The organism is Butyricimonas paravirosa, assembly GCF_032878955.1.
Lineage (GTDB): Bacteria > Bacteroidota > Bacteroidia > Bacteroidales > Marinifilaceae > Butyricimonas > Butyricimonas paravirosa.
The window spans coordinates 1-57,671 of sequence record NZ_CP043839.1 but is presented as its reverse complement, the minus strand read 5'-3'; the positions used below and the strand labels follow the sequence as shown (position 1 = coordinate 57,671).

Genomic DNA, 57,671 nt, shown 5'->3' with positions numbered 1-57,671 from the left:
AACTCCGCACGATGCTGGGCAGACTCGTTTTTCCATTCAGCACGTAACATCTCGATACCCCGGGCAGGATTCTCACGACGTACCCGTGAAAGTATCAGTTTTCGATCGGCATGAGTGGCCGTTTCCCACGTATCCTCATCCTCTTCCTGCAAAGCGGCATATCCCATAATGGGTAATAACCAACGCCCCCGGTTACCCACCAGCGAGATCAGTAATTGCCGCTCCCGTTTTGCCGTCTGGCTCCCCGGCTGAAAAACTCGTGCCAACACTTGCGGCAGATATTCCGGCGGAATCAACTGTTCCCGCTCTGCCGCTTTCCGGTACCAAAAAAGCAACATATTAGCATACTTTTCCCCCAGCAAAATACTTAGTATCGCAGCCGCTTTCTGACCGACATAAGGCCGCATTTCCGGCCCAGCCTCTGAAACCGGAACAGGATCTTTTAACTTCAAAGGTTCCAAACCCGAACGATAGTAAGCGAAAAAAGCCGCAGCCCCCTTATAGAAGACCTCCTCCCCGTCTGTAGCGTTCTCTTTTACCCGCTCCAACGTCCCGGCAAGATCTTCCGGTAACTCGCCGGAAGTCATCTCCCGGTTAGCCGTTCCCAACAAGGCTATATTTATGACATTATCCGTTATACTCATTGCTTAACGTGTAATATTTATCCTCTATCCATAACGATAACACTCTCCATGACCGCTCCCCGGCAAGGAAGAACCCCGTGAATTCCCGTCCGCCGGTCACGGCAAAACCTTTCAATTTGCCGGCCTCTCCCAAGGTTAACGGAATCAGATACTCGTTGCTATCCTTAATCCACACCTGTTTTTCGTGCATCACAAGACGCACCTCGCTAACCAACACGGGTACTTCATACGTGAAAGGATTACGAGTCATACTCTCCCGATAGACCTGCATGGCCTCTGCCAATCCCGCACAACATCCTTTTCCGGATGGGATAAAGGGTTCTCTTGTACCTTTCTGTTCACGGAATAATACCCGAGTCGGAGTCACACCCTTGTAAAATGTCACATCTGCCACGACAACACTACCTGGTAATAAAGCGGTTTCCGCCAAAGCTCCCGGTGTTAAGAATTGCAAGAAGAGCGCATACCGACAGGTCTGTCGGCCGTACAACCAATTGTACTCTACCGTCAACCGGTCTTGTTGCAGACTTTCCGAGGCAACAACCAACCAATCGTCGGAAACCTGTTCCCCGTTAGCCAACACCTCCTCCTTGGCCTGCGGGTATCCCACGAGAGTACGGATTTCATCCTGCCATTCCGGGGACAACTGATCGAGGTGCTTGTAGCTTTCCGCCACGAGGTACGCCCGGCTTGCTCCCGCCGTCAGCTCGTACTTCCAGTCCTCACCGAAATAATGAATCTCCTGTAACTGCCGCATCATCCCCGCCAAACCGGGAGCCTGTGCATCGACCATACGCTTGGAAATCCCGGCAAACAGGGCTTGCGCCCGCTCCGGAACATTCAACAGACCACTTCGCACGAGGTCCTTCAACCATCCCTGCAAATCGTCCACACCGTTCAATACCTTTTTGTGTCGAGCCTCCTGCCTCTTCGCCTGAGCCTCTACATCCACGGGTTTATCCGCTTTTTCCTTCTTCTCCACCGCTTTTCCCGCACGTTTCTCCAACCACTCCTTCACCCAATCGGGTTCTTCCCCTGTCGTGAATAAATCCGGCTGAGAAGCATATAAAAATAAAAGCCCCAAGCTATGTTTACAAGGAAACTTATGGCTGGGACACGAACATTTGAAAGCGATATTCTGCAAATCGACCTGCGTCTGGTAGGGATTCTTACCACTTCCCTGACAATGCCCCCATAACGCCCAGTCACTCGCTCCCCGCAACACCCATTTCGCTGCCGAGGCCAATCCCTTCCCGGCTTTCACGGATGCCGCATCCGGGGCCAATTTTATAATTTGATCTTCTGATAATTGCATGTACTCTAAATTTCAATATCCATTCCGACAAATTTAACGCTTAATCCGAGACTTGAAACACCTTCAACCATTATCTACTAAAAAAAGATTCAGGTATCAGCCATTTTACGGCTAAAACCTGAATCTTTGCATGACCAGAAAAATGTCCAAACGCGGTCTCATTTCCGCATATACTTCATGGCTATTCGTTTGCAACCTGCTCTAACAAGGTCTCTATCCCGTCCATTGTCGGCGTGGGGGCAAATGCTGCACGTATCTTAAAATCTTTATCAATCAGTATGAAACGAGGAATCCCGCTGATCAGGTATTTCTTCCGGAAAGCTTTATCCCCGGTATGCATTTCCAACACGTTTTTCGCCATATCCTTTCCCCGCAAATACGTTAACCACGGGGTAACCCGTTTATCAATGGAAATAGAGATAAAGCGTATATTTTTCCCCTGAAACTTCACGGCCAGCTCATGAAAAGCGGGCGCCAAAGCCTTACAAGGATTACACCAAGTGGCCCACACGTCGATATACAGAGGTTCCCCCTTATAATCGGAGAGTTTATGCACGTTACCGCTCGTGTCACGAAATTCGAAGTCCATAACATCTGCTCCCGTCAATAAGTTGCGTTTCTCGCTAATCAGCTCGTTCACCACACGCAGAACAACACTATCGCTTACTTGCGCAGGTAGTTCTAAAAGTTCTTGACTGTACAAACGTGTCGGATCATTCAATAGTTGCACCAAGGCATACTCATCGTTGAAAAGATGATACCCCATCCGTTCCACGAAATCTGTCCCGGCAAGGTAGACAATTCCTGACAAGGTTTGAGTAACCTGTCGATAGCCCAGTACATCATTCTCGTTATAACGACGGCATATCCTGCGGGCATCTTTTAGAAAGTCTTTCAAAAACATCCCCTTGAACGACTCATGCCACACCTCGAAGTTCGCAGGCATAAGCTCGTTTTTCTTTCTGTAAGCAATCGTCTGGTAGTAGTTCATTAACGTGCCCAGCGCCAAGAAATCAAGTCGAATTCGAGAGGCAGCGATAAAAGTTTCAGACGCAGAGGCCCTTTTCATTGTTCGTTTCAACGAGTCAACGTTAGCAAACACCTGTCGACGAAAATCCTGATAAGTAAGCGTGTCGGTAAATCCCGCCGGGTAGAGCATCGTGCCGGAGAGGAAACAGGACTGGTTTAGCCAAGCATTTTCCGCTGACAAATCTCCCTCGAACCGTGTTTTCCAGCGCTCTCGGGAGTTGTAATCCACTAGGATCTTGTTGCCGGGTTTCACGAACAAGTTCAACCCGCCCCAATCATACAGACGGTAATACTCACCTTCCGGGTCAGCGACCTCAAGCTCGAACACAAGTGAATCTCCCGACAACATACGCTCAGGCAAAATCATGTCGTACTTCGTCTCCTTCAGTAGTTCTGCAGGGAAACGCTTAAAGACGGGATTCGATTTAAAGACCACCCTCGCATTCTGCGAGAAGGTGGTCAGCACGCACAATACCCCACATAAGAGAAATGGGGTTCTTTTATACAAGTATCGCATCATGTTTACTTCAATTTAAATCCAATCTCCCCAAGGATCTCGCGTATGATAGCAAATTTCTCCAACACTTTCGGGTAGTCTGCGTATTCCGCCTTGAAATCGTTCTCTCTATAGGATACCGCTGCCATAACGAAATCTTCAACGTCAGCATCTTCGCCCCCAAGTGTATAATACCAACTGCCAATTTCAGAACCGTCAATATAGTGATATTTAGAACGATCGAAATCCAAAAAACCATACGTTTCCCAATGGGCTGGTTCCAAGCAGGAGAGATCCCCCGGATAATAAGGAGCCCTCACCGACATTTCGTAAAAGCTTCTCTGCGTGGTAGGATCGTAGCTAACCCGTTTGAAGTCTGTTAAGCGATCAGAAGGGTTCTTTGCCAAAAAGTTCAATGTCATGTAAGTAATAATCTCCCCTGCCCGTTCCACTTGCTCTTCAACGCTCATATCAGCAATCAACGGAATATCCGCTACTGCAAGCGTTTCCATTCCCTGATGCATTTTTAACATTTTTTTCTCCCCTCCCTCTCTTTCTTGCTCATAGAGCGAGTCCAGCAAGAGAATGGACTGGATGTAAAAACCATCCGGCACCTCAGGTAAAAACACCTCATCCACGAACTTGATGCCCGCCAAGCGGTCCGTCTCATCACGTATCAAGATACGTTTTTTATTGGTGACGCTATTCAAATTAGCAGGATTGTTCATATTATAATTTAAGTCTAGTACTTTATGAAACACGATGATATTACCATCGTGATCAGTCCCCCGTTCCTCACTTCCAATCGTGTCGTGACAGAATACGGGGATACCCCACTCGGTGTACACCTCGTAGGCGGCGTGTTGCACTCGATCGGCAGAATCATCCTCAAGTTGAAACCAATTCTTACCCGCAGGAGACGGTGTTAAGTCATTTTCTTTGCTACATCCTGTTACGAAAAACAGGATTCCGAGAAGTAATATATAATATTTCATTTCCAGTAAGATTAAAAACGTTTAAACATTTCTCTCTGCGGGCGAGTGGCATTATCCACCATATTTCCCTTATTAAACTCAATCACGGAACGCGGAATCGGGATAACGTAGGCGGGTTCTTCACCATACTCGTTCAGGCGGTAGCTTCCTAAATACTCACGGGTCCCCGTCGTGTTATTATAGAAATAGTAATCGTGTATGATCTGTTTGGTATAAGGATAGACTGAATTCACGGCATAACGGCGCAAGTCGAACCAGCGATGCCCCTCGAAACAGAGTTCACGGCGGCGCTCGTCACGAACGAGCTGTACCAGCTTCTCTCCCGTTCTCTTATCGAGCGGAGTATATGATCCCTGTTTCATTCGTTTTACCCGTAACTCCTCAATCAAATTCATCGCCTCATCCTCACGAGAAAGCATGGCTAAAGCTTCTGCCTTGTTCAGAAAAACTTCAGATAAGCGTAACAAACACTCGGATGATACCATCCCGTCCTTATCATCCACGAGTTTTCTCACCTTGTATACAGCATTCCAAGGATCCTTATATATACCCAACCACGAACCGAAACGCAAATCATTGCCCAGTTCTTTACTAAACATGGCTACCAAGTCGTCCGACACGTTGAAATTACTCATGTCGGTCATATCCGAAAGAGAATTTTCAAAACAATTACCACCTTGCGAAAATATCGTTTCTGGAGAATCTTTATAAGTCACGCTGACCCCCTCGTTTATTGTACCCCAAGAGTCCGGCTGCACAAGAGCAAAACGTTCGTTATAATCAAGTAAGGAATAATTGCCTTGCAACACAGAATCAGCGGACGCGATTGACTTGTCGTACTGCTCCATGTAGAGGTACACGCGACTCAAGAAAGCGTGAGCAGCATGGAATCCGGCACGATAAACAGTCTTGTGTTTTTTGCCTTTCAGTAACCGTGCAGCCTCAGTAAGATCTTCCGTGATACGGGCGTACGTTTCTTCCATCGTGTTACGCTTAAAGTAGATATCCTCCACGTATTCCGTAGTTTTCACAGGAACACCCAAGTCGGTGGATGCAGTAGCTTTTGCATAAGGTTTCGCATAAAGGTTGACCAAGTAAAAGTAATATACCCCACGCAGAAAATAGCATTCTCCCTTGATGCGGTCAATCTCCCCGGGAAGATCGTTATTTATCTCTCCAGTCTTAGAAAGGATAACGTTCAAGGAATTGATGTGTTTGTAGAGGCGTTTCCAATCGACATCGTCCACCTCTTTTCCCTCACGCATATAAGGGTATTCACTCCAAAGGTAGAAATCAGCAAAGTTGGTAAACACGGATCCATCGGCACTCCATCCCGTGGATATTTGTGCAATGTCGTCATCCATTACATGCAACCAAGGGAAATAGTAACCATCTGAATTTCCTAATGAAATCAGATCTGTCGAAACTTTCATATAACCGTCTCCGATAAGAATCTCATCCAAGTCTGCAGCCGTTTTTGCATAAGTCAAATCCTGAGAATATTCCTCCAAGAAAGAGTCACATGAGCTGAAAAGAAACAGAAAGCAGGTGTAACAAGTTATTATTATATTGTTTTTCATAGTATTATCGAATTAAAAAGTGACACCTAAATTAACCGAGTACGAGGGACGAATGGAGAGGTTCAACTGGTCGGTCGTTCCCGATTGCGTGGGATCCTGTCCCTTGAGCTTAGAACTACAAATAGTAAATAGATTGCTCCCGGATACACCGATGTACGCCGATTTCAGTAACAATTTCTTGCAGAATTCATCGGGCAAGGTGTAATTAAACACGAAAGATTGCAGTTTCAAGTAATTACCGCTCACGGTGCGAATATCAGAGTTATCATACATCTGCCAAATATTATCAGCAAAGTTTATGGAATTGTTATTCCCCGTCTTCCACCAAGGACGCAAAGTCGAGGCATACTCGCTGTTAGGTAATAAGCCGGGAATGTTGGTGTGTTTCTCGTCCCCCGGACGCTGCCAACGTTTCACGAATTCCCGACGTACGTTTCTCTCAGGAAGCGGGGCAACGGTGGTTCCGTTGCTGTTTGCCCCATAAAGGCGCATCAACCGGATCTTAGAACCAAAGGAATACGCAAAGTTCAAACTTAACGACATACGCTTGTAGGAGAATGTGTTCGTCACACCACCTTGTAGCACGGGCACACGGGTACCGGAAACTTTCATCACCCGGCGGAAGACTTCTTCCCGGTCCATCTCCAAATACTCTTCCTCGTGTTCTTTTTCCACATCGTAGTACATCGGGCGCCCGTCCTCGGGAGAGAGGCCCATGAATTTATAAGAGAAGAAGGTGTTCAAGGGTTCGCCCTCGATCAAGGCGGAACCGTCGAGGTAGTTGGTATAGAATATCTCATCCTGTTCTTTCTCAAAGCTATTGTTGTTTACCGCTTTGGTCAACAAGGTGTTCAGCACCTGTCCAATCTGCGGGTCAATATCCCAGCGAAAACCACCAACTTCTCCTCCGGCTTTGAACGGAGTAAAGTTGAAACTGATCTCGAATCCCTTATTTTCAAGCGTACCTGAGTTGATCACGTAGGTTTCTACCCCGTTGATGTCCGCCACGGTCTTACTCAAGAAGGCATCCTTCGTTTTCTTGTAGAAATAGGACAAGGTTCCCCGAATGCGATTGTCCAAGAGTGCAAAATCCACCGATCCGTTGAAGGCTCCTGTTTTTTCCCAGCGTAAATTGGGATTCGGGTAATGCTCGATATTGGACTCGTATTCTTCGAAATAATTATTCATGTTGCCCTTCTTGATGATCAACTCAGGCGTCTGATTGCTCAGCATATTTCCTTGGTAACCGAAAGAACCGCGCACGGACAAACCATTCACCCAACTAATGTCTTTCAAGATATTGGCTTTCATATCCCAGCTTGCCGAAACGGACCACACGGGCAATATTTTTTCATTACTACGATCCCCAAACTTGTTGGATGCATCTGCTCGGGTGTTGAAATTGAATGAATAAGCGTTATTCAACGTATAAGTCAACGTGAAATAAGCGGACATTTCGTTCTGTATGTTATCCGTGACAATACTCCTAGCATTTTCGTCTTTCATTTTCCACTTGGTAAACTCCGGATACACATCCGGGTCAATCTCTGCAAATATCTTTCCCCGCTCGGGTAGATAACCGCGGTGTGTCTGGCGTTTCCCGTCGTATTTAGAAGAGGCTAATTCAAACCCTAATGCAGCATTGATCAAGTGTTTGCTGTCACAATCCAAGAATTTTGTGAAGTCAAATTGTAAACGGGTTGTGTAATTATCATTGCGAGTAAAATCTTCACGGTACTCGCCCCCCACGGGCAAGAGACTCTTGGATTTCATGTCGGTAGTCAATTCCTCTCCATAGTTCGTTCCCCGCAGGTTAGAGGCGTAAAACGAGTTTGCATCAATAAATGTTTCCTGCATGGTATTGTTGATACTATAAGAAAATATAAATTGCGTTTTCAACCAATCGTTGAAACGGTAATTCAAATTCATATTTAAAGTTACACCGGAGCTGTTGTACTCATCCCGGTAATTTTTCATCTCGTGCAGGGCGTTAAAAGCCAATGGCAATCCGGCACTAGCATTCGATGTACCCTCTACATCATAGAAGTATAAACTGCCATCCTCGTTGAACGCCGGAATGGCGCGAGAGGTATTGTAAGCATAATCCAAAATATTCACCTCGCTGTTCACGTATTCTCGCACACCTTTATTGGCCAGCATACCGAAAGAGAAGATAAATTTATTGAAGTTCCCGTTGACGTTCAAGCTCGCAGAGTAACGATCATTTTTCTCTCCCTTGATAACCCCTTTCTCGTTGGAATATCCCAAGGATGCATAGTAACGTACATTCGAACTACCTCCCGACAGGCTTAACGTGTGACTATTGGAGAACACGTCCTCCGTGATCAAATCGAACCAGTCTGTATTCACGGTTTCCAGTCTTGCCACCTCGTCTGTAAATTGTTGATAGGTATATATTCCGTTGTTATACTTTTCCAAGGCACCCTCGTAACCTACCCAATTCTTGATTGTCGGGTAGGATAATCCTTTCTCTATGATTTCCTTAGAATAAGCGATGCGCTCTTTGGAGTTCATCAGATAGATACTCTTGTCCGTGTAACGGGGACGGGCAGTAAACTTACCGTTCATGCTATACGTCACGGAAGGAGGACCCGCCTTTCCTTTCTTAGTCGTGATATTAATCACCCCGTTTGCCGCTTTCGCCCCGTAAAGAGCCGTAGCAGAGGCATCTTTTAGGATGTCGATACGCTCGATGTCTTCCGGGTTAATACCGGAAATCGCATTACCGACCAGATTCACGAAGTCCAAATTATTAATCAATGAAGGACTTACATTCACCGGATCACGTAGCACGATACCATCCAATACCCACACAGGTTCTTGATTACCGAGGATAGTTGACGTACCACGAATACGCAATTTCGGGGCCGCACCTACCTGCCCGGAATTTTGCATGAATATCATTCCCGGTACGTGCGATTCGAGTAACTGATCTATCGTCTGAACCCCGGGAACTTTGATCTTGTCCATTTCAATAGACTGAACGGCACTCGTGTTTTTCCGGCGATCGATGGTCTGGTAGCCCGTTACAACGACCTCCGACAATTCGGACTGTTCCTCTTTCATCACAACATTGATCGTATCTTGTCCCGTGTACTTCACCTCCGTTGTTTCCATCCCGATGAATGAAAAGAGCAAAGATACATCCTTTATTGTTGGTAAAAGTAAAGAGAATCGACCATTCATATCAGTAGCTGTCCCCAAAGTTACCCCTTTTACCACAACCGTTACTCCGGGCAACGGCATCTTTTTCTCGTCCGTCACGACACCGGTAATCTTTTGATTCTCAACTTGTTTCCCCACCACGGGACTTTTCTGTAGCTTAATGATCACCAGATTATCTTCCATCAAGTAAGTAAATAAAGTTCCGGCAAAACATTTATCAAGAATCTCTTGAACTGTCACATTTTTCATCTTCAGTGATACAGGCGCCGCTTTTTTCACGGCATCACTATCGTATACGAAAGCGAAACCACTCATTTGGCGGATTTGCACAAGGACATCTATCAATGGCATTTTGTCCACTGAAATATCCATTTTTTTCTGTTGTTGTGCATACGTGGAGACAACACTCACATTCATAAATAGGAATAAAGCTAACAGCGTTTTCATAACAATAGGTTTTCGTGGTAATTTTCTAGGAAATAAACCACCATTCCAAAGATTTTTTTTCATACTTTTGTTGATAACGTTTAAAAATAATTGATTCCACTTGCATGGGATTAGTTATACATGAAAAAAAGCGGGATATATGCCAGTATATTCTGCTTTTATTTCTTTCATTCGTCAACAGTCACGACATTTCCTTCCACACGGAACTTCACCCGTTCAGTTTTCTCTATTCTTACCAGAACATCCGAAATATTATCATATCGTTTAATTTCCAAAGTAAAATGAGCATCACGTAAGGAAGGATGAGTAAAAACAACCTCCACGTCATACCAACGGCTTAACTTTTCCATAATTTGCTCCAAAGATGTATCGGTAAAAAAACATACTCCTCGTGTCCAACTAACAAATTCCTCCGCACGCACCTGTTTAACAAGTAATTCATCACCAGTAGCGATAATTTGTTGCCCCGGTTCCACAACACGTTCCCTCTCCCCATCCGACACGTTAATTCGGCCCTCCACGAGCGTGGTAATCACATCTTTCTTTTCAGGATAAGCCTCCACGTTAAAGAATGTCCCCAGTACTTTCACCGCCACATCTTTTGTTTTCACGACAAACGGCTGTTTCTCGTTCTTCGCCACCTGAAAACAAACTTCTCCTTCCATCTGTACTTCCCGGGAGTTACCAGTAAAACGAACGGGATAAACCAGTTTTGATTCCGAATTAAGCCACACGCGGGTTCCGTCAGCTAACTCCAACTCGTATTCTCCGCCACGAGGGATAATCAAAGTATTATATTCTTCTGTGAGCGAGTTTGTTACCTCCTTTTCATCGTATCTTATCATATTATTCAATGCGGAAACTTTCACTTCCTCGTTCTCAACCAGGACATTACCAGTTGTATCCGTAAGATTTATTTCTCTCCCGTCTCCCAGTATCAGAATCGCTTTACTCTCTTTTATTCCTTTACTCTCGATTTGTGCCAACGGGAGAACGTGATCAGGCCTCGACAAGGGTAACACGCCAAATAAAACGGTTATCCCCACCGAAATCACAGCCGCATAATACCATACCCGTCGTATTTTACGACCACGAACTAATTTACGCTCAAATTGTCTCCACTCGTTTTCACCATCTGACATTCGGACTTTTCGTAAATCGCTTTTCAAACGTTGAATGATACGCTCGTATTCTTCTTCATGTTCGGGAGAAGCCTGCCGCCAATCTTCCAGCAAAGCCTGTTCTTCTTCCGAAAGAATTCCCGCAATCTGTTCTGCAATCCATTCAGCTATCCGGTAACGTTTCTCTAACTCCATATCCATAACTATATTCTTGATATTTGCCCCCTATAACAACTAAGTTTTTAAAGTGGGTGAATGAAATGAGAAAAAAATTCTATTTTTGTGTGATTTATTTTAAGAGATGTAGTTAACGTACTAATGGACAAGCAGAATTTTAAATTATTTTTCCTAAAATATTTTGATCCGGTATACCAATTTTCACGGAAATACACGGACGATGCGGCCATTGCTCACGACATCGCTCAAGATGCATTTATTAAAGTCTATGAAAAACGAATGGATTTCGATGCCATCGAGAAGGCAAAATCCTTCGTATATACCACTGCTCGTAATCTTTGCCTTAACCATTTAAAACATCTGAAAATTGAACATGAATACTCCCGTTCATTCCTTTTAAATGAAACGGAAGAACAACAATTCTTTTTTGAAGAAGTTACCTACCAAGAAACCTTACGTGTTCTGTACAACGCCATAGATAAACTTCCTCCGCAAACAAAAGAAATTATTTTGATCGGCCTAGACGGCAAAGATAATAACGAAATTGCAGCAACTCTCAATATATCTGTAAATACAGTCAAAACGCTAAAAAAGAATGCCTACAAAACACTTCGTGAATTATTAGTTGACCACAAAGCTATGTTATTGTTAGTTATTCTAACTGGGGATAAAGAAGAATTTATATCATACTAAAATAAAGCGGTAGCATTTTAAATGGTACCGCTTTATACAAATGCAATTCTTTACTTCATCCGCCTCATCACCCAGATCACGCAACCACACACCACGATCAGTACCGGACATATCCAACGCAAGAATATCTTGATCCATGCGAATCCTCCCGGGGTCAGGTACGTGTCATTATCCTTGGCTGCCGGACGACTGACATCAATAGGATACTCATCGTAAACAAGCCAACGGAACATTCCATCCGTAAGCGCGTAATTCGAGCGACGGAACTCCCGGTTTGCTCCGAGTTCCCCGTTACTGATACAATCGGCATCCCCAAGCACGAAGACACGCTGTTCCTTTCCTTTCACGTCACGACGCAAGGCATAACCGGTAACATAGGCTTTTTCCTCCTCTCCCAATGCCGTATTCAGACGGGGTTCTTCGAGAGAAAAGTTCTTCGTTTCCAACTCATTCCAACATCCGGTAGTTTCAGTTGTAAACACGGGAATTGCCTCAAATCCCCGATCGCCTATCTTACGAATAGCCGCCGCGGAAGGCATAGTGAGTACATTATCCAACTCCAACATACGAGCAAAAACAGGTTCCAATCTTGCCCCTTCCGGCGTGAACCTAGCCCAAAGATAATCAGCAACGTACCCCTCGCGAGGCTGTACCAATACACCGGGTACAAAAGCGAGTCCCAATTGCTCCAGCACGGGCGCCATATATTCCTGCCGACGCGGTTCCCCGATCACCACTAAGTTTCCCCCATGTTCGATATACCGTTTAATTTGAATCAATTCATCATCCGTCAAAGCTTTCCGCAAATCGGCGATAACAAGTACATCCACGTCCGATGGAATATCTCCCCCTTCCGTCAGCGTGAGCGTGTATGGCGTGTACCCTTGATTGACTAAAGCACTTCTTGAATCAAGAACTGTCGTGAACGAGGTATAATTTACCCCGGAACCATCATAAATATTGCGTTCGCCATGTCCACTCAAGAAAGCAATACGCGGACTCTCGGCTACCATAGTCTTCAATACGGCGGAAATCTCCGCCTCAGAAGGATACTTTCCCTGATCATCGAACATACGCAAGAAAGCTTTCTGCCCGTTCTCCCGCTCTATTAGAAACACGTAGCGGAACTCCTCAGCAGAGAGATCGATCTTCTCCCTCATCTGTTCCGGAGTGAGTATACTTTTGGGATTAATATCGGAAGTCAGCACGAGTCTCTCTATTGCCTTATCCATTTCCTCGCGGGAAAGATTCATCCCTGCACTATTATCGTAATAATAATAGCTTTTCAGTTTCGTCTCCGGCTTGAAACGAGTAAATGTCTCGAAGATATTCCGGGTATTAAACCAGTTAGAAGGCATTCCAAGATAACCAAATTTGTCAAGGAGATTAACGTAAGAAGTAATCGTCAAGCCTCCGTCCACCTGCCGCAGTATTTCCTGACTGTTCGGGGTGATCGTGCGATCCTTGTTAGCCGTAGCGTCATAGAAACACTTCAATTGAGGAATCGTGGAGACATACCCGAGTAAGGCAACACAGGCTACCAGTCCCACATACTTGCCCACTTTCACACTCACAGAACAACTCCGACGAGCAAATTGCAGTTTCAGCACCGAAAAACCAAGGAACATTCCCGAAACGAGAATAAAATAAAGTATATCCTCGCTACAAATCAGCCCCCGGATAGATTCATCCGCACGTCCTTTAAGCGAGAACCAATACATCACTTCACGCACCCCCTCAATATGTTGCCACAAGCTACCGATAAAGTTTAAAAAGCTGATGAAAGTCAACGTTCCTAAAGCCGCAATGATCTGGTAAGAAGTCAAGGTCGACATGAAAAGCCCGATAGCCGCGTAAGTCGCCATGAGCAAGTACAAGCCCAACCAACCGGAAAGTACGAGCGAAAGATCAAAATCTTTGATCGAGAAAAACGCCACGACCACTAGTACCAACACGCTCCCCATCATGATCAGCCCATAAATCAACATGGAAAGGTATTTTCCCAGTATGATCTGTAAACTACTAATCGGGGAAGAAAAAAGTAATTTAATAGAACCACTGCTGTATTCCCGGCTCATAAGCCCCATTGTCAACAGGGGAATGTAAAGATAAAGGGTAGATTGGATGGTCGTGTAAGGGGCGAAACCACCGATCACGAAAAGCATATAACTCTGGTATCCCTGCATTTGTCCGAGGGTTTTCGCGTTAACGGTATATTCCAGCAAGTTCGCAAAACTGCCGAAAACCTGAAACACGAATATGACCAAAATTAACCAAGCTATCGGAGAATAAAAGAGCGTACCTAACTCCGACTTTGCTATTTTATATATTACTCTCATAACGTTTATTAAAATTTATCGATCAATCTTTTTCCTGACAACTGTGCAAAAATCTCTTCCAAAGAAATTCTTTCCAACATAATCTCGCTTAGTCCCCAACCGTGACGAACACACGTATCAGCCATCACCTCAGAAATGTCATCCCGCCTGTCAAACTGTACTCTCAAGGTGTTTCGATCCAAATGCTTGAGACGAGTCACCCCGGGGATTGCCAATATTTCCTCATCGGCAGGAGGGTTGTCAAGTTTCACGATAAACGTGTCCGGTTTCACGTAATTATCGAATTCTTCCAGCGTCCCGGAGAAGACTAGATGCCCGTGTTCTATCATCTTGATGTCGTCGCACATGGCTTGCACTTCCGACAGAATATGCGTGGAAAGTAAAACGGCATGATCAACAGCGATCTCCTTGATCAGCTTACGAATCTCAAGAATCTGATTCGGATCCAACCCGTTCGTCGGCTCATCTAGCACCACGAATTTAGGACTATGTATGATGGCTTGCGCTATTCCCAAACGTTGTTGATAACCACCAGAAAGATTACGGATCAACCGCTTGCTGAAATGAGTAATTCCACACCGTTCCTTGGCCATCTCCACGGCTTGTTTGATTTTCTTGGGTTCCATCAATCTCAATTCCGCACAGAATTCAAGATATTCATCAACCGTGTGGTCCGAATACAAGGGTGGTTTCTGCGGTAGGAAACCGATATTCTTTTTGGCCTCCACGGGATTCTTGCGGGTATCAATACCGTTAATATACACCGTGCCATCCGTTTGATTCAACACGCCACAGATAATGTTCATTGTCGTGGACTTTCCCGCCCCGTTAGATCCCAATAATCCCAAGATTCCCTTCCGGTTCACCTCGAAATTTATATCTTGAATTGCCCAATCCACCGTGTAACGATGGGACAAATGCTCTACTTTTACAATAGATTCCATGTCTTTTTTATCATTTAATAATTACTACTCACCTCTTCTCTTAAACCACACCAAAAGATACAACAACAAGATCACGGCCGGGAAGACAACGACAAACGCCACCTTCAAGGTCCCTCGTGACTGGTAGGACAATTTCAAGTGATTATCCGGTTGTGCCGGGCGAGGAAAATAAGTCGGGTATTGATAATCAGCCATCCAACTACACATAAGCGTTGTCAACGGTCCGTTTGCCACTCCATAATATCTACTCTTGCTGAACTCCCCGGTCGTCATCCAGTCAGCATCTCCAAAAATCAAAATACGCTGCTCCTTCCCGTTCAATTGGCGGGTCAAGGCAAGCACCACAGGTAACTGTTGATTGATTTCCCCTGCTTTCGGATTAAACACCGGGACTTCCCCCTCGAAATCCGTCGTTTCCAATTCAGTCCACGAACCGACTGGTGAAACCACTAACGGTACAACGTCATACCCCTTATCCATCGTGTAACTCAACCCCACGGCTCCTGTCATACTCAACGGATAATTGCGATTTGCCCACTGGGCAAACATCGGATTAATCCCCCCTGCTTGCGGCGTGAAAACAGCGTTAATATTCGTCGGGTCTTCATCTTTACGAGGTTGTATCAGCATTCCAGGTAAAGCCTTTACCCCGAAATCCGCAAGTAATTCTCCCGTTATTTCCGACCGATTAACATCCGTTGCAAGAATCAAATGACGACCACTTGCTACATAGGCACGGATTTTTTCTAACTCCACCGTCGAGAAAGGTTCCTTCGGGTCTATAATCAAAAGGATTTGCAGATCATCCGGAATCTCCCATTCTTCCGTAAGCGGTACGCTTATCGGATCAAATCCTTGATTAATCAATGACCCGCGACCGGAACCGTTGGTAAAGAGCCACCCAATTTCCCGATCACCGCTTTTGTTCATTTCCCGTTCACCATGCCCGTAGAGAGAACCCATCTTTACGGCTCCATCCTTCATCCGCAACAAGGCAACAGATATTTCCTGTTCACTCGGGTAAGGATTCAGATCATTGAACATTCGCAAATAGGTCCAGTTTCCCTCGCTATCTTCAAGCGTACGGACAACTTGATTATTTTCACCGCTTAAATCATGAATCTTCCGTATTTCCTCGGGAGAAAGCACATCATCAAAATCCAACCCGTTCACCTTAGCCTGTTTTCGGGCAGCCTCTTCCAGATCTTCTCCCGGTGCGCAACAAGAATGTCCGTTCAACACGTGATCGTAATAATAAATATACTTGAACTTCATATCCGGCTTGAAACGGTAGTACTTACTGAACACGGACATATCCCCAATCCGGCTCTTTGGGAACACTTTGGCGGCCATATGCTCATCCATAATATTGACATAAGTTGTTAACGTAAGCTCCTGTCCCTTGAAACGTTCCAGTATATCCCGGCTTTTCGGGGTCAGGGTTAACTGTTCGTCACGGGAAAGATCCGTAATGCACACGGTAGTCCGCCGGGAAGTTGCGTAACCAATCCCTACGATCACGACCACCAAAGCCAGATACTTCATCACTTTTGTGTACCACGGTTTACTCTGTCGGGCGAACTGTAATTTCATAATGGACATCCCTATAAATAAAGCGGGCATCAAAAAGTAGTATAACACGTCACCACTATTAATTAACCCGGCTATCGGACCATGAGGACCACTACAAATCCAATAAGTAATATCTCTCCAGAAATCCACTCCTTGTAAAACCCCGCCAATAACCTGTAAAATAGTCAACGCCGCAAACGTACCGATAGCCGCCACGACTTGATACGAGGTTAAACAGGAAACAAACAATCCCACAGCTGAATAAAGGCACATGATCAAGTAAATACCTATCAATCCGGTAATCGCCACGGGATAATCAAAGTCCTTCAGCACGAACATGTAAAAAACCACGTAAACCGTAACAATCGCCAGCATGATCAACCCGTAGAGCATCATCGACAAATATTTCCCCAACACGATCTGCGTGCTGGTAATCGGGGAAGAATATAGTAATTTAATGGACCCACTGCTAAATTCCCGGCTCATCAACCCCATCGTCAACAACGGAAAATAAAGATATAAATAAGAAAGTACACCGGGAAATAATGGCGTACCGAAGCCGGTAAGCAGAAAATAAGCCGTCATTCCATCCTTTTCCCGGTTATTGATGACAAAATCTTTTAATTCCCATATAATCCTGTCCGTGAAAGCCATGCTCATCTGAAAAGTAAAGATGACCAAAACCAACCAGGCTATCGGGGAACAAAATAAAGAGTTTAGTTCTGATTTCGCTATTCTATATATTGTTTTCATATCCTGTAACATTAAAATTTATCAACCACTCGTTTTCCCGATAGCTGGGCAAAAATCTCATCCATGGATACCTTTTCCATCTGCATCTCGCTCAACCTCCATCCCCGGTTCACACAAATCTCCGCAACTCGTTTGGCCACCTCTTCTCCTTCTTGTTCGAACTGTAATCGGAAAGAATGTTCATCGAGTTTCTTCACCTTGATCACTCCCGGAATATTTCCTAATTCCCCTTCCGCAGGAGCATTCTCCAACTTCACAATGCAAGTATTGGATTTAACACTGTCATGAAATTCATCAAGCGTCCCGGAAAAGATCAAATTACCGTGTTCTATCATTTTAATATTCTGACAAATGGCCTCTACTTCCGACAAAATATGAGTGGAAAGCAAAACGGCATGATCTTGCGCAATCTCCCGAATCAAATCCCTGATTTCCAAGATCTGGTTCGGGTCCAAACCATTTGTCGGTTCATCCAGCACCACCAATTTCGGGTTATGCACGATGGCCTGCGCTATTCCCAAGCGCTGTTGATACCCCCCCGAAAGGTTCTTCACGAGCCGCTTACTAAAATGAGCAATCCCACAACGTTTCATGGCTGATACCACGGCGGCCTTCACTTCCCGATCATCCATCAGCCGCAGATGAGCGCAATACGTGAGGTATTCACTCACGTTATGATCCGTGTACAATGGCGGTTTCTGTGGCAGAAAACCGATGTACTTCTTGGCCTCCACGGGTTGCTTACGAGTATCGATACCATTAATATAAACCGTTCCTTCCGTCTGGTTCAATACCCCACAAATAATATTCATCGTGGTCGACTTCCCCGCCCCGTTCGAGCCTAAAAGCCCCAAAATCCCCTTCTGGTTAATCTCGAAGTTTATATCCCTGATTGCCCACTGAACACTATAGCGATGGGATAAATGCTCCACTCTTACAATTGGTTCTTCCATAAATTTCTTTTTACAATGACTTATTTTTTATACACAACACTCCCTTAGAGATTGTTTACTACAATCTCTGAATCATTTAATTTACAAACTACTGTACACGAGGAAAGCCACAATGGCTATCCCCGTGTGTAAAAACTATAATCTTGATTCTTTATTAAAATTCGACAAGTTCCCGTACTTGTACTGGACATCTACAACACGACCTAAACCTTCTGCCTTAAACAACACCTTTTCCTTTTGGCCACTTATAGCCTCGTAAGAAGCATCCAGGATATAGAATTCCCCATTCTCCAAACCGACGCCAATTTCTTCCCGATCCTCACCATTAGCATAACGCTCAATATCGATAATCTTGCTTTGGAACGTGTAGAATGGCTCCATTCGATTGACCCGATTCCAATAATAGAGAATATTATTCGATGTGAAATAAAAGTAAGAGGTCCCATCCATACAATACTTTGAATCATCATTAACCTCGCTATTCCCGACAAACAATTCTTCCGTCCCATCAAAAGCATACATCAAAGACGAGCCATTCGAATGAAAAACTTTATACGTCTGGAAATAATAATCCGATCCTTTTTTAATCACCTGTACGAAATCCCGCCCCCCGGCTCCTTCCACATTATATGAACCGATAAACATAACTTGTGTACCCTCTCCCATATTATCCAATGGAGTAAAGTTTTCCGAATTCACTCCATCCGGATCCATCTTCATGTTGATAACCATGCCCGTATAAGCTTGCGGTTCATCACAAATACCTATCATCCGGTGGTTCAATTCATCATACATATAGATGTACCCTTGATATGCACCGTAATGCATCATCGTGATCCGGGCATTATTAAATGCGGGAAGAGTGTTATACTGGCATACTTGGAAGTTTCCATTCGGGTTTATACGCGTGTACACGTTCCCGTCAGTCCCCAAAACCGCTTCTAACCGACTAGCATATTCCGCTTGGCTAGGTACAAAACCGGCAGGATACACTCCCCCAATAAATTCCTCCCGTGTGGTTATTGCTTTCGAGAAATCCAACCCGTCAATCTCTACCGCCCCACTCTCTTGAATAACTAAAATTTGATCACTTTCAGACGAGAAATGCCGCCCCATCCGAACCGGCCCGGTCCCTAACTCATCCCCTCTAAGAGTAGTGTAAATATTCTCGAAAAGAGTATAGATCTTGTTATCTTCCTCTTCGTCCACACGGATATAACTCAGTATCGATTGATTATTCTGCTCTGACAAAATCGTCCATCCAGAAGAATAGCGGGAACGACTTCCCACGTATATACCGGCTGTCGTTAATGCGCCGGTTGGCACGTGTTCTACAACCAAACGAATTCTATAATTCGCTATTTCCGTGAAAGTATATCTCAACATTTTTTCCCGGCAGATAGTATCACTCCACGTATCCTGTATGTCACATACCCACGTATAGCCAAATTCAGTGGAATCCACCCCCTTGTAATCGATCACCGGGTCAATCACATATTCCTCGCCAATCGAAGGTTGAGTATAGGATAGTTGAATTCCCACGGTGGCTAATTCCGATAAATCATAATTTCCCTCGTCATCAAAACAGGCGTATAGCAACGTCATGGCTATAAAACACCCTAAAAATAGTTTTATCTTTTTCATATTCATACTTGTCAAACTATGTTTATAACTCTTCCAATCCTAGTACAGGAACTGTCATCGGGTGTCCGTCCTCATCTATCGTTTCTGGTTCACCCACGTGATCCAACAGGTAACGCTTGAACAGCAAGGCGGCTGCTCGTATTTCACTAACACTTGCTCCTGTCAAGTCCGCCTCCGTAACCTCTAAAAACAGAAGGAATTTTTTCTGCGAGTAACTTCCCAAATAATACGTTTCCACGTCAGAATTCCACCAATCCGGTCGGGCTACCGTATTCGAAAATTGGATAACGGCCACCGAATTTTCCAATTTACCTACCGGCAGATCAGACGTCGCCACCAATCGAAGTACCAACCTTACAGAACGACTGCTCAAGTCGTCAGTTTTATTCAAACAAACGTAGCATGTATCATGGAACATTCCTTGTCGAAATATCATGGTCTCCGGCATCAGAGAATAGTGTTTACTCTCGGCCGTGGTGAATTCTTCATCCACCGCAATACTGTAAGTCAAATCTCGCCCGGCCTCATCTCCCGCAATCTTCACTGCGATAGGCAGTTCGTAGTAATCATTATTCGGATGATAAATAAACGTAAAAATAGTTGAGTCCGTTGTTGCACGTTCGAATTCGATATAATGATTTCCCGTATTATAAGTGGGAATCTCTCTTCTATCACATCCCACCCATGCGAGGATAGATATGAATAGTACAAATATTCTCGTTTTCATAATTTTCTCCTTTATTGTGTAATGTTTTCACTATCTGGAAGAGGAACTATATACTTTCCGGTCATGTCGATCGGGTACTCTCCATTATACATACTTCTATTCAAACGCTTGTATAGGTAGAACGTTTGTCCCTCGGCTATAAACTCTCGGGTTGCGTCTGTATACAATGCCTCTAAAAACGCATCTCTAGTCAGAGTGGTACTTATGTCATCAGCACCACGGGCTTTTTTCAAGGTGTTCAATAAAGATATTGCCTCTGTCAAATTATTATCCGCCAAATATTCGCACATAATATAAAACACTTCACTCATCCGCATAACAGGTAAAAGAGGATACTGGTATTGCACGTTCCACAAAGCGCTGGCATCCTTCACGGGTACCCATTTCAACGAATAACCGGTACTTGTCGTATTGGAAGCAATCAAATAACGATACCTGAAATCCTGTTCATCTCCCAAAAATAAATTTGCCCTATTCTTTATCGGGCAGTAATTACCTGTCCAATAAAAATGTCTTTGTATGTAATTGTCATACACGTCAAATATATTCGTGTTGTAGAAAGCTAACAAAATATCTTCAAACAACTTACATCTACGATATTCTGTATTCGTGTTACTTATATTACTTTCGGGTGTAAAACTATACCATTTCTTTTCATTATAGAAACGGTAAACCTCGTTAGCATATTGATAAGCCGTAGCTTTATCACCCTTGTATTGGTAGGCCCTAGCCAACAAAGCGGTTGCGGCCACGTAGTTCATACGGGTTCCACGATAGGCAAAGAAAGAACCGCCTTTAGCCGAACCTGTTACATTGCCATCAAAACGCATACTTGGACTTTTCATCATTTCGGAGTTGTACGATGTATCGAACTCGGCCAATAATCTCTGAGATTGTTTCAAATCATTGATAATACTATCTAATACCACGGATGTCGGCAAATGAGTCGGATGGGAAGTCAAGTATTCCGATACATACGGTACATAGGCCGCATTGTCACCTGTAACTGGCGCCGGAGCAAATAATCTCAGCATATCAAAATGCACAAGCGCCCGAATCCCTTTCGCCTCTCCGATAAGGATATTTCTCTCGTTCTCCCCTTCATAGAAGAAATCGTTCCCGTGTTCCTCGGCATTCTGAATAAGCACGTTACAATTGGCAATCGTGTTGAACGCACCTTCCCAAATCGCTTTCGTGACACTCTTCACATCTTCATTCTCGTAATCATAATTCATAACGCTACCCGATACATCGTACATGGCAATCCACGAGGCCGGATCATAATTCTGTCCTAAGAAACTGATGAATCCCCACGAAAGATTATTTCCGTAAAGAGACTCCCCGGAAAGATTTCGGTAGATCCCGTTCAGCGCTGTCCGGAAACCATCATAGGTAGAGAATAAATCCTCTTTGGATATTTCGTTTTCCGGCGTTACCTCGAACCAATCGGAACAAGAGGAAAGGGAAAACAGTAACAGAACTGATAACAATATATTTTTACATGTTTTCATAAACAAATGATTTTAGAAACTAACACTTAAACCAAAATTAAAGGTTCGGGCAAACGGGTAAGACAAACCTCGCTCCTGTTTAATTGAAGAGAAAGTTGCCAAATCGTTCGTGCTTGCCTGAATCCGAAGAACATCCAAACCAATACGCCTTACCCATTCCGGATTAAAATCATAAGACAGTGATATAGAGTTTATGCTGAACTCATTATTATCCTGTACGAAACGGGAAGTGGACTGTGTTGTCTTGTTTCGGTTAGCTATATTTTTCAATGGAGTCACATCCCCCGGTTTTTGCCAACGTTGACTCAATACACGTTTGTCCGCATTAGATGTACTTAAATCGACACACTCCACATGACTCAACAAAGTAGAATTATACTCCTGTGAACCAAAAGTATACATACAACTCGTGTACAATGTCAAGCGTTTCCACCGGATATTAATACCAAAAGCTCCCTGTCCCTTAGGCTCCGTATTTCCTATGATTTGTTGTTGCGAGGATGACCATACACTGGTAACATTACCGGAACGATCAATAAACAATTCCTCTCCATCAGCAGGGTTGATCCCTAAAGATTTCATTCCGTAGATGGCCGTTAATGAACCACCTTCTTCATATTTCAAAAATGGTAGAGATTGTTGAGCCGCATTAGCATAACTCGTGTATTTCAAAGTTAAATAGTCATCCACCCGTTCGTTATAAGCTTTTAATGCCTCAGATATTTTCATTAATTTCCCCTCGTTATGAGCAAAATTAATGAATGCATTTACTCCAAAATCCTTCGTATTAAGAATGGTAGCATTTAAACTGATTTCATATCCCCTATTTCGAGTTTCTCCCATATTATCTTTGTAGGATGTGAACCCGGCAGAGGACGGAATGGTTACATCTGTAATCATATCCACGGTCTGACGGTTATACCATGAGAATGTTATATTATACTTACTTTGGAAAAAGCTAAGATCAAAACCGATATTCGTCGAGTTGGTTTTCTCCCATACTAAATTTTCATTCCCAACACCTTGCAGAGTTGCCCCTATACCCGTGGAATACCAATCATCAAACAGAATACTATACATATCCCGTGCCGCATAAGGCGGATAGTTCACCTTTCCCGTAGCCCCATAAGTTCCGCGTACCTTAAACTGATTTAACCATGGGATAGACTTCATAAATTCAAAATTATGCACATTAATTCCGGCACCCAAAGACCAGAAAGATCCCCATTGTGATTCAGCCCCGAACTCAGAAGAACCGTCAAAACGAATCGACGCATCGGCCAAAAAGATATTATTCCAAGAGTAATTCCCACTAAAGAAAATACCCATCAATCGGGTTTTATTATCTTCACCGGAAGGCTTTTCCACGATCTCTTTCGCATGACCTATCGTATGTAAAGCGGCAGAAGGAAATCCCCTGTAATGTGACGACAAATTTCCACTCTGTGTTTCTTGTGCATTGATACCAGCAGAAAGATTCAAATAGCTTTTCCCGATCGAATTGTTATAAGCCAAAAAAGCATTTACGTTCCAATTAAAGTTATCGGTTGTATTAACATACAAGTCTCCCCTAGTAAATGGATCAGAACCTGATCCGTAAGTCGTTGATAAAGGATCGGTAAATTTATTACTTTCTGACTCTGTTTTCGTAATTGCAAATTGGCTTTGCAATTGAAGATGGTCATTGATATACCAATAAAGACTCAGGTTATTCGTTAAATTATAGGAGTTACTCTTACTGAAATTTCCCAAACTCGCCTCGTAAAGAGGATTGGCAACACCTATATTTAATTGTTGTTTGAGTTTTCCATCCTCATCGTATATTGCATAATAAGGTTGCTGACTCGTATAATCGCTGAACGAACCATAAGGAGAATCAGATGACTTAGATATATCGTATGACACGTTATTTCTAATTTGTAATTTCCCTACCCGATAATCCACGAATACCCCGACGCTCATCCGATTACGATAAGAATCTTTCATCACTCCTCCCTCATGTGCGTAACTCAAATCTGTACCGAAACGAAATCCTTCCGTACCTCCGGACACGTACAAACTATGCGAATGGTTAAACTGATTCTGCAAAGGTTGAGCCATCCAGTCCGTATCAACACCACTGGTAATATAATTCTTTTTTATGGCATACTGTTCCATATCATTAGGTAAACTCAAGTCATACAACCCGGACAACACCTCCGCCCGCAACTTCTCTTCTGCATTCATCAAATTATAGTCAGAAAGATCCGGGGCCGTCAATGAAGCATTGAACGTGTAGGATACTTGTAGCTTACCCAATTCCGGAGTCACGGTCTCAATAACGATCACACCGTTTGATGCACGAGACCCGTACATAGCCGTGGCCGCAGCATCCTTCAAAATTGTAATACTAGCGATTCGATTAGGATCCATGTCATAAATCTTCTGCACTTCCACCTCGTAACCATCCAAAATAAAAACAGGCAAATTGGGGTTGGTTGTCAACGCAAATTTAGACATATTTCCACCTTGTTGCGCCTCCAGACGATCCAATTGAGTTACACCATCCATACCAGTACGTCCACGAATATAAAACTCCGGTAACGTGTTGGGGTCAGAACCCATCTCGTTATTCTTCACCATACGCAATGAAGGATCAAAAACTTGTAACACATCAATCACATTCCTCGGGGAGATTTTCAAAATATCCTCCTTCGTCACCGTCGTGGCTGCACCTGTAAAACTCTCTTTCCGAATATTGGCATATCCGGTCACAATCACCTCGTCCACGCCCACTGTTTCCGGCAGCATCACGATTTGCATCGGTTTCGGAGTCGGTAATCCCAACACCTTATGTACTTGTTTTTTCATTCCCAAAAAAGAAACCTCGATATAAATCTCATCGTCCATTGGCACGACTAGCCGGAACTTACCGTTCACGTCGGTTGCAACACCAGTTGTCGTTCCTTGTAACACGATCGTGGCCCCGATAATAGGCATCGAATCCCTTTCCATGACAGTTCCCTCGATGACCACTTCTTGTATAGGCTTTCTCGTTTCCTGACGCTTTACCACGATAATCTGTTCCCCGGAAATCCGGTACGTGTACTCCTTACCTTGGAATACCCGATCCAACACGTTTTCCACCGTTTCGTTTTTCACGCTGATCGTAATCTTCCCCATGTCCTTCTCCTGCGTATCATTGTAGAAAAACTTGAAAGAAGTCTGTTTCTTTATCTCTTGGAATAACACGGATAGAGAAACATCTTTCAGCTCCAAAGTCACCCGCTGTGGCTCCACCGGGTCTCCTTTTACTGAAAAGCATAAGAAACTTGTCCAAAAACTTGTCAATAAAATGACTCTACAGAGAAATTTTAATGACAAAGACAACGAATACTTGTTTTTTTTCATAATTTTGTCATGTTAAGTTTATTAATAAGTAAGGCTTAGCGCAAGGAGCATCAATAGTGTTGGTCGCACGGATGCTCTTTTTTGTTACCTCTTCAGAATAATTCGATCTTTATCCATCGTATAAGTAATATTTAAATTTGCACACAACGACTCTATTGCCACGTGAATATCTTCCCGGTCAAACTCTCCACTAAAAGATTGAGTAAATACAAGTCCGGTCTCGTTCACGATCGACACTCCATACCAGCGTTCCAGTTTCCAAACCACATCCCGGAAAGCCTCGTTATCAATCACCAGTATACCATCCTTCCACATCACTTTCCTCGCAGCATCCACCTCGTTCACCTCGATAGTGCCACTCTTCGTGTTAAACATGAATTGTTGATTAGGCTTGATAACAACAAAACGACTGCCCACGTTCACACGTACGCTTCCTTCCACCAACGTCGCACTCACCTCGTCCCGGTCTCCATAGGTATTCACCTCAAAACGGGTACCTAGTACTTCCGTGGTCAACTCTCTGGAAACAACCACAAACGGACGGGCTGAATCCTTAGCAACTTCAAAATACACGTTTCCCCGAGCCTCAACTTCCCGCATATGCTTACCAAAATAAGCCGGATAGCGCAAAGCACTTTCCGAGTTGATCCATACCTTAGTTCCATCTGACAACTGTACCAGAAAACGTTCTCCTGCCGGAACAATAATTTGGTTATAACACAATTCCTCTTTTTCGATTTCCGTTGAATCTTTTATCTTATATACAATTCCCCGGTGATCCACTTTATTAACACTAACCCACTCTCCCGCCACACCCGTCAGATTCAACGAATCACTAAGAATGATCTCTTTGCTATCAGCCAACTTCAAAATAACTCCCCGTCCCGAAGAAACGGCATATTTTTCACCCGAAGAAACCTCCGGAACATCTTTCCGTAACCATAAAACAGAAGACAGGATCATCAATAACACGGCCGCAACCGAACCTATCCTCCACATCAACGTTATACGCATTTTCGGTTTCAGAGATTTTTCCATAAACAGACGGTAATCTCTTACCCCCGCCGCCAGCATTTCCGGACTCGCATGACTTCCCGCAGAAAAATTCCATATTTTTTTGAACTTCTCAAAATACACCCGATTTTCCTGCCCCTCCATCCATTTCGAGAAATATCGTATTTCTTCCGAATCTGCCCGATTCTCCAGTATTCGGACCAGTAATTCTTCTATATTGATATTTTTATCATCCATCTTCTCGTGCTTTTATACACTAAAGACAGTTGAAAGGAATTTTACCCCCAATGAGAAAATGAAAAAAATAAAATAATTTGTAATAACCAGTCTAATTCATCCCGTAACTTACTTAATGCTATCGACATATGACGCTCAACTGTTTTCTCCGAGATATTCAGTCTTTCAGCAATCTCCCGATTTTTCAACCCTTCAATCTTACTCAACACGAAAACTTCCCGACACTTTTCAGGTAAAGTGGCAATGGCCTCCTGTATGGCCTGCTCTATATCCGACTTCCACAAAGCCTCTTCCGCCTCGGGGGATTGAATAACAGTAGAAAAATAAAAATCAGTCATCTGTTCCTGCTCGTACTTCTGAATATTCTTTTGATGGGCAAGCGTATTTAGACTGCCATGGTAAACCGATTTAAAAAGATAAGCCTTAACAGAAAGAGAAATATTCAACGCATCCCGGTTTTCCCATATCTTATAGTACACCTGTTGCACCACATCCCGAGCCGCCTCCATATCATTCAACAAACGGTCGGCATAATTCAGCAACGCATCATAATACGTGGTATATATATCTACAAATGCAGAAATTTCGCCACGTCTCAATAACGTTAATAATTCCCTATCTTCTGAATAATCCACGACCATGTACATTCATTCTTTAATGCAAATATAAAAGATTAAATCAGACTTTTTATTAAAGGAATAAAAAAATCACATAATCACTTTAAAATAAAACAGTTAAATGCACAACTATTTTCCATCGCTTATAATTCGCTGTCTCTCTATTGTTTCGCATAGGTTTCTCCGTGCTTTCTCCGTGCTTCCTACGTATCACTTCCGTGTCACTCACGGACAAACAATGTTGAAAATTTGCGTAAACACGGTATGAATCTAAAAGGAATAGTATAGTATGCCCGAAACAAAGAAAATCATGATCAAAAGCAAGGGGCCATTCTTTATCAGAACAGCCCCCTGGTACAAACATTAACATCACACACTATTTCTTCTTTCTCGTTGGCTTTTGTGCCAGATTCTTAGGACGCATACTATATTCTTTTGCACCGAATTCCGGTTTCTCCATGATTGATTTCGGGAAAACCTTCTCCGCACCCGGAGTCAAACGAATCAAACGTTCCAATAAAGCGGCATACTCCTGATGAATATACGGATCTTGACGGTCGTCACTGTTATAAGCAATATATTGTAGATAAGAGACGCACCTGCCCAACCATTCTACCGGAGTCTCCGGGGACCAGTAACTACCACGCACAATAAAACGAAGTTGTTCTATAAAATCCTGCTGATTGATAGACGTATCAGCCATCGTGGCACGGATCAACGCATCGGTTTCATCATATTTTTTATCTCGAACCAAGGCATTAATTTGTACCAGATACTTGTTCAAGGATTTCCCCTTAAATTCCGGTAACCTATTTAATTCTTCCAAAGAAATATTACGAGTCTCCATATACAGCTTATTATCCACCACCTCTTTTCCCAAAGCCTTCACAAAAACATCATAATTTTTCACTAATTCCTGAAAATAAGGATTATCCGTACCTCTTATATTAGCTTTAAATATATCCCAGACATCCGAATCCGTTAATTTTGCCCCCTTTTTGACCAACATCTCAAAAGCCTTCTGCACATTCTCTCGTTCATAAATCGAGGCATTATAATGAATATAATTCTTCAAGAACTCCCGGTCGTCACGCCCTTTAGCAAATTCTTCAATTAGATAACCGGAACGTAATTCCGGTACTAATGCACTTTTTCCCGTGGCAAGAAACTGTTCGGCCTCCTGCCGAGATTTACTCCGATGTACCACATCACCGTTCTTGGGATCCACAAACACGTAGGTTGGGTAAGAATTCACGCCATAACGCTTGGCAAGCTCCACCCCTTCCCCATTCTCGGCATCAATTTTCATATTCACGAAATTCGTGCTATAAAAATCACCAATAAAGGGGAGAATGAATACATTCTCCGCCATATTTAAACAGGGACCACACCATTTTGTATAAAAATCCACGAATATCAATTTATTCTCTGCTTTAGCCTTATCACACGCTTCTTTCCAAGTTCCATGATAAAACTGAATACCGTAGTTTTTCTCTGTTTGAGCCGAAACATGAAGGCTTAATAAAAGAAATACAATATATACAAATTGTTTCATAATCATCTCTTTTAGTATCCGGGATTTTGCTCACATGCAGAATTGGCATTAATTTCTGATGTTGGGATATTATAAATTTTTCTCCACTCTAATTTCTGCAAAAATGCTTGCTCGAAACTATTACCTCCATCCTCATCTTCTTTATCTTTTTCCTGTTCATCTTCCAATTGCTCTGCCAAACTCTTGTTCATCTCTAGCAACCGATCAAATCTCCGCGTAGCAAACCACTCATGCCAATTTTCAAAAGCCATCTCGATCCACCACTCTTTAAAAATTTCGTCCATCAATTCATCTCGACTAGCTGGCTCTGTCATATCAGCACCTACTCGATTACGCAACTCTTTAATCGGAGCCCAAGCATCAGCAATCGAAGCATTACTACGAGCCAAAGCTTCGGCTTTAATCAAATACAATTCTGCAGTACGTAAAAATATTACAGGAACACCCTCTCCCGGGATATATAATTTTTTCACGGTATTCACATTATAGGTTACTCCGTTATAAACAACATCTTTATTCTCCGTAACCAAATCTTTTCGGGGATCTCCTTCTATCAAATTCATATAACTTTCTGACGGTCCCCAAATACCGGTGGCACCAAAAGCTTTCTCCATAAAATATGACACATCAGACACGTCATCCGTACCAAAAGCACGGCAAAAAATAACCTCTTTCGATGTCTCCGCATTCGTGAATACATTAGAATAGCTAGGATCTAAAGGATTTGTCGATGTAATAGCCTCGTCCGCAGCAACAGCGGCCTCACTATATTTTCCTTGATAAAATAACACGACGGCCTTCAAAGCTTTTGCCGCTTGCACGGAAGCCTGTGTAGAAGTCGTGTATTCCGGAGCCTGATTCAAAGCTATTTCCAAGTGCTTATAAATCTCCTCGTAACTTTGAGCAACAGTAGCACGCACTTTCACGGCATTAGAAACCGAGGGTATTTCGTCCCGAATCAAAATACCATAATTACTATTTTCATCCCAGAACTCACTAAATTGGCGTAATAATCTGAAATACGACAATGCCGTAAGAAAATGACATTCACCGATAATTTCTGCTTTTCTACCAGCCTTGAATTCACTATCATCAAGTTTCTCCAAGGCTTGCAACAAATAATTAACATTCTTAATGACCTCATAATCACATCCCCACTCTTCATCCCCGAAGGTACTATAGGAAAGAGTCGGCAAATAATTCTCTGAATAATAAATAGAAACCCCGGAAGTAATAAAATTCTGACGCAATAAAGCTCCCGACATAAAACTACCACTCAATGTGGCAAACGTGTAATTTGTACTTTTTGCCGGTAAACAACCATACGTACCGGTCAAAGCTAATTCTGCCATTTCAGGCGAGGTTATCGCATTTTCAAGATCCAACTCATACATTGGATCCTGTTCCAACACATCCACCAATTGACAATTGGTAAGACCTATTATAATTGAAAATACAATCAGTATTTTTTTCATACTCAAAATAATTAGAAATTAAGTTTAACACCAAAAGAGAACGTACGTGAAGACGGGTAATTCCAATTCTCATAATTTGAACCATAATTTGAAGTCGCCGAACCGATCGTACTCGGATCTTGTCCCGGATATTCCGTGATCACGAAAAGATTATTTGCCGTGAAATAAATCTCTCCGGAATTCAAGTATTTACCTCCCCACAATTTTGGAATATCATAGGATAAACGAAGTTCCTGCAAACGAAGATTAGAGGCATTAAATAAGGATAAAGAAGTATTTGGAGCAACCCCATCACCAATATACATGGCTGGTAATTTAGCATCTCTATTATCTTCACTCCAACGATTATCCAAATTATAATCCACCAATCCGGTCAATTGATTCGGTAAGTTTTGTAATGTTTTATTAAACAATTTCTTTCCTCCTATCTGAAATCCGAAATGCATATATAAACTCAAACGCTTATAAGCTAATGTCGAGGTTAATCCTCCAATAAGGTCAGCTTCCGGAGAACCGATAATCATTCGGTCTTTATTATCAATGTAACCGTTTCCATCCACATCCCGGAGTAACAAGTGTCCCGGACGTAAGCCAGACCCATTGTAAGTATTTTTGCCGGCAGCCACAGCCTGGGCATTCAACTCGTTAATTGTGGCCTGATCCTGAATAATTCCTTCATATTGATAACCAAAGAATGCACCCATCGCATGTCCTTCTGCCAATACTTGGTTTCCGGACCCTTGTATCGTAATTCCCATTCCGTTATCTGTTTCACCTTGTTCCACAAGCTCCAGCACTTTATTCCGGTTATGAGAAGCATTCAATCCTAATTCCCAGCTCCAATCTTTCTTTCCGCGTAACAAATTAGCACGAAGAGAGATTTCAATACCTTGATTTCGTACAGACCCCACGTTTGTTGGGATTGGTTCTACGGCCAAACTTGAAGGCGGAGTGTAAGTCCAGATCAAATCATCGGTATTCTTGCGATAATATGCTATACTACCACTCAGTAAAGAACGTAAGATTGAAAAGTCAATACCCAAATCATATTGCAATGTAGTTTCCCACTTAATATCCTTATTTCCAAGCTGGCTATGAACAATAGAAGGATTATCCAAATAACTTCCTGTTGAATATAAATCCTTATTAGCATAACTTCCCAAATCAAAGTTCTGAACTCCCGTCTTACCTACACTGAATTTAATCTTCAAATCATCCAGGAACTTGACATTTCTCATAAAACTCTCATCACTCACGCGCCATGCAATAGCCCCCGAGGGGAAGAAACCATACCGATTATTGGAACCAAAAGAGGATGAACCATCATAACGAGCCGTGAAAGTAAGTAAATACTTATCTAGTAAACGATAATTTATACGGGCAAAAGAAGACTGCAAGCCATATACCGTACCACTTCCGCTTTTACGTACAATTTCACTGGCATTCGTGATTCCAGTCAAAACCTTATCCATCGGATAATTTTTAGCATCTACTCCAAAACCACGTCTTTTCGTACGTTCAAATGAAATACCAACCACGGCATCCAAAGCATGAATATCATTGATACGCCCTACCCAAGACAACGTATTATCAAAAACCGTAGTAAACGAACGACTTGTCGATTCCGTTCCATACCCTTTATTATCTGAGGTCAAATATGTCGGTTTATAAGATTCCGAATAAGACATATTCTGATTCAATGATAACGTAGTCTTTAATTTCAATCCTTTCCAAATATTCAATTCCAAAAACGACGTGGACAAAATACTATAATTATCATTATAACTCTTCGCATCATTCTGTGCAACAGGGTTATATGAATTTCCTTCTTTGTAATAACTTCCATCTTCATTATATATCGGATAATCAGGCCGGAATCCAATAGCCGTGTACAAAGAAATACCTGGAGAGCTGACATCCGTGTATCCTAACGTGGTCGATGTTCCAAACTTCAAGAAATCTGTAATATCATAGTCTAGGTTTATACGTCCCGTGTAACGGGTAAAATCGTCATGCTCAACCATTCCCTGATAATCCAAAACACCCAAAGAGATATAGTAATTTGAATGTTCACCACCACCACGAACAGATAAATTCAAATCATGTCGATGAGAAGGACGTTTCAACTCTTTATACCAATCCGTGTTACCGGACTTCAAATCCGTACTACCTTCTTTCAAAATAGAATTTGCCGTTTTATTGGAAGGATCCACTTTTAGTGTCTGCTCTGCCACATAACGCACGTACTCACGAAACTCATCCCCATCCAACGTGGAGAAATTATTAATTCTTGAATCCACGCTAAAAGCATAATTTACATTCAGATCCGGCTTTCCACTTTTACCGCGTTTCGTAGTTACGATGACCACACCATTAGCACCTCTAGAACCGTAAATCGCTGCCGCAGATGCATCCTTCAACACGTCCATGGATTGAATATCCGATGGAGAGATCGCACTCATCACGTCGGAAGTCACGGGCATACCATCCACTACATACAAAGGCTCGTTATCTCCCGTCAACGAAGCTTCTCCACGAACCCGTACCCGAATCTTCTCGCTCGGATTGGATGATGCTAGAGAAACAACAACCCCGGCTGCCGCATTCTGCAGCATGGTCTCCACATTAGTCGCACTTTTCTTACTTAATTGTTCCTCGTTCAAAGAGGCCACCTGTCCGGTCAAATCTCTTGTTGCAGTAACCCCATATCCAACAACCACAACTTCGTCTACACCGACTGCCTCGTCCTCCATGACCACTTTCAGTGGGGCAGGATTCGACAAACCTTTCACTTTCACAAATTGTTTTTTCATTCCCACGAATGAAAACTCCAGTTCGATGTTCTCGGCACTCGGCACGGTCAATTTAAAATTACCGTCCAAATCCGTTGCTGTTCCCAAGGTCGTACCCTTCACCAAAACGGTTGCCCCGATAATTGCCATTGAATCTTTATCCACCACTTTCCCTTCAATGACAATTTCTTTCTTCTGCTCGCTCTGCACGGGCTGTGTCGGGATAGATTCACAAATCACAATGATGTCCCCCTCGAATTTGTAGGAAAGCCCCGTGTTCGCTAAAACCCGGTTCAAAACACTTTCCACGGCCTCCTGTTTTGCCTTCACGGATACCTGTCCCAAATGTTGTGTCAGTTCCATGTTATACACGAAAGACAAAGCCGTCTGTTTTTGAATCTCTCCGAACAAGGTCCGGATAGACACATTCTTTAAATTCAAATTTACTCGTTCTTGCTGCGCACTTGTATTAGCAACAAGGGTAAACGAGAACACAAAAATAAATAGTACAGTCAATTTCATAACTAACCATTTTTTTTGTCCTCTATGTCGCCAAAAAAAGGACATAATTGATTTTTTTTCCATAACTTTGAACATTATAAATTTTTACTTAGTGATAAGAAATGCGCCAACATGACTTATCAAGGTTATCAAAATACCCGGAAGGCCTCGAACACCTTCCGGTGTTTTTTATTTAGAAATACAAATCGTTCTATCTTTTATTGTAAAAGTGACGCCAACCGCACTTTTAATTGCTTTTAAAATATTATCAATCTGATCATAACGTTTCACATGTCCCGTAAAATGTAAATTCTTTAATTGCTCGTTCGTGTAAAAAATATTCACGTCATACCACAAAGAAAGCGTGTTCATGATCTGTTCCATGGTTTGATTTTCAAACACGAAAAAGCCATCTTTCCAAGAAACATAAGGTTCAATATCTACCGTTTTCACGTTCACGGATGCATCCGTCCGCCTGTATTCTCCCAGTTGTGAAGGTTTCATCCGGTATTCCGGCCCTCCCTTTTCAGCACTCAATCCAATCGACCCTTCCACCAACACCGTCTGCACTCGTTCTTTATCATGCGTGTTCACGTTAAAAGACGTCCCATACACCCGGATTTTGATTCCGTCTGCAATCACGTAAAAAGGACGCTTTTCATCTTTCTGTACTTCAAAAAAGGCCTCCCCCGTTAAATATACCTCTCTTTTCTCTTTATCAAACACCACCGGAAACTTCAATTGAGTGCCAGAATTCAATTGAACCATCGAACCGTCTGCCAACGTGATTTGGTACTCCCCCCCCTCGGTGTTTGTAATACATTATATTGTAAATCCCTCTTCTCATTCCCATTTGCAGAATACACGATCCCGCTACCGGAATTCTTCGCATTCACACCCTCACCTACGACTATATCACGGGTCGTATCATGTTGTAATACCACCGATTTCCCATCTGCCAGAATCAGGGTTGCCTTCGTTTCTCCCGGAAGAATATCCACGGTAGCAACCTCCACGGGTTGTTCGTGTTCATTATTTCTTAGCAGTACGAAAATTGTCCCCAAAGGAAGTAATAACATCGCCGCATATTTCAACCACACTCCGATACTCTTTCTCTTTATACCGGCTCGTTTTTCACAACGCTCGTAAGCTGCTCTATGATCAATTTTCTTGTACATTCTATACTTGTATAAAATATCCTTTCCCTTACAAACCCGGTCAAACATGGCCCGGTTCTCCGGTGCCGCATCCAACCATTTTTGCAATTCCTGCATCTCTTCATCCGTAATTGCCCCAGACAAATAAAGATGCATCATTTCAACCATTCTAAATTTACAATCATCCATTGCTTATCCTTTTTCTATAATTAGAACAACAACCTATTTCAAGAGAGGTACAAAAAATAAAAGAAATTTCACCCAAAAAGTAAAATTCTTTACGGACAACTCATTTTCAATAGATTACAAAACAAAAAATCAGATTATTCCCAAAGACATCATCACGAAATACACCCGTCCCAAACGTTCCCGAATATATGACATGGCCCGTTTTTTCTGTGTCTTAACCGTTAATATGGATAAATTCAACAAAAGAGCAATCTCCTCGTTTCCTTTTCCTTCCAAATGCAATAAAAAGATATTCCTACATTTATCCGGAAGTTCATCTATCGTCTTAAACAACAGGCGATACAACTCCTCCTCCATCATTTTCAAATCAATATCATCCCCTTCATCCTCAAGATTCAACGAGGCAAGATACTTCTCCTCCACGTTCTTGTGTTTCAGATGATTCAAGCCGGCATTCTTCACTGAATTATAAAGGAAACTACGAAAAGCATTGTAAGTCGGATATTGGGCATCCCGTTCCCAAACGGCAATAAACACCTCCTGCACAATATCTTCCGCCACGTCCTGCTGCTCGACAAACCCCATCGCAAAAAGAACCAGCGAATTATAAAATTCGCTGAATAATTCACGAAAAGCTTCTGGTTGCTTCGTGTTTATCCGTTGTAAGAACGATTCTTCCCTCTTTGTCATTAATACAATTTTCAATCCAATCACAAAATTAGAAATTCAAATGAACAAACCTATGATCATAAAAAATAAAATTATTCTCTGCCATAAAATCATCAAACAAAAAAGGACCGATTTCTATACTATATAGAAACCAGTCCCTCAACTATGTAAACTACGAAGATCTTATTAACGTCTAAACTCGTTCTTTTTGTAATCCCTGGAATTTCATCTCTATCATTCCTCGCCAATAGTGGAAACCTCCACACAAAATTTTACACATCAGCACACATTCCGTACTCTGTTTCCGGATCAATTGTAACGAGGAAGTGTATAAAAGCCGATCCAGGTTGTTAACACGTATCCGGATAATCCTTTTCTCTACGATCCCGGAAGTAGTGGTTAACCAATTCACATCGAACATTCCCAGAAGAGAATAACAATAAAAAGCAGAATGCTCATAAGCATACCAGTCCCCATTCTCGTGATAAAGAAAAATATATTCTTCATTCCGTTTTTCCTTTTGCAATATCTCTTCCAGTTCCATACACATATGAATTTTATTGAACAATGATTATTTTACACGCTTTTGTCTTACCGCCAACAACTGAACTCATCTGCACCCTTCCGTTTCTGTTACTTCCAAAACCTATATGCAGATAAGCATGAGTATAATAATTACTATTAAGCTCCGATAAAAAACCGTCTACACCCGGGAAGGCAGCAGGCAAGCTGGCGGTAGGATGCAAGGCCAACCAGGTAGTAGACGACGGATTCATAATCTGTATGGTCCAGTTATGATTTGTAACATTCACTAAATCCAAAACATACGAATCGCTATCTTTTAGAGTGGAGATTTCCGGGTTCCAACTGACCTCAACAGACTGGGACAAATTATCACAAGTAAGTGTCAAAGTTGTAGATACTAAAGTAGATGTTCCCGCAAAGTTCCCGACAATCTTAAACTTGTTATTTCCCAACGACTGGACTTGCAAGCCGGTAAGCCAAGTTGTTCCTCCCGTCACCACTGGCGTAACACCACGGCTTGAGTACACCGTGCAAATTTCAATACCGTTAGCAACAGAGGTCGTTTGGTTTTTACCATACAAGTTAAACACGTTATTGGACATCGTCATCCGGTGTTGGGCGTCAGCCACGATACAAGGGAAATCGGAATCTTCATCCGTCAATTCCACCTTCAAGGCATTTGACGGGGCAAAATTGATCGCATCCGTCACGCTGGCATATCCAGGACCGTTCACGCTGACCACCGTGATGATATAACGATGATTCCGCACGACATTCAAGGGAGTCCCTCCATTATCTACCATCACCACTTTATAATACCCCTCTTTTCCTTTATACATGGCCTTAATGATTACGCCCATGTAATCGCCCGACGTGCAATTCCGCTCGTAAATATACAAGGAAGGGGTTTCCCCGTCCGACCATCCATTCGCGTAATTCAATGTACTACCGGAAAGAGGACGTCCCGTCACGGGAGTAACAGTTGTTGAATAATTCGTCGGGGTCAAGTAGCCGCAATCGGCACCCTTGTTCACTGTTATACTTTGAACTGTAAAATCATTCAATCCGTTCGTGGCGTCAACCGCACCTTTTTTTACCTGTACACAAGCCACGGCACGTAACAGTTTCACGTTATCAGCGTTCGTCACGATATTAATTCCCGTCGGGAGTTCAACACGTCCCCACATGATCAAAGGCATCACGTTGTCCACCAGAGTTCCCGTAAACGTCGATGTCTTCAATGCAAGCATAGCCACACTTTCCAACATTGCCGGAGTAACATCCCCAAAATTCAGTCGATCAGTCACCCCGTCAGGAGTTCTCCCGTTAGTCACCAAATGAATAACACGTCGTTTCGAGGTAGCATCCAAACGTATCGAAAAAGAAATCTCCGTCCCGCTTGGTGTCAACTCTCCACCATCCACCTTCACCCGTTCCATGAACTTCCCATCCTCGTCGAACACCAGCACATCCACGTTCCGGATCTCGCTATCCGTGTAGGAACGGGCAAGCGAGTGTACGTTTTCCGGCTCCGGCAGAGTCACGGTAAGAGCTACATTCACTTGACGAGGTGTCTGTGCAGGACGACTATCATCACTGGCACAAGAGGCGAATAATATGCATATTAAATATGGTATTATTTTGAGATATGATTTCATAGTATTATTCCATTAATTTAATTACGACATTTATTCAGCATAAATGGCTTTCCCATTTTCATCACGTCCAATCATTTCAGGTTCTACAATCACCTCTTCACTTGAAGTTTCAACCGCATTCGTATTCATACTCCTAGTAGTCGTCAATTTCGTGTTAGGAACATGCACAGAAACCGAAGCCGAATGTTTCACCCTATCATAAGTAATTGTAGCTATATGCCCATAGGAAGTTGTGTAAGTTTTAGCTTTACTTGATCCATAACTTGTAACAGTTATAGCATAACCTTCTGAATACAGGAGAGTACCTCCCCTATTATAAAAATTAAACTTATTATTATCTCCAGATGCATTCGTCCCCCTTTCCATCGTACCATTCTCATATGCGTACATGTGAAGATTCATCGCTGTATTTGATGGTCTACTTGAAGTATACCAAATAGCATAAACTTCCAATTTTATTTTACGAGGAGAATTAGCATCCCCTTCAAACAACGGAGCATTAAAAAATGTAGTTTCACCTTGCCCTGATCTAGCATCTCCACCCCATTCCAAAAGAGTCCCTCCATTATAAGCAAAAGATACTCTTCCATCAGTATTACCACCACCACTTCCTGTGACTCCTTTTCCGGGATTGTTATCTTGCATACCAAATCCGACAGGTATTTTATCATATTCACTATTATTCGAACCCACATTTGTAAGATGGTTTCCGGCAAACTCCACGGCAATATCAACATCCGTAGAACCACTCCAAGTAAACTTCACCACGAAATAATGGAACGGCGGTATCGTCACGATAATATCCTGATAAACATTAGCCGTCACTTCATAATCCGGACACGAGGCATGTCTGAATCTCATGGTTCCCGAACGAGGTTCATCATTATCCTCCGGATTTGCATTTCCCGTGTTACGATCCGTGGTAAATGACAATATCTGTCCAATCGGATCCCAAGAAATATCATGAATCCAAGTTTGTTGCGGAACAAAATTCTCTATCATCTTCGTTCCCCCGTACACAACCACATCCTGTGAATTGGTTACCGCTTGTGTTTCCGTTCCTTGTGGTGCAGAAGCATCAATCGTGTTATCATTATCCACGTAGATATAGCAATTCACCAATCGAATCGTATCCGTATCCAGCGTCATAACATTCTTCACAATGACAAGCGTATCTCCATAAACAAGATGTCCCTCATCCAAAGTTTTGTTGTAAGCAACAGAAGAACGGGTGAAGTTAACGTTACTTATCCCGGCATTTCCACTCTGCACGTTTGCAGCAGCCTTTCTGGGATTCGTGGTCAGGAATTTCCAGTTACCACCGGTACTCGTAATCGCAACTTGTCTATTCTCATGAAGATTCGGGCAGAAAACCAATCGTTTATTATCCACGGTAATCGTTCCCTCATCCGGTCTTTGCGTCACGGGAATCTTTTTCGTCACGTTATTCGCTTTGACCGTGATATAAGAACTACGAGGTTGGCCATCCACGTAAGTGTCCACGTTAGCCGTAATCTCGACCCCGTTATCCGCAATCTTCCGAACGGAAGTAATCCAACCTCCTGTCGGGTAATCCACCGTAAAATCCAAGGCATTCGTGTTCACGTAAAGCGTATCTTTATGTGATAGTCCCACGGATGCTTTATCCGTGTAAAGCTGTGTCTGTGACAGGTCAGCATTCAATTCCACATCCTCCCAACCCAAAACATCAGCCGTCACGTCCAGTTTTCCACCTACCAGAAGACGCACAAGTAATATACCGTTCACACGGGGCACCCGCGGGATTACAACATCTGTCTTTTTAAAACGAATTCCCCCCTCACAAGCCAAGTCCACACTCACTTTCATGTGACTCTCCGTCGTATCTTTCGGGTTAACACTCAGGTAATCGTTTCCCTTGTGAGCCGGGATAACAAAATACAACGTGTCACTACGTTGGTGTCCCGGTAACGAGGTACTATCCTTGACCCGGAAAGTCCCGGTCATCGGCACGGAACTCACCCTAGGGTTCTTTGCAGTCGGGAATAATCCTCCCTCCCAGTTCAAGGTAGTCGGCACATCCTTCAATGCGAAATTATGCGTCCCGTTCACGTCCAATCCACCCGCATCCGCGATAACCACCTTTACCAGAGCCACGTTTCGTGACAATATAGTAGTTCCTGGAACCGAATTATCCTGCCCGCCAATAACCAATTGACCATCGATATTGGCCGTGCGTAATTCCGGCATGGAAGGTAATACCCCTCCCGATGTTCGGGTCTCCCACATCTTCAAATCTTCACGAGCCGCGCTACGCATAGGTTGAATCAAGCCGCCACTAAAATCAGTATTGGCAGTCACAAGGGCTATATTCCACGTCCCGGCAGCGACAGTCATCGACAGTCGATCCGGGGCATAAGTTACCCTCTGAACCTTCTGGTTGAATCTTCCGGCATCACCTCCATCTCCATCAAAAAGATAGACCAACGTGTTACTGACAATATCCCCACCCGCTCTCGTCATGTTGAAAGTCAGTAAAGGATCTCCACTCGCTTGCCCGGACAGGGAATCCCTGTCGTCCGAGCAAGCTAGTAGGAGAATAGTCAATAACCCCGCTAACAATATGTTTATATATTTTCCTGCCATAATTCTCTTTTTTCATTCACTACCTCCCCGAAGGGAGTAGAATTTGTTTATTTACGGATCGTAAACTCGGCCGTAGCTTCTGCATCAGAAACACTGATCGGTTGCGCGCCCGTGGGTTGAGTTACAGACTTGATTTTCAACTTCACTTGTTTTTCCGCTGCATCCGTACTATATAGCACCACACCATACACGTTCGCAGAACTATGATTTCCGTCACCACTGATGCGGAGATCATGCATATTCGTAAACACAAAGTCTTTACCTTCTTTAGCCGAAGCATCAGGAACCGTCACACAATTCACGATAACATCACTTCCGGTAGCATTCGTCAGCAAAGCCCCGTCAGAAGCCCGCACCAAAGACACCGTGAAGAATCCCGATACAACATTATTGTTCAATCTGTGATCGCCAAGGGAAGCTATCATTAAACGTGCCGGTTGATCGACAACCACCCCGCTACAACTCAACAACTCCCCTTCAAAAGCCACGTTCGAACCACTCAGACAATGTACTTTATTAAAGTTAATCACGACCGTCTTGGGTAATTCATAACGGGTATCCTCCAACGTTTTCACCGAGAACGATGATTTCTGTGATCCATTGGCAAATATCACTCTCGGGGTTAATCCCATATCGAAATCAAGGGCATCAGCCGTTCCTTCCCCGTAAATACCATCCACGATGATATTGGCTCCCGTCGAATTCATTAAAGGAGTTCCATCCGGTTTGAACAACCCAAGCTCGTATAAAATATCTTTTGTTCCCTCTTCTCCCTGTTCCGTGCGAACCATCTTAACAACAGCCTGTTGATCCTCGATCACCGCTTTACCCACGGGTTTCACCAGATAACTTTGCTGTGCATCCGAAAGTACGAGTTCAAACTCTTTCATCCCCTCGATCAAATTATTCGCTTTCACGGACACCTCTATATCCTGTTTTACCAGATAACGGTCGGCCGTTCCCCGTGACGGGGTAAACGAAAGCTTTCCTTTCACCGGTGTAAAATTATTCGCAATATTAGCCGTTTTCTCTTGGGTAGCATATCCCACGCTTACCGGAATTGGCGCACCTTCTTTCGTCGTGGCATACCCGGTCAGAGTCACGGTAAAAATAGCCGTGGCTATTCCATTCACCGGTTTCGTGATCTTCACGTCCGAAACATAAAGACCATGTCCCAGTTTCACGAGACGACCTCCCGCTCCCAGGAAAAGTAACTCCCCGGATGAAGCAGTATACGCCTGACGATAAGCCGTCGGTTTATTATCCGTCACGTAACGGTCAAACTCCTTTTCACCCGTGGACGAAAACATACAAACCCGTCCTTCAGAAGAAGATAACAATAAAATCTCCCCGCTGTTGGTTACTTTCATTTTGTCAAAATTACCATCCAGTGAACGCTCGAACTCCACTTTCCCGGTCGGGTGAATACGTATAAACGTACCTCGACGTCCGCCCATGTCGTATGTCGTCACCACGGACTCCCCGGTTGCCGGGTTCATCCCGATTCCCCGTACATTCCCCTTGGACGTACCCGAATACAAGGCTGTTCCGTCATTACGCAACAAAGCATAATATCCTTGACTTCCGCTACCTCCAACCAGAATATTACCATTACGGGCCACCTGAAGATGATCCAGCATAGTGGCCCCTTGGTTGGCAGGAATCATATTCTTCGCAAACACGATGTCCCCCTCCGGACGAATCTTGTAAATAATCCCCCCATCTGTCGGTGAATTACCGATCACAAGCACCGAACCGTCATTAATATTGGCATTCAACCCGGTCACGACAAACTGTTTTGCCGGGATCGTCGTCATGTAATAAGGTTTTCCCTTATCATCCAGACGAACCACGAGAGCTTGCTCCTTATCCTTTCCGGCAGAGAATGCCGCACAAATGTATTCAATCGAATTTCCCATCACCGCAAACTGGTCACAATAACCACCCCCGGCATTTTTATACTGGTAAACCACGCTACCCGTCGGGTCCAGTTTCAACAGGATTCCCTGACGACCGTCCGCCCCTTTCGGCTCCGAACCGGACACCACAAACGCCCCGCTCCGCAGCAGCATACCTTTCAGAAAATTACTTCCTTGATCCCCGGCATAAATATCGGTAACGATACGTCCGCCTCGATTAATCACCACGATACGTCCACATAAAGTAATTTTATCCTTTTTACCTTTTACATTCGGCACACTAGACTGTCCAACCACCAAAACCCGGCTGTTATCCAACTCCACAATCTCGTTCACCGCGGTAAAGCCTGTCAATGGAAGTGAAAAAACCACGTCTCCTTCCCGTTCCACCCATGTCAAGTTATATTTTTGACCTTCTTTACCAACTAAAGCTACTTCATCACCGGGTAGCGGGCAAACCAGTTGAATCTGATTTTTATCACCATATACTTTATCGAACACCACCGGCATATACTGGGCTTTCACCTGCAAACAAGTGATCACGCTCAGCAGGAACAATATCCACACTCTATGAATTCTCGTCTTCTTCATATTATCGTTTACTTTTTAATTCTACCTCTTATGATATATCTCAACACGTCTCGCCTTACGATTCACCTGAATCCAGTCAATATTTCCCTCCGCTTGATTTCCCATCTCTTCCTTCATCTCCTCCGGAGAAAGTCTCACCTTGCCGTGAGCCTTTATATTGAAATCCACATTGACACCATGATCCCGTAAAAACTCGGCAACACTCTTTGCCCTTCTTGCTGACAAGGCATAGTTGTAATTGTCACTACCCATTTCGTCAGCGAAACCGTCAAATCTCAATTCAGAGAAATAATAGGAACCCATTTCATTAATAAACTGCTCCAGGCATTGAATGGATTCTCGAGTCAATTTATCCGAATCGAAATCAAAATAAAGAGTCATTAGCAAACCTTCCGGTGCATATCGTTTTATTGAAATAGTTTCCTTGGTAACCGATTCCGTGGTCCCGTTCAGTAATAAAGCCCCGCCCAGAATCGCGCTTTCCTCGCTCATTCCGAAATGAGGATCTCCCTGCAGGGTCCCCAAATCTTCCTCGGTTTGCAGATAATAAATATCATCCCGGGACTCCATTTCCCGGTCCGAAACAAAATAAGCGGTTCGTAAATCCAGCGGACACATAAAATAGTCGTTGAAAACCGAATTCACCGGATAAGGAAAATGACGCACGCTGCCCGGAACTACTCCCTCTTGATCGTAGTCGGCATTAAACAGGTCATATCCTCCGAAACCCGGTAACCCGTTAGAGGAAAAAATAAGACGTCCTTCATAAAGTACGGGAAAAATCTCGTTCCCTTCCGTGTTGACATCCGCACCCAAATTCATCGGGGTTCCCCACTCCTGTGTCTCTTCGTCCCAATGAACAACGTACAAGTCAAACCCGCCAAATCCTCCCGGCATATCAGAAGTGAACAACAACGATTTCCCGTCATTAAACAAGTAAGGATGAGCATACGAATTTTCCGGGTCTTGCGGGAAAACCGGAATGTACCTTCCAAAACGTTTACTCTGGCTCTTGATCACGGAATAGTACAATTTAGTACGGAAAGGACGATGTTTTTTGTCCACCATCTCCACCGATACATTCTTTTTATCGTACTCGATCACCGTGGTCACCATCACCTGCATATCCGGAGAAAACGTTACCGGTCCATTCTGCAAATCCACCGGAATCTTCCGGAAATAATCGGAATATCTCGGTGATTTCTGTGACATCACCTTTTCCCCAGCCTCCTTCAACTCGTAATAGTGAGTACGATGGAAAAACAACTTTCCGGGATCGTTAAACTTACTGTAACTAATGGCATAGAAAGGTTGTTCCCCGTAATTTCCAATCCAGAACTCGGCATTCGGCGTGTTCAAAGACAACCGTTTGGCCGTGAATCCGGGGAATTCCTGCACGGAATGACGCATGGCAAGAGCCTCCAGTGTATTCTGGTAGCGTTGATACCTGCTATACTGATCTCGATAAGCATTATCCAGACAGATCGCCTCGGCTTTCCGTGCCTGACCTTGAAAACGCAACGCATCTATGTAGTCACACACGTCATCCACGAGGAATAAATTCCGTTCCAGCTCCATCGCCTTCTCGTAATGCCCGATAGCCCAGCTATAATCCCGTACCATGAAATACAAGCGCGCAATCTTCAAATGAAGAGCGGCTTGATTTTGCATATTCTCTTCTTTTTTAAGAGCCGTTTCATACTGCGCCATCGCTTTATTAAACTTCTGCCTTACAAAATTACGGTCAGCCCGTCTTTCCACACGTCCCAGCTTACGTTCCTGTGCTTTCACAGGAAGCGCTCCATCCATCAGGAAAAGAAACACGGCAACCGACAAGAGAATTTGTATCTTCTTTTTTCTCATTTTCAGCAACATTTTATCTGTAACACTAGCGGAATATATTGTATGTAAGACTCACGCCGAACTTCGTCGGACCAATCCATTGCTTGGTCTTCTTGAGTTCCAACGGGAAATTCACGTATTCTCCTCCTAGTTTATATTTATCATACTGGAAATGAGCATATCCAACACCGATATTCATATCCAGCGCCAGACGGGAGTTAAAAGCATATTTGTACCCGAAAGTAATACCTCCCGATACCCCCCATCCTTTCCGGCGATAACTCCGGAGCGGGTCATTGTGTTTCAACAACCCGATATTAAAAGTGCCATACATGGCGTAAGGACCGATATAAAACCCATCCCATGAATCATTCGTGTAAAAATTTTGCGGGTTCCAATAGTATCGTAACTCCGCGGCCCCCATTAACACTCGAAAAACTTCTTCATTCTTCTTAAACATATACGGTAACCACGCCCCCTCGGCATTCACCGTGAGCTGTCGCGTTAACGTGTACTCAAAACCGATATTAGGTGAACCGGTCAACCATAAAGGTACATTTACCTTAACACTTTGCGCCCGTACCCCGCCAAATAAACAAAGCAAAACGGAAACAAGTAAAATATATCGTACAACTGGTTTCATATTATTCTCTTTATTCATGAATATCACATCATTCCATGTTCGTATTTCCACTCTCAATATCTTCATTCCATCCCACGATCGAAACTTTGACCACGACGTAAGAATCGATTTCAATAATAATACGCTGGCCATGCAATAGCCTGAGTGGCAAACCGGTCAGTTTATCTTTCACTTCCACCGGTAAATGATTGACGGCAACACCGTCACGGTCCAGGAATGTATAATTCAGCCTCATAAATTCGCCTTCAACAGACGGTAAATAACGATGATCCACTTCCAGATAATCAGCAGTCGTCTGTTCCGGTAACTCTCCGAAATGAAACATATGATCATCCGGGGTCTGCCGACCAGCTATTGTATCATTTTTCAAATACTGCACGGAGGACGCCCCTTCTGCCAACAATTGCACGTTTACTATGCGTGACACGTCGCCCGGAAAATTCTTAAAACGCACGGTTACTCTTCCTGTGTAATGCTCCAACTCCACCGTGTCTGTACGCAAAATTCCCGGGTGATCGATTACAGGCACAAACTTCTGGAATAACACGTCCGAAGGATGCACGTAATGATTCTCCCCGGAACTGCTATTATTCAGCATAAAAGCAGAGGTTTCCAGTTGTTGTTCATCCACAAATGAAAGACTATCCGTATTCGTATAACAATAGACCTTATATTCACCAGGGGGTAATCTGAAACTAAACAACCCTGCTCTCATACGGGGATCTTTCCACGGGGCAGCCTCGTAACGCGCTCCCACCAATGTTCCTGTCTCGTCATAAACCAGTACACGACAGTCACTAACCTTATTATCCACCACTTCGGGTACGTAAACCTGGTAATTGGTTTCATCTTTAAAATAATCATAGGTACATGACGCGAGCAGGAGCAGGATAATCACACCCGTAAATGCTATGAGAAGTCTGTTCTTTCCCATATTTAATATTTTTGTTGATTTTACACTTATTTCAGATTCCCCGGGAGCAGAGGTCCTGCTCCCAGGCAAATCATCTTGAGTGTATAAAAAGGAATTCTTTTACAGTGTAAGTGCTGATTCTACGATATTACTACTCCAAGCTTCCGGAGCTGAAACACCAATTGTCAAACCACCTTCTGCTCTAGGTTTTGTCGGCACGTCTGTAGTACCTCCTGAACGTAAAGTCAAGTTCACTTCACGAATCGTGTTTGGTGTAAAGTTCTCTTTAATCAAACCAGACCAATAAACAGGACCGTCAGTAGACATCTCATCCCCGTTTGCCAAAATATGACCTGCTTTTCCACGTCCGGAAACAACGATAAAATACTGACGATCGACAGAAGCGTCTGCTGTTGATGCTCCATTAATAGCACGTCCTCCATTATTCGGCCACACGATAACATCTCTCCACATCGTGAAATTATCCTTCAGAATAACCTTCGGGTTATATCCTGAAGCAGGATCGGCCGTGTTAAAAATAGTTCCGTCCTTTATAGCCAATATATTGGCATCGGTTGACGTTGCACTCACTCCACCTGCATTTGCTGCCCCAATTTTCATGTTATCCGGTAAACGATAAATCATGATAGAAGCATCCTGCGTGAAATTAACCGTGTTCAAATTATCCGTTTCGCTATCTTTTACATTCAAACGAACACGCATCATGGCTACTTCACGTTTCAGAGCAATGGCCGACACGGGAGTCGTCGTTCCGGCTGCAACATCTATACCCGTTGCAGATCCCATAAAGATCTCCGACGGCTCCGTATAAGCACTATTACCAGCGGTAGTCAGTTTAGTTGAACAGAACGTCGGGAAAGCTCCATCTGCATGCTCTATCACCAAATTCGAGAGAGTCTTCTGGCGCACATTCCACATCGTCCATTCAGTTGGAGTTGTACCTCCATCAATATAAGTAGTGACTGCATCCGAAGAACTTTTCACGTTCGCAACAGCAACTAACGTGTAACCGGTACCTACCGGTACGTCCGTGTACGTGAAAGTAGTCAACGCACTTGAAGGATTCACGATCGTTGAATAAACCACTTGACCGGACGCGTTGTACAAAAAGAATTGTAATTGTTTGACATTTGCCCATGAAGTTTCCGGAATTGCCGTAGATTGTGGAGCTCTTCCTTCCATACCGGTTTTGTCAAAAGTAACCTGAAACGTTAAACCGGCCTTTTCCGGATCCGGATAATCCGAACCACCACTCTTTGAACAAGCACACACTACCACCATTGCAAGCAATGACCATAATAAACTAAATCTTTTTTTCATAACCCATTCTTTAAAATTACCTAACATTTGAAATCTGACAGAATGTCATCAAAAATTTTTACTACACACTATTTAAATTTACCGTTACTTTGTAGGTAACGGTAAAACATAAAATTTCAAATAAAAAGGGGTCTTTCGGCGGGTTATTATTTATATAATGAATTTTTGTAGTCCGGGAAAGGCGATCTGAACTCCGCCCATCTTTTAGAAAATCAAGGTGGGTAATAGTTTTTTTGTCTCCAAAAAAACTACTACTCAAAAAAAATTGAATTATTTTATCATCTATTGAAAAATAATCGTCGCATTATTTGAAATAATAAAAATATATATATAAATTTGCACTCATTAAAAGATTCCGTTATCTACAAAGTAACGGATTTTTTTCTGACTAATTGTCAGACATTTACCTTCTTGACATCACATAATTCCTATATTATTCTCAACACAACACTTTCTTGGATAGAACAAAAGCCACAAGTGCATTATTTAATTGATTCACCTCATCCTCCCGGTAACGCTGGAAATAAGTCTCGGTCACCTTTACCGATGAATGTCCCATCGCGTCACAAATCAGGCTGGAATTATAATTCTGTCGTAACGCCGTGGTTGCCCAAGTATGGCGCGCCACGTAAGTACTTAATTGCTCTCTAATCTTCAGGAAATACCCGACTTGCCGCAAACGGTAGTTATGCAGACGCAACATCCTGGAATACTGCCGGTACTCGTCCTGCTTGGGGTCCTGAATAATAGGGAGCAAATAAGGAGAATCAGGATACATATCCCTGTATTTCTCGATAATGGCCATCGCCTCGGGGCAAACCACGACAGTCAGTTTTCGTCTCGTCTTGTGCCGGTGATAAACAATCACGTTCCCCTGCAAATCACATTTACGCAAAAATGCCAGATCCACAAAAGGCATCCCGCGTAACAAAAACAGCAGGACAAACATATCCCGGGTAAAAGAAAGCCGTTCAGGCAAAGGCTTTTTATCTGTCATCAACCGACAGATCACCTCCGGGGAAACTGCCCTTTTCACCTGACAATCAATCCCGGTATGTACCCGGCTGAAAAGACGGGGTATATAAGAGGCAATCCCTCGTTCAACCGCTTGGTTATAAACGGATCTCAGCGTCCGCATATATGTTGAAATAGAATTCCATTTCAACTGGTCGGACAACAATTTCCGCTCGAATTGAGATAACCATTCCGGGGTCAATTGCTTAAAACTAACTTCGCGCCCATTCGCAAATTTCTTCAACCGTTTCAAAGTACTCTGATAAACATGAGCAGTACCATCTCGCTGCTCTCGTTCCAACTCGACAATAAGTCGCTCCATAAACTGTGTTAAAAATTCTCGTTTCATCTTCTATCTGTTTAGATTTCAATTTATAGTGTTTTATAATTTAACCCAACCGACACATAATCAAACATATGCCAATTAGCTATTTATGCAAACATTTCAACAACCGACCATTCACTTGTCGTAAAATCGTACATCCAAACCAGGAGAAAATTAAAAGTCTATTTTTAAGAGAATCCAGTCTAAGGCTACTTCTCCTCCACCACCATGACCTTTTCCACTTTGGTGTTCTTTTCCTTCACGGGGACATTCATCCCGGTGGTATTACAAACACCATCGAATCCGGCATTCGGCTCTATTTCCAGCTTACGCGTGTAAACATCACCTTTTACCATGCACCCGGATTTCATGTACAGTTCATTCGTCGCACGAACATCTCCTTGCAACAAACCATACAACACCGCGGTGTCACAGTTCACATTTCCCTTGACTTTTCCTTGTGGACCAATCACAACTTTCCCTTTGCAAATAATATCTCCCTCTAACGTTCCCTCCAGATGTAATCCTCCAGCAATAGTGATTGTCCCTTTCACTATCGTCCCTATTGTAATCATTGTCAGGTTGTCAGCACTGACTTTCATTAATTTTTCAGAGTCATCTTCATTCTTTTTCTTTCCAAACATATCAAATATGAATTAGTCATTAAAAAAGATGAACACTCTTCGATTTTCAAATATTAGTATCTGACAAATATAAAATAAATAGGTGAAATAAGAGCTAATTAGTCAACAAAAAATAGTAAACAAAAAAAGTTTTACACAAGTAAAAATAATGACAGGAAGACCAAAACAAACGGGATTAATACCGTACGGCAAGATTCACGACGCTCAAAAAACTGACAAAAAGTCTTATTTATTACCCATTCCATTTCTTGTTGATCGTAACCCGAAATATATTACCTTTGCAACTATAAATAACAGGAGAAAGGAAGATCATGAAAAAAGCGCTTGTTTTACTATCCGGGGGACTGGATTCAACGACAGCCCTATACGTTGCCCAAGAGCAAGGATTTGATGAATTATATGCTATCACCTTCGAGTACGGGCAAAAACACGATAAAGAGATAAAAGCGGCAAAAGCCGTGGCAAAAGCCGCCGGGGTAAAAGAACACAAATTCGTAAAAATCATGCTGAATCAATGGGACGGCTGTTCCCTCACGGACGAGAAGATGGACATTCACGACGGGGATATAAACCGGACGACCATCCCGGACACGTACGTTCCCGCCCGAAACATGGTATTTCTTTCCGTGGCAGCCTCCTACGCCGACGCTCTTGATATTACCGACATCTTTATTGGGGTCAGCGAGGTCGACTATTCCGGATACGTGGATTGCCGGGAAGAATTCATCCGTTCCATGGAACAAACCATAAACTTGGGAACCGTTCTCGGTGCCGAGAAAAAACAGAAGATCACCCTTCACGCCCCCTTCATGCACATGACCAAGGCCGACGAGGTACATTTGGGGAATCGTTTAGGAGTTGATTACAGCCTCACCTGGACTTGTTACCGCGGCGACGAAAAACCCTGCGGCACCTGCGATAGTTGCCTTCTCCGGGCAAAAGCATTTGAAGAGGCGGGAATAAAAGACCCATTGTTTAATGGAAAATGAAAAATGGAGAATTGAAAATGAAAAAACCGATTTAATTTATGATTTATGAATTACGATTTACGATTGAAAAAGCGTGGACTTCGTGGGTGGAAATCTAAAATCTAAAATCAATAAATTAGTAGGATTTAAAATTTAAAATTGATAAATGGTAATCAGAAAGTTATTCAAATTCGAGGGGGCACACATCGTGCGGAATTGTTCTTCACACCGTTGCCGGGAGAACATTCATGGACATTCGTATATCGTGGAAGTATTCATCACGTCCGACAAGCTGGACCGGGGATACATGGTGATGGACTTCGTACTGCTGGATAAGGTGAAGGAACTCGTGGATAGTTTCGACCATACCTACTCGTTGTGGCAGGAAGAATCCGACGAGTTGAAGACTTTTGTATACAAATACAACCGCCGGGTAGCTGAAATACCCGTCTCTCCTTCTGCTGAAGGATATGCATTGTTATTCCTTTACTTGATCGACAAAATCCTGCAAAACATGGAGCATAAAAACGGGGAAGGAAACGTACAACTCTCCTCCGTTCGGGTACATGAAACGGCAACCGGGTATGCCGAGGCTTTCCGGGAAGACCTGAAACTCGTGAATTTCAATGTTCACGACATCCGTTTTTCCGAGGCAATCCGGGAAGAATGGAAAAATGAGCAGTGGTGGGAAGGAATAAGATAAAAGATAAAAACTAAAAGATAAAAATTAAAAAGCTCACGTATGTTACATTTGGCGAAGGATGGTATTTTCCCGATCACGAAAGACAAGGACGGTAAATTGCTAAAGGAAGTGCCCGCCTCTGGATTACACGTTGCGGGAACGATACAGGGCGAGGGAAAATTAAACGGTATACCTTCTCTGTTTATTCGGTTAGCCGGATGTAACCTCCATTGCACGTGGAAAACACTTGCCGGGAATACTTGCGAATGCGACACGGCATACGCTGCCTTTAAGGTAGAGAATTCGTTCTCCCTGCCCGTGGAAGAGATCGTGCGAATTATCAGTCATAACCGAGGAAACATAGATCATATCGTAATCACGGGTGGCGAACCGTTCTTGCAAGCGGATAAAGTCCGGGCATTGTGCTTACAATTAAAAAAAGAGAGCCATTTTCATATTACCGTCGAAACCAACGCCACGCTTTATGTAGAAGAATGTGCCGAGATGATCGACTTTTTTAGTCTTTCCCCCAAATTATCCGGCTCCGTTCCCCCTGCACCTCACGCGGACCACCACAACAAGACCCGCATTAATATCCCGGCTATACAATCATTTATCACACACGCCCGTAAAAACAAAAAAGACTTTCAATTAAAATTCGTTTACTCCGGGGAAAACGACGTGATCGAAATACAGGCACTTTTGAAACAACTGGATGGATGGGCAAAAGAAGATATCCTATTGATGCCGATGGGAGCCACTCCCGAAGAATTAAGCCTCTCGATCCCCAAAACTCTGGAACATTGCATCCGGAACGGGTGGCGTTTCTGCGATCGGCTTCACATATCTCTTTTTGGCAACAAACAAGGAGTATAAATATAAAAGCGGTATTCTATCCCATTTAAGCACGTGAACATCCGTCAAAAAATACACATTAAGAAAACCCGGACTAACAAAGACGACTCAACTCGACTTTATCTCGGCTTTAAGTCAGCTATATCTCAGCTGCGTGCAATATTTAGGGAATAATATCGGTTGTAAATCTTTCTGACTACTTACAATTGTCCATCTCCACTCTTCCTCTTACATACGTGTCATTATCTCTTCGTTATTCGTCATTATCCACTCGCCCCTAGGAACGGAGAGATAACAAAAGGATAACGACAAAATATGAAAAGGATGCAAGCTGAAGAGTGGAGATAGACAAATTTTAACACAAAAGAAGGAAAATCCTATTTGATGTAATCAGCATACTCCTGATCACCCATCAAATTCTCCAATTGATCTCTTTTCAAATGACATTTGTATACCCAAACTTGATTAGCTTGCATTTGAGAAGGATTTTCTATCAGAGGATTGATACCCTTCACCACTCCGGCACATGGTGCATACAACTTTGTAAAACCACCGGAACCTTCTATTTCTGCCAGCAATTCACCTTTTACGAAAGTTTCATCCACCGCCTTGGCCGGAACGATTAAACCTACAGCTCCACCAATAACTCTCACATGATCATAAGAAATACCCACCTGTATAAAATCATCACCATTTTTCAACCAGCTATGATCTTTCGTATAACGATTGCCATTCTGTTCCAACTGCGAATAATACGCTTGATCCCGAGCCTGTGAAGGCAACGAAGGCATATTCACGTTACCAGCCTCTATATTCCGGTTACCCCCGGAAAATAAAGCTATTAAAAATAAAATTTGAATAAAGAAAAAAACTCTTTTCATGCCCCTTTATTTTTTTGATTATTAAATAAAACACGTTTACACGCTGTCAGCAAAGTTAATAATTGTATTCAACATCATATCAGATTCTTACAAATTATTCTTCAAGTTTTAATGTTGCCTATTCTACTACCCCCGTTCTTTATAAACAATCGCAATAGGTTTATCTGCAATATTGTGGTATTGATTTACCAAGACAGAAGTCTTTACATCATAGATATACAAATGCCCTTTCAGAGCTTCTGTTTCATCTTTTTCATACAAACCAACATATAGCAAGGTTCCATCCGTGTTCATCGACAAACTGGTGATCTCCATTCCCTCAGGTATCGAAATAACAGGTGTCGTCAACAACCGATTCTTCAAATCCCAATAATATATACCATCCTCGCACGTGTAATACAGACAACTACATGATTTACTCCCGGTAAGCAACGAATTCCGGTTAACTTTCAGTGAAACCGGACTATCATAGAATTGAAGAATGGTCGGGTTACCCAAGCTGAAAGTTGTTTGGGACAAATAGATATAGGAAGGCATCACTTTATAGGTAGCTATGACATACACGCTACTCCCAACAGGACAAATACCCCAAATATTAAAATCGACATACTTGTTTAAAGAGCTATTTACCCCTCCGAGCGAAAGAGAATAGAACACGGACGTTTCATAATTAACAAACACGGGTCTATCCACCGAAACAGCCGCATCAACATCCAGATCTTTAAAATATTCTGTCAGCACTAATTCATCTAAAACGTAATCATACACGTATCCCCGTCTGTCACGAGAGATGAGATATATGTTATTATTAGCAGAAACCCCGGCAAACTTCACGAAAGCACATCCCGGATATAATTCCTTAAACGAAGTTATTCCTTCAACATCGAAAGTTCGGGAATCCATATTATAAATCCTTCCCTCCTCACCGGAACAAACCAATAAACGATTATTTACCTGCACCATGTCGGTCACATCCTCCATTTTCGTTTGCGGGTTTATCAGCTCCATTATATCCGTCCGGAACATAGGCACTTTCCCGGTATTAATTTCCTCCTTTGTTAGTGTTCTCATAAAAGAAATTCGTCCTTTTCCATCCCCATCCCGACTTAACACCGTGATCCCCTCCGAAAACTCGGTATCTATCTGTAAAACAAAATATTTATACCGGATCGTTTCCCCGTTATCAACCCTCAATCGTAACCCGAAAGTTCCCAATTCCCGAAAAGCATATCTCAATTCCGGATCGTGCGACACGATATGTAACGAATCTTTAATCGGATAGGAGGCCATTCCATTTTCATCCGTATTCAACGTTCCGTAACTCCATTCATAAGCGAGAGGTAACTCTTCCCCGGATTGTTCCACGCTCAAATCACTTACCACAAATTCCTCACCGAAATAAGCCGTCAGCGTGTCATGAGGTGTGGAAATCGTGATTTCCGATAACTCCCGATCTCCCAACGAAGACTGATCATCCAGACAAGATCCCAACCCGAATAAGGTAAAACACAAGATCCCGATACTGTATTTCGTTTTCATCTCCAATAACTTTTATTTGCTTAACGAATAAACCGATCCGGATCAACCATAGCAAACCCTTCGTACGTGTTTTCCGGATCACTATAATACTCGTAAGCAGGTTTCAACACGTATTTTATCCAAATCATATTTCCCGGCATCTGAAAAAAAGCTGTCGGGGCATTTTCCAGAAACTTCCCGTACTCCTTCTCTTTTTCGGCATAAAACACGGGTTTTAACTCTTCTAAGGCCCAAAAATTTTCCAGTATCTTCAAATATAATCTATCATTATTATTGTTATATTCTCCTAGGTAATAACTGGCCCACCAAGTTGGCTGCGCTAGTTTCCCATCCATAATGGAAAGGCAATAATGATCCCCTTCCATCGGTCTAAAATAGTCGTTCTCCCGAAACTTCAAATAAACCTTAATTCCGCAACACTTTGATTTAAATTAATTTATAAGTTCCTGAGCAACAAAAAGTTGCCCAGGATTTTGCTGTGTCAGATTTTTCACTTATCTTAGTGTTGCAATTATTAGTGGTGCGATAAAAACCACACCACTGTAGTTAAACGATTAATTTTTAGTCAAATATAAGCGTTCATTGATTTTTTGATTTGAAAATGATTTATTAGTCCTGTAGTTTCAACACATCAGGATTATGAATCAAGGCAAGTTTGTATTTTCCCAAGTTGTCGAGTATATACCGCGTTATCAGTTTGATAAACTCGTAAAGCAATATAAAGGAGATTGGCATACCAAAAATCTCAGCAGTTACAATCACCTCCTTCATCTGCTTTTCGGACAGTTGACAGGATGTGATTCTCTGAGGGATATTTGTCTATGCCTCGAAGCCCATAACAAGATGCTTTATCATCTCGGTTTTCGTAAGGCCGTGAACCATACCTCATTGTCTCGTGCAAACGAAAGCAGGGATTATCGCATTTTTGAGGGCTGGGCCTTTATTTGATTGCCACGGTCAGACCGATGTTCTCAAATATCCAACTGTCTCAAATTACCATTGATAACGTGATATATGCGCTTGATTCCACGACCATATCAACCAGTATAAGGCTTGCAACGTGGGCTTTGGGGAAATACAGCAAAGGAGCTGTCAAGATGCACGCCCTGTTGGATTTGAGAGGCAGCATACCTGCCAATATCCATATCACGGACGGCAAGTGGCATGACAGCAACGAGCTTGATGCACTGGCACCGGAGCCTTATGCTTTCTACGTGATGGATAAGGCCTATGTTGACTTTAAAGCACTTTTCAGATTTCATCAGGCTCAGGCATTTTGGGTATCACGTCCAAAAGAGAACATGAAATTCGAGACTGTCGAGCAGATGGATATTTCCGATGTCAAGTCTGGCGTACTGGAAGACTCCCGTATAAGGGTAACGGGGTATAACTCAAGCAAGCTGTATCCCGAAGCCATGAGATTTGTCCGCGTTTATGACCCTGATAATGATACTATTGTGGACTTTATATCCAATAACTTTGAAGTCAGTGCCTTGGAAATATCCAACTTGTACCGCCATCGATGGGATATAGAGGTATTCTTCAAGTGGATTAAACAGAACATTACCGTAAAAACTCTGTGGGGATATTCGGAAAATGCTGTCAAAATCCATCTTTGGGCTGCCATCATATCGTATCTGACAGTAGTAAGAATAAAGGTTGCCAGCAACAGCCCTTATTCAATCACCGAGGTGGCTACCCTGATTAGAATATCCGCGTTGGAAAGGACTGACCTGCGGTCGTTGATAACCAAGCTAGACTCATCAATCATTTCAAACCAAAATGTCAAAGAACTCTCGTTATTTGATGATATTTAAAACTAATGCGATTTTATCGCACCAGTAGTATGTTGCAATTAGAAAACAAGCGAAAATCGTAACAAGGCATGGCAAAGGTACAAATAAAATCTGAGAAACTCACACCTTTTGGAGGAATTTTTTCAATCATGGAGAAATTTGACTCCATGCTTTCACCCGTTATCGACTCAACACTGGGTCAGAGATGCCGCAGTATCATCGGATATCAGTTCAGCGAGATAGTCCGTTCGCTGATGAGCGTTTATTTCTGTGGCGGCTCATGCGTGGAAGACGTAACGTCACAACTGATGCGCCATCTCTCGTATCATCCTACCCTTCGTACATGCAGCTCTGATACCATCCTCAGAGCCATCAAGGAACTGACAAAGGAAAACATCTCCTATACTTCCGACCAAGGCAAGACCTATGATTTCAATACTGCAGACAAACTCAACACATTGCTTATAAACGCTTTGGTTTCTACAGGCGAGTTGAAGGAAATTGAGGAATACGATGTTGACTTTGACCATCAGTTTCTTGAAACGGAGAAGTATGATGCAAAACCGACCTACAAAAAGTTCCTCGGCTACAGGCCTGGCGTATATGTTATCGGTGACAAGATAGTCTATATCGAGAACAGCGATGGCAACACGAATGTGCGTTTTCATCAGGCAGACACCCATAAGAGATTCTTCGCTCTTCTGGAATCCCAGAACATCCGTGTAAATCGCTTCAGGGCAGACTGCGGTTCCTGCTCGAAGGAAATCGTCAGTGAGATAGAGAAGCATTGCAAACATTTCTACATCCGTGCCAACCGATGCAGTTCGCTCTACAATGACATCTTTGCTCTGAGAGGATGGAAGACGGAGGAGATTAACGGCATCCAGTTCGAACTCAATTCCATTCTCGTTGAGAAATGGGAAGGCAAGTGCTATCGTCTTGTCATCCAGAGACAAAGACGCAACAGTGGCGACCTTGACCTGTGGGAAGGCGAATACACTTACCGTTGTATTCTGACCAACGATTACAAGTCATCGACAAGGGACATTGTTGAATTCTACAATCTGCGTGGCGGCAAGGAACGTATCTTTGACGACATGAACAACGGATTCGGTTGGAGCAGGCTCCCCAAGTCATTCATGGCGGAGAATACTGTCTTTCTTCTGCTTACTGCATTGATACACAATT

The 57,671-nt window shown here is 43.1% G+C and carries 43 protein-coding genes (1 of these 43 running past the window's edge); 7 read left to right on the top strand and 36 right to left on the bottom strand.

All coding sequences use genetic code 11. The features are described 5' to 3' along the window. From F1644_RS00215 to F1644_RS00185, 7 genes are all read right to left on the bottom strand, one after another. Positions 1-644 carry the beginning of a DUF5691 domain-containing protein gene (locus tag F1644_RS00215; RefSeq protein WP_118302556.1) on the bottom strand. 829 nt of this gene lie to the left of the window's left edge, so only the first 644 of its 1,473 coding nucleotides appear in the window; the start codon lies at positions 642-644; the stop codon falls past the left edge of the window. Next, a complete protein-coding gene (locus F1644_RS00210; protein WP_118302558.1) occupies positions 628-1,959 on the bottom strand; it encodes an SWIM zinc finger family protein in 1,332 nt (443 codons plus the stop codon). The genes F1644_RS00215 and F1644_RS00210 overlap by 17 nt, the downstream gene beginning before the upstream one ends. 181 nt (positions 1,960-2,140) lie before the next feature. Further along, positions 2,141-3,508: a TlpA family protein disulfide reductase gene (locus tag F1644_RS00205; protein ID WP_118302560.1), complete on the bottom strand. Its 1,368-nt coding sequence runs from the start codon at positions 3,506-3,508 to the stop codon at positions 2,141-2,143. Positions 3,509-3,510: 2 nt separating this feature from the next. Further along, positions 3,511-4,479 (bottom strand): hypothetical protein, encoded by a 969-nt coding sequence (locus tag F1644_RS00200; protein ID WP_118302562.1) that lies wholly within the window; start codon positions 4,477-4,479, stop codon positions 3,511-3,513. Between the two features lie 11 nt (positions 4,480-4,490). Next, positions 4,491-6,059, bottom strand: coding sequence for a RagB/SusD family nutrient uptake outer membrane protein (locus F1644_RS00195; RefSeq protein ID WP_118302564.1), 1,569 nt, complete (start codon positions 6,057-6,059; stop codon positions 4,491-4,493). A gap of 12 nt (positions 6,060-6,071) precedes the next feature. Continuing rightward, positions 6,072-9,692 carry a SusC/RagA family TonB-linked outer membrane protein gene (locus F1644_RS00190; protein ID WP_229782378.1) on the bottom strand — a complete coding sequence of 1,207 codons (3,621 nt, stop codon included), beginning with the start codon at positions 9,690-9,692 and terminating at the stop codon, positions 6,072-6,074. A gap of 167 nt (positions 9,693-9,859) precedes the next feature. Then, positions 9,860-11,014, bottom strand: coding sequence for a FecR family protein (locus F1644_RS00185; RefSeq protein ID WP_118302568.1), 1,155 nt, complete (start codon positions 11,012-11,014; stop codon positions 9,860-9,862). A gap of 117 nt (positions 11,015-11,131) precedes the next feature. On the opposite strand from F1644_RS00185, the gene F1644_RS00180 reads away from it, so the two are divergent. Continuing rightward, entirely contained in the window at positions 11,132-11,683 is a 552-nt protein-coding gene (locus tag F1644_RS00180) for an RNA polymerase sigma factor (RefSeq protein WP_118302570.1), read from the top strand. A 50-nt stretch (positions 11,684-11,733) separates the two neighbouring features. Here F1644_RS00180 and F1644_RS00175 read toward each other — a convergent pair whose 3' ends face one another. The 26 genes from F1644_RS00175 to F1644_RS00050 all read right to left on the bottom strand — a co-directional run bounded on the left by F1644_RS00175 (position 11,734) and on the right by F1644_RS00050 (position 49,762). Beyond that, positions 11,734-14,022, bottom strand: a complete 2,289-nt coding sequence (locus F1644_RS00175) for a Gldg family protein (protein ID WP_118302572.1) — start codon at positions 14,020-14,022, stop codon at positions 11,734-11,736. Between the two features lie 8 nt (positions 14,023-14,030). After that, positions 14,031-14,966 carry an ABC transporter ATP-binding protein gene (locus F1644_RS00170; RefSeq protein ID WP_118258534.1) on the bottom strand — a complete coding sequence of 312 codons (936 nt, stop codon included), beginning with the start codon at positions 14,964-14,966 and terminating at the stop codon, positions 14,031-14,033. A gap of 24 nt (positions 14,967-14,990) precedes the next feature. Next, positions 14,991-17,291: a Gldg family protein gene (locus tag F1644_RS00165; protein ID WP_158571827.1), complete on the bottom strand. Its 2,301-nt coding sequence runs from the start codon at positions 17,289-17,291 to the stop codon at positions 14,991-14,993. A gap of 11 nt (positions 17,292-17,302) precedes the next feature. Continuing rightward, the gene (locus F1644_RS00160) at positions 17,303-18,244 is read right to left on the bottom strand and encodes an ABC transporter ATP-binding protein (protein WP_087420105.1); all 942 of its coding nucleotides are present in this window, start codon (positions 18,242-18,244) and stop codon (positions 17,303-17,305) included. Between the two features lie 135 nt (positions 18,245-18,379). Beyond that, a complete protein-coding gene (locus tag F1644_RS00155; RefSeq protein WP_158571826.1) occupies positions 18,380-19,888 on the bottom strand; it encodes a PKD-like family lipoprotein in 1,509 nt (502 codons plus the stop codon). 22 nt (positions 19,889-19,910) lie between these two features. Then, positions 19,911-20,615 (bottom strand): DUF4843 domain-containing protein, encoded by a 705-nt coding sequence (locus tag F1644_RS00150; RefSeq protein ID WP_087420103.1) that lies wholly within the window; start codon positions 20,613-20,615, stop codon positions 19,911-19,913. An 11-nt stretch (positions 20,616-20,626) separates the two neighbouring features. Further along, positions 20,627-22,126 carry a RagB/SusD family nutrient uptake outer membrane protein gene (locus tag F1644_RS00145; RefSeq protein WP_087420102.1) on the bottom strand — a complete coding sequence of 500 codons (1,500 nt, stop codon included), beginning with the start codon at positions 22,124-22,126 and terminating at the stop codon, positions 20,627-20,629. A gap of 12 nt (positions 22,127-22,138) precedes the next feature. Further along, a complete protein-coding gene (locus tag F1644_RS00140) occupies positions 22,139-25,516 on the bottom strand; it encodes a SusC/RagA family TonB-linked outer membrane protein (RefSeq protein ID WP_118302576.1) in 3,378 nt (1,125 codons plus the stop codon). Between the two features lie 84 nt (positions 25,517-25,600). Next, positions 25,601-26,767, bottom strand: a complete 1,167-nt coding sequence (locus tag F1644_RS00135; protein WP_118302578.1) for a FecR family protein — start codon at positions 26,765-26,767, stop codon at positions 25,601-25,603. A 41-nt stretch (positions 26,768-26,808) separates the two neighbouring features. Next, the gene (locus F1644_RS00130; protein ID WP_229128169.1) at positions 26,809-27,408 is read right to left on the bottom strand and encodes an RNA polymerase sigma-70 factor; all 600 of its coding nucleotides are present in this window, start codon (positions 27,406-27,408) and stop codon (positions 26,809-26,811) included. A 352-nt stretch (positions 27,409-27,760) separates the two neighbouring features. Further along, complete coding sequence (locus tag F1644_RS00125) at positions 27,761-28,939, bottom strand: thioredoxin family protein (RefSeq protein WP_118302580.1); 1,179 nt, start codon at positions 28,937-28,939, stop codon at positions 27,761-27,763. Positions 28,940-28,950: 11 nt separating this feature from the next. Next, complete coding sequence (locus tag F1644_RS00120; protein ID WP_118302582.1) at positions 28,951-30,414, bottom strand: RagB/SusD family nutrient uptake outer membrane protein; 1,464 nt, start codon at positions 30,412-30,414, stop codon at positions 28,951-28,953. An 11-nt stretch (positions 30,415-30,425) separates the two neighbouring features. Next, the gene (locus F1644_RS00115; protein WP_158571825.1) at positions 30,426-33,728 is read right to left on the bottom strand and encodes a TonB-dependent receptor; all 3,303 of its coding nucleotides are present in this window, start codon (positions 33,726-33,728) and stop codon (positions 30,426-30,428) included. A gap of 168 nt (positions 33,729-33,896) precedes the next feature. Continuing rightward, entirely contained in the window at positions 33,897-34,475 is a 579-nt protein-coding gene (locus tag F1644_RS00110) for a FecR family protein (protein ID WP_317147146.1), read from the bottom strand. Then, the gene (locus tag F1644_RS00105; protein ID WP_317147145.1) at positions 34,463-35,053 is read right to left on the bottom strand and encodes an anti-sigma factor family protein; all 591 of its coding nucleotides are present in this window, start codon (positions 35,051-35,053) and stop codon (positions 34,463-34,465) included. The genes F1644_RS00110 and F1644_RS00105 overlap by 13 nt, the downstream gene beginning before the upstream one ends. Positions 35,054-35,182: 129 nt before the next feature. Further along, complete coding sequence (locus F1644_RS00100) at positions 35,183-35,743, bottom strand: RNA polymerase sigma-70 factor (protein ID WP_118302588.1); 561 nt, start codon at positions 35,741-35,743, stop codon at positions 35,183-35,185. A 172-nt stretch (positions 35,744-35,915) separates the two neighbouring features. Beyond that, the gene (locus tag F1644_RS00095; RefSeq protein ID WP_087420093.1) at positions 35,916-36,266 is read right to left on the bottom strand and encodes a hypothetical protein; all 351 of its coding nucleotides are present in this window, start codon (positions 36,264-36,266) and stop codon (positions 35,916-35,918) included. A 13-nt stretch (positions 36,267-36,279) separates the two neighbouring features. After that, positions 36,280-37,905: a FimB/Mfa2 family fimbrial subunit gene (locus tag F1644_RS00090; protein WP_118302590.1), complete on the bottom strand. Its 1,626-nt coding sequence runs from the start codon at positions 37,903-37,905 to the stop codon at positions 36,280-36,282. A 30-nt stretch (positions 37,906-37,935) separates the two neighbouring features. Further along, positions 37,936-40,530: a BACON domain-containing carbohydrate-binding protein gene (locus tag F1644_RS00085; RefSeq protein WP_229782377.1), complete on the bottom strand. Its 2,595-nt coding sequence runs from the start codon at positions 40,528-40,530 to the stop codon at positions 37,936-37,938. Between the two features lie 47 nt (positions 40,531-40,577). Next, entirely contained in the window at positions 40,578-43,040 is a 2,463-nt protein-coding gene (locus tag F1644_RS00080; protein ID WP_118302592.1) for a Calx-beta domain-containing protein, read from the bottom strand. A 21-nt stretch (positions 43,041-43,061) separates the two neighbouring features. Further along, positions 43,062-44,903: an OmpA family protein gene (locus tag F1644_RS00075; RefSeq protein ID WP_118302594.1), complete on the bottom strand. Its 1,842-nt coding sequence runs from the start codon at positions 44,901-44,903 to the stop codon at positions 43,062-43,064. Positions 44,904-44,928: 25 nt separating this feature from the next. Further along, positions 44,929-45,525, bottom strand: a complete 597-nt coding sequence (locus F1644_RS00070; protein ID WP_087420626.1) for a DUF3575 domain-containing protein — start codon at positions 45,523-45,525, stop codon at positions 44,929-44,931. 28 nt (positions 45,526-45,553) lie between these two features. After that, a complete protein-coding gene (locus tag F1644_RS00065) occupies positions 45,554-46,459 on the bottom strand; it encodes a FimB/Mfa2 family fimbrial subunit (protein ID WP_118302596.1) in 906 nt (301 codons plus the stop codon). Positions 46,460-46,558: 99 nt separating this feature from the next. After that, positions 46,559-47,779: a FimB/Mfa2 family fimbrial subunit gene (locus F1644_RS00060; RefSeq protein WP_118302872.1), complete on the bottom strand. Its 1,221-nt coding sequence runs from the start codon at positions 47,777-47,779 to the stop codon at positions 46,559-46,561. Between the two features lie 439 nt (positions 47,780-48,218). Continuing rightward, on the bottom strand, positions 48,219-49,142 hold the full coding sequence (locus tag F1644_RS00055; protein ID WP_087420088.1) for a tyrosine-type recombinase/integrase: 924 nt from the start codon (positions 49,140-49,142) through the stop codon (positions 48,219-48,221). A gap of 185 nt (positions 49,143-49,327) precedes the next feature. After that, positions 49,328-49,762, bottom strand: a complete 435-nt coding sequence (locus F1644_RS00050) for a bactofilin family protein (RefSeq protein ID WP_087420087.1) — start codon at positions 49,760-49,762, stop codon at positions 49,328-49,330. Positions 49,763-50,073: 311 nt separating this feature from the next. Between F1644_RS00050 and queC the strand changes: the two genes are divergently transcribed. From queC to F1644_RS00035, 3 genes are all read left to right on the top strand, one after another. Next, the gene (gene queC / locus F1644_RS00045) at positions 50,074-50,751 is read left to right on the top strand and encodes a 7-cyano-7-deazaguanine synthase QueC (RefSeq protein ID WP_087420086.1); all 678 of its coding nucleotides are present in this window, start codon (positions 50,074-50,076) and stop codon (positions 50,749-50,751) included. A gap of 145 nt (positions 50,752-50,896) precedes the next feature. Next, entirely contained in the window at positions 50,897-51,433 is a 537-nt protein-coding gene (locus tag F1644_RS00040; protein WP_118302598.1) for a 6-pyruvoyl trahydropterin synthase family protein, read from the top strand. Positions 51,434-51,472: 39 nt separating this feature from the next. Further along, positions 51,473-52,288, top strand: coding sequence for a 7-carboxy-7-deazaguanine synthase QueE (locus F1644_RS00035; RefSeq protein WP_118302600.1), 816 nt, complete (start codon positions 51,473-51,475; stop codon positions 52,286-52,288). Between the two features lie 356 nt (positions 52,289-52,644). Here F1644_RS00035 and F1644_RS00030 read toward each other — a convergent pair whose 3' ends face one another. The 3 genes from F1644_RS00030 to F1644_RS00020 all read right to left on the bottom strand — a co-directional run bounded on the left by F1644_RS00030 (position 52,645) and on the right by F1644_RS00020 (position 55,022). Beyond that, positions 52,645-53,148: a glycine cleavage system protein H gene (locus tag F1644_RS00030; protein ID WP_118302602.1), complete on the bottom strand. Its 504-nt coding sequence runs from the start codon at positions 53,146-53,148 to the stop codon at positions 52,645-52,647. Between the two features lie 126 nt (positions 53,149-53,274). Continuing rightward, positions 53,275-54,687 carry a hypothetical protein gene (locus F1644_RS00025; RefSeq protein WP_118302604.1) on the bottom strand — a complete coding sequence of 471 codons (1,413 nt, stop codon included), beginning with the start codon at positions 54,685-54,687 and terminating at the stop codon, positions 53,275-53,277. Between the two features lie 20 nt (positions 54,688-54,707). Then, the gene (locus F1644_RS00020) at positions 54,708-55,022 is read right to left on the bottom strand and encodes a hypothetical protein (RefSeq protein WP_189021484.1); all 315 of its coding nucleotides are present in this window, start codon (positions 55,020-55,022) and stop codon (positions 54,708-54,710) included. A gap of 304 nt (positions 55,023-55,326) precedes the next feature. On the opposite strand from F1644_RS00020, the gene F1644_RS22780 reads away from it, so the two are divergent. From F1644_RS22780 to F1644_RS00005, 3 genes are all read left to right on the top strand, one after another. Continuing rightward, positions 55,327-55,635 carry a DUF4372 domain-containing protein gene (locus F1644_RS22780; protein ID WP_317147144.1) on the top strand — a complete coding sequence of 103 codons (309 nt, stop codon included), beginning with the start codon at positions 55,327-55,329 and terminating at the stop codon, positions 55,633-55,635. A 59-nt stretch (positions 55,636-55,694) separates the two neighbouring features. Beyond that, on the top strand, positions 55,695-56,504 hold the full coding sequence (locus tag F1644_RS00010; RefSeq protein WP_317147143.1) for an IS4 family transposase: 810 nt from the start codon (positions 55,695-55,697) through the stop codon (positions 56,502-56,504). A 68-nt stretch (positions 56,505-56,572) separates the two neighbouring features. Next, positions 56,573-57,671, top strand: a 1,099-nt coding sequence (locus tag F1644_RS00005; RefSeq protein WP_394363632.1) for an IS1380-like element IS612 family transposase, incomplete at its 3' end; no start/stop codon positions are given.

Bases quoted from the DNA above. Each gene is read 5' to 3' on its own strand.
- F1644_RS00110 (WP_317147146.1), bottom strand. From the start codon at position 34,475: ATGGTTCAATTGAATTCTGGCACTCAATTGAAGTTTCCGGTGGTGTTT.
- F1644_RS00040 (WP_118302598.1), top strand. From the start codon at position 50,897: ATGGTAATCAGAAAGTTATTCAAATTCGAGGGGGCACACATCGTGCGG.
- F1644_RS00070 (WP_087420626.1), bottom strand. From the start codon at position 45,525: ATGAAACCAGTTGTACGATATATTTTACTTGTTTCCGTTTTGCTTTGT.
- F1644_RS00210 (WP_118302558.1), bottom strand. From the start codon at position 1,959: ATGCAATTATCAGAAGATCAAATTATAAAATTGGCCCCGGATGCGGCA.
- F1644_RS00120 (WP_118302582.1), bottom strand. From the start codon at position 30,414: ATGAAAAAAATACTGATTGTATTTTCAATTATAATAGGTCTTACCAAT.
- F1644_RS00185 (WP_118302568.1), bottom strand. From the start codon at position 11,014: ATGGATATGGAGTTAGAGAAACGTTACCGGATAGCTGAATGGATTGCA.
- F1644_RS00140 (WP_118302576.1), bottom strand. From the start codon at position 25,516: ATGAAAAAAAACAAGTATTCGTTGTCTTTGTCATTAAAATTTCTCTGT.
- F1644_RS00190 (WP_229782378.1), bottom strand. From the start codon at position 9,692: ATGAAAACGCTGTTAGCTTTATTCCTATTTATGAATGTGAGTGTTGTC.
- F1644_RS00055 (WP_087420088.1), bottom strand. From the start codon at position 49,142: ATGAAACGAGAATTTTTAACACAGTTTATGGAGCGACTTATTGTCGAG.
- F1644_RS00205 (WP_118302560.1), bottom strand. From the start codon at position 3,508: ATGATGCGATACTTGTATAAAAGAACCCCATTTCTCTTATGTGGGGTA.
- F1644_RS00125 (WP_118302580.1), bottom strand. From the start codon at position 28,939: ATGAAACAATTTGTATATATTGTATTTCTTTTATTAAGCCTTCATGTT.
- F1644_RS00135 (WP_118302578.1), bottom strand. From the start codon at position 26,767: ATGGATGATAAAAATATCAATATAGAAGAATTACTGGTCCGAATACTG.
- F1644_RS00200 (WP_118302562.1), bottom strand. From the start codon at position 4,479: ATGAAATATTATATATTACTTCTCGGAATCCTGTTTTTCGTAACAGGA.
- F1644_RS00195 (WP_118302564.1), bottom strand. From the start codon at position 6,059: ATGAAAAACAATATAATAATAACTTGTTACACCTGCTTTCTGTTTCTT.
- F1644_RS00170 (WP_118258534.1), bottom strand. From the start codon at position 14,966: ATGGAATCTATTGTAAAAGTAGAGCATTTGTCCCATCGTTACACGGTG.
- F1644_RS00130 (WP_229128169.1), bottom strand. From the start codon at position 27,408: ATGGTCGTGGATTATTCAGAAGATAGGGAATTATTAACGTTATTGAGA.
- F1644_RS00035 (WP_118302600.1), top strand. From the start codon at position 51,473: ATGTTACATTTGGCGAAGGATGGTATTTTCCCGATCACGAAAGACAAG.
- F1644_RS00080 (WP_118302592.1), bottom strand. From the start codon at position 43,040: ATGAAGAAGACGAGAATTCATAGAGTGTGGATATTGTTCCTGCTGAGC.
- F1644_RS00090 (WP_118302590.1), bottom strand. From the start codon at position 37,905: ATGAAATCATATCTCAAAATAATACCATATTTAATATGCATATTATTC.
- F1644_RS22780 (WP_317147144.1), top strand. From the start codon at position 55,327: ATGAATCAAGGCAAGTTTGTATTTTCCCAAGTTGTCGAGTATATACCG.
- F1644_RS00115 (WP_158571825.1), bottom strand. From the start codon at position 33,728: ATGAAATTGACTGTACTATTTATTTTTGTGTTCTCGTTTACCCTTGTT.
- F1644_RS00050 (WP_087420087.1), bottom strand. From the start codon at position 49,762: ATGTTTGGAAAGAAAAAGAATGAAGATGACTCTGAAAAATTAATGAAA.
- F1644_RS00020 (WP_189021484.1), bottom strand. From the start codon at position 55,022: ATGGATGGGAAACTAGCGCAGCCAACTTGGTGGGCCAGTTATTACCTA.
- F1644_RS00165 (WP_158571827.1), bottom strand. From the start codon at position 17,291: ATGAAAACAATATATAGAATAGCGAAATCAGAACTAAACTCTTTATTT.
- F1644_RS00105 (WP_317147145.1), bottom strand. From the start codon at position 35,053: ATGGATGATTGTAAATTTAGAATGGTTGAAATGATGCATCTTTATTTG.
- F1644_RS00145 (WP_087420102.1), bottom strand. From the start codon at position 22,126: ATGAAAACATGTAAAAATATATTGTTATCAGTTCTGTTACTGTTTTCC.
- F1644_RS00060 (WP_118302872.1), bottom strand. From the start codon at position 47,779: ATGAAAAAAAGATTTAGTTTATTATGGTCATTGCTTGCAATGGTGGTA.
- F1644_RS00030 (WP_118302602.1), bottom strand. From the start codon at position 53,148: ATGAAAAGAGTTTTTTTCTTTATTCAAATTTTATTTTTAATAGCTTTA.
- F1644_RS00150 (WP_087420103.1), bottom strand. From the start codon at position 20,615: ATGAAAACGAGAATATTTGTACTATTCATATCTATCCTCGCATGGGTG.
- queC (WP_087420086.1), top strand. From the start codon at position 50,074: ATGAAAAAAGCGCTTGTTTTACTATCCGGGGGACTGGATTCAACGACA.
- F1644_RS00175 (WP_118302572.1), bottom strand. From the start codon at position 14,022: ATGAGAGTAATATATAAAATAGCAAAGTCGGAGTTAGGTACGCTCTTT.
- F1644_RS00160 (WP_087420105.1), bottom strand. From the start codon at position 18,244: ATGGAAGAACCAATTGTAAGAGTGGAGCATTTATCCCATCGCTATAGT.
- F1644_RS00180 (WP_118302570.1), top strand. From the start codon at position 11,132: ATGGACAAGCAGAATTTTAAATTATTTTTCCTAAAATATTTTGATCCG.
- F1644_RS00065 (WP_118302596.1), bottom strand. From the start codon at position 46,459: ATGGGAAAGAACAGACTTCTCATAGCATTTACGGGTGTGATTATCCTG.
- F1644_RS00075 (WP_118302594.1), bottom strand. From the start codon at position 44,903: ATGAGAAAAAAGAAGATACAAATTCTCTTGTCGGTTGCCGTGTTTCTT.
- F1644_RS00085 (WP_229782377.1), bottom strand. From the start codon at position 40,530: ATGGCAGGAAAATATATAAACATATTGTTAGCGGGGTTATTGACTATT.
- F1644_RS00155 (WP_158571826.1), bottom strand. From the start codon at position 19,888: ATGAAAAAGATAAAACTATTTTTAGGGTGTTTTATAGCCATGACGTTG.
- F1644_RS00100 (WP_118302588.1), bottom strand. From the start codon at position 35,743: ATGACAAAGAGGGAAGAATCGTTCTTACAACGGATAAACACGAAGCAA.
- F1644_RS00025 (WP_118302604.1), bottom strand. From the start codon at position 54,687: ATGAAAACGAAATACAGTATCGGGATCTTGTGTTTTACCTTATTCGGG.
- F1644_RS00095 (WP_087420093.1), bottom strand. From the start codon at position 36,266: ATGGAACTGGAAGAGATATTGCAAAAGGAAAAACGGAATGAAGAATAT.